Below are 57671 nucleotides of genomic sequence, written 5' to 3'. Positions count from 1 at the left end.
CGCTTCCAGGTCCCGCCGCGAGGCGGGCAGCAGGTCGGAGTTCTTACCGGCCCAGATCACATTGGCCGAGCGGATCCGGGTGGCCAGGCTCCAGCTCCGGCCGAGCGTTGCCGCGTCGTCCTCGGGCAGCAGCCCGGCGGCGGCGATGGCCGAGAGCGCCGCCAGGGTGTTGGTGGTGCGCAGCTCCGGACGCCCGTGGGCGTGCTGCAGCTGCAGCAACTGCACCAGCCATTCCACGTCGCTGAGTCCGCCGCGGCCCAGCTTCAGATGCCGGGCCGGATCGGCGCCGCGCGGCAGCCGCTCGGATTCCACCCGGGCCTTGATCCGGCGGATCTCGCGGGCTTGGTCGCTGGCCAGCTCCGCCGGGTAGCGGATCGGATCCACCAATGCCATGAAGTCTTCGGCGAGGGCGTCGTCTCCGGCCATCGGGCGGGCGCGCAGCAAGGCCTGTGCCTCCCACACCAGCGACCAGCGCTGGTAGTACTCCCGGTACGAGTCCAGCGACCGCACCATCGGCCCGTTCTTGCCTTCCGGCCGCAGGGCCGCATCCACCTCCAGCACCCGCTCGGCCAGCACCGGCGGAGTACACGGCTGCTTTAGCAACGCAGAAATCCGGGCCACGATGCGCTCCGCCTGCTGCTGGGCCTGGCCGGGATCCGCACCCGGCAACGGCCGGTGCACGTACATCACGTCGGCATCCGAGCCGTAGCTGATTTCGCGTCCGCCCTGGCGTCCCATGGCGACCACCAGCAGCGCCGTCAACCGTTCCTCCGACTCCAGCACGGAGGTTTCCGCCACGTGCAAGGCCCCGAGCACTGCAGCCCGGTCGGCGTCGGACAAGGCCGCGCCGACCTGGCTTTGCTCCAGCAGGCCGGACGAGTCGGCGAGCGCTATGCGCAGCGTTTCCCGGCGGCGGATCAGCCGGATCAGCCGGATGGCCTCTTCCGGCACCGGATGGCGGGACATCTTGGATTGGATCTCCTGCCACTGGGCGTCGAAGCTCAGCGGCACCAGGTCTTTGTCCGTGCCCAGCCACGCCGTCGATTCCGGTGAGACCTCCAGCAGGTCCGTGATGAAGCGGCTGCTGGAGAGGACGTGGCACAGCCGTTCGGCGGCGGAGCTCGAGTCGCGCAGCATGCCCAGATACCAGTGCGAGTCCCCCAGCCGTTCGCTCAACCGCCGGAAGCCCAGCAGCCCGGCATCAGGGTCCACCCCGGAAGCGATCCATTCCAGCAGCACCGGCAGCAGTTGGCGCTGCAGCGAGGCCTTCCGGCTGACCCCGCCGGTCAGCGCCTCAATGTGGCGCATGGCGCCGCGCGGATCCTGGTAGCCCAAGGCGGCCAGCCGGCCCTGGGCCGCCTCGGGGCTGAGCCGCACTTCGTCCAGGCTCAGGTTGGACGCGGCGGCCAGCAGCGGCCGGTAGAAGATTTGCTCATGCAGCGCCCGCACCCGGCGCTTGGTCTGCTGCCATTTCTCCAGCAGTTCCGCCGGTGCCGGCCGCCGGTCCAGCAGCGCCCCCTGTGCTGCCTTGGCCAGCACGCGCTGGGCCTGCTCGGCTTCGGGCATCAGGTGGGTCCGGCGCAGCTGCACCAGTTGGATCCGGTGCTCCAGCACACGCAGGAACCGGTACGCCTCATCGAATTCGCGGGCGTCCGCCCGGGAGATGTAGCCGGCCACGCTCAAGGCCCCAATGGCGGAGGTGGTGTCCCGCTGCCGGATGGATTCGTCCACACGGGCATGGACCAGCTGGAGCAATTGGACCGTGAACTCGACGTCCCGGAGTCCGCCGCGCCCCAGCTTGATCTGCCGGCCGCGCTCATGGGCCGGAATGTTTTCCGTAACCCGGCGGCGCATGGATTGCACCGACTCGACAAAGCCATCGCGCTCCGAGGAGGACCACACCAGCGGTGCGACCGCTTCCTCATACCGGCGGCCCAGCTCCGCGTCGCCGGCCACCGCCCGGGCCTTCAGCAACGCTTGGAACTCCCAGCTCTGGGCCCAGCGCCGGTAGTACGTCAGATGCGAATCCAGGGTCCGCACCAATGGCCCGTCTTTGCCTTCCGGCCGCAGGTTGGCGTCCACTTCCCAGAGTCCGGGCTCCGGCCCGGGGGACGAGATGGCGCGCGCCGTTCCGGTGGCCAGAGCGGCACCTATGGCGGCGGCATCGCCGTCGTCGAGTCCCTCGGCCTCGACGACGTACACCACGTCGACGTCGGAAATATAATTCAGCTCGCCGGCGCCGCACTTGCCCATCCCGATGATGGCCAGTTTCACCGCCGCAACGTCCTCGGCGGGATAGCGTTCCGCCACTTCGGCCCGGGCCACCGCCAGCCCGGCCTCCAGCGCAGCCGCCGCCAGGTCGGCCAGCTCCCGGCCGACCGCCGGCATGAAGTCGACCGGAGAGGCAGCGCAAAGATCGCGGATGGCCAGTTCGGCCAGATGCCGGCGGTACGTGCTCCGCAGCTCGATGTAGGCGTCCTTGCCGGCGAGGGACGCGACCGGTTGGTCGGACAGCGGATCTGCCCGGACGGACTGCAGCATCGAACTGCGCAGCCGGGACGCCGGAACGCTGCCCGGTTCCGGGCCGATATCCGTGTCCAGGACGTCAAGGTGCTCCGGCCGGCGGAGCAGGAATTCGCCCAGCGCTTCCGAGGCCCCGAGTAGCCGGAACAGGGCTTCGCTGCCGTCGCCACCCGTGTTGATGACCTCAACCAGGGACGGGTTCTTCTCCAGCAGCCGGACCAGGGTGACCAGCGCCTGGTCCGGGTCCGCGCTGACGGCGAAGCCCGCCTCCAACCGTTCCTGGCTGACGCCGGTGAGTTCCTTGGCCTGCAGGAAACGGGTGCTGCGCTCCAGGTCGTGAAAACCTCGGGCAATCAAACGCCGGGTGGTGAGCACTGTCTTTCGTCCTAGAGGATTCCGATGTTGCGCTTCAGCTCGTGCGGGGTCACCTGCAGCCGGTAGTCGTGCCATTCGGCGCGCTTGTTCCGCAGGAAGATTTCGTAGACCTGCTCGCCCAGGATGCCGGCGACCAGTTCGGACTCTTCCATCGCCCGGATGGCGTCGTGCAGGCTGGACGGCAGCGGATCAAGGCCCATGGCGCGGCGCTCCGCGGTGCTCAGGCTCCAGACGTCGTCCTCGGCCGCCGGCGGCAGCTCGTAGCCTTCCTCGATCCCCTTCAGGCCTGCCCCGAGCAGCACCGCGTAGGACAGGTACGGGTTGGCGGCCGAGTCAATGCCGCGGTACTCGACCCGGGCCGACTGGCCCTTGTTCGGCTTGTAGAGCGGAACCCGCAGCAGGGCGGAGCGGTTGTTGTGGCCCCAGGAGATATAGCTGGGGGCCTCTCCCCCGCCCCACAGCCGTTTGTACGAGTTGACGAACTGGTTGGTGACCGCGGTGAACTCCGGGGCGTGGTGCAGGATCCCGGCCATGAACTGGCGGGCCGTTTTGGACAGCTGGTATTCGGCACCGGCTTCGAAGAAGGCGTTCGAATCGCCCTCGAACAACGAGAAGTGGGTGTGCATGCCGGAGCCGGGGTGATCGGAGAAAGGCTTGGGCATGAAGGTGGCATAGATGCCCTCCATCAACGCCACTTCCTTGACCACCGTGCGGAAGGTCATGATGTTGTCCGCGGTCTGCAGGGCGTCGGCGTAGCGGAGGTCGATTTCGTTCTGCCCGGGACCGTCCTCATGATGGCTGAACTCCACCGAGATGCCCACGTTTTCCAGCATGGTCACCGCCGTGCGGCGGAAGTCCTGTGCGACGCCGCCGGGCACGTGGTCGAAATAGCCGGCCCGGTCCACGGGCACCGGAATCCCGTCCGGCCCCAGTTCGTCGGACTTGAGCAGATAAAACTCGATCTCCGGATGGGTATAGCAGGTGAATCCCATCTCCGCCGCCTTGCTCAGCGTCCGCTTCAGCACGTTGCGCGGATCGGCGCTGGAGGGCTCGCCGTCGGGCGTGAGCACATCGCAGAACATCCGCGAGGTCTGCTCCGCCTCGCCCCGCCAGGGCAGGATCTGGAATGTCGTGGGGTCCGGCTGGACCAGCATGTCCGACTCGAAAACCCGGGCCAGGCCCTCGATCGAGGAACCGTCGAAGCCGAGCCCTTCTTCGAAGGCGCCTTCCACCTCAGCAGGAGCCAGCGCCACGGATTTCAGCGACCCGACGATGTCCGTGAACCAGAGCCGGACGAACCGCACGTCGCGCTCTTCGATGGTGCGGAGGACGAATTCCTGCTGACGGTCCATGGGCTGCCTTTCACTATGTCCGCAAGCGGCTTCTGACTCGGCGTCGGAAGCCGCTTGCCAGAGCCTGCCTTGTACTTCCCTTAGCCTACTGGCAGCACCGCCGAACTTTCCGCCCGGTAACGCGGCCGCGCACAAGTGGAGCAAGCAGACGTCTGAGGATTAGGCTCTATCACATGCCCACTTCACAGCCTTCCGGCGCAGAGCAGCCGGCTCCCTACGGCACGCCCGCCGCGTCTTCGGCGCCGCGCCCGGCCCGCCGCACCCGCATTCACCACCTGCAGCAGGCCAAGGACGAGGGCCGCCGCTTTGCGATGCTGACCGCGTATGACCAGTACACCGCGGAGATTTTCGATGCGGCCGGGATCGAGGTGCTGTTGATCGGCGACTCGGCGTCCAACAATGTGCTGGGCAACGAAACGTCGCTGCCGATCACGGTGGACGAAATGCTGCCGCTCTGCCGGGCGGTCGCCCGTTCGGCCCGGAGCGCCTTCGTCGTTGCCGACCTGCCCTTCGGCAGCTATGAGGTCTCGCCGGCGCAGGCGGTGGAGACCGGCGTGCGTTTCCTGAAGGAAACGGGAGTCCATGCGGTGAAGATGGAGGGCGGCGCGTACTACGCGGACACCGTCCGTGCCCTGGTGCAGGCCGGCGTTCCGGTGATGGCCCACATCGGCTTCACCCCGCAGAGCGAGCACGCGTTGGGCGGCTACCGGGTGCAGGGCCGCGGCGACGACGCCGGGCGGCTGATTGACGATGCGCTGGCGCTGGAAGCGGCCGGGGCGTTTGCGGTGCTGATGGAGATGGTCCCGGCCGAGGCGGCAGCCAAGGTTGATCAGGCCCTGCACGTTCCCACGGTCGGCATCGGAGCCGGTCCGTCGACCACCGGCCAGGTGCTCGTCTGGCAGGACATGGTGGGTCTGCGCGGGGGCAAGATGGCCAAGTTCGTCAAGCAGTATGCAGACGTGCGCAGCATCATTTCCGACGCCGCTGCCGCCTTCCGCTCGGAGGTCCAGGACGGCGCGTTCCCCGGCCCGGAGCACTCCTTCTAGCGAGGGTCTGCCACCCGGACGCGCTGGCCCCGGGCGGGCGCACCCGGACGGGCGGGGCCGCCGACCGCGTCAGTCGTCCTCGGCGTCCCACTCCTCGTTGCGCTGATGCACCTTTTCCAGCGCGTGCTCGGCCTCTTCGCGGGTCGCGTATGGGCCGATCAGTTGGGTCCAGTCGGACTGGGCGCCCACTTCCACCTGGTGGGTGACGACGTTGTACCAGAAATCCGCCATGCCGGCCTCCTTAAGTTGACGGCGCCGTTGCAGCGTAGCCGCCTGCCGGCGTCTGACCCGCCCGGGCACCGCTGCAGCACCTATATGATCGATACTATGCCCCACAACGCAGCAACAGCACCCGCCGGAACCCTCGTTCAAGGCACCGTCAGCCCCACTTTGCCGGTCCCCGCTTCGATTGAACGGCCCGAGTACGCGTGGAAACCGGCGCCGGCCAAATTCACCGGTTCCGAGGTCAAGTCACCGGAAACCATCGAAAAAATCCGCACCGCAGGTCGGATCGCTGCACAGGCCATCGTGGAGGTCGGCAAGCACATCGAACCAGGCGTCACCACTGACCAATTGGACCGGATCGGCCATGAGTTCCTGCTGGACCACCATGCGTATCCGTCCTGCCTGGGCTACCGCGGCTTCCCGAAGTCGATTTGCTCCTCACTCAATGAGGTGATTTGCCACGGGATCCCGGATACCACCGTGGTGCAGGACGGCGACATCATCAACATCGACATCACCGCCTATCTGGACGGCGTCCACGGGGATACCAACCACACCTTCCTGGTCGGCGACGTCGACGAGGAGTCGAGGCTGCTGGTCGAGCGCACTCAGGAGTCGCTGCGCCGCGGCATCAAAGCAGTGGCGCCGGGCCGCGAAATCAATGTCATCGGCCGGACCATCGAGTCCTACGCCAAGCGTTTCGGCTACGGCGTGGTCCGCGATTTCACCGGCCATGGCGTGGGCGAAGCGTTCCACACCGGCCTGATCATCCCGCATTACGACGCCGCCCCCGCCTACAGCCGGGTGATCGAGCCGGGAATGGTCTTCACCATCGAGCCAATGTTGACGTTAGGCACCATCGAATGGGAGATGTGGGACGACGACTGGACGGTTGTCACCAAGGACCGCAAGCGGACCGCCCAGTTCGAGCACACCCTGGTGGTCACCGACTCCGGCGCGGAGATCCTGACCCTGCCCTAACCCGCCACTCTCCGGTGCAGCGGGTAGGCTACCGAATAGTCTGGCGCGGCACGCCGGCTACAAGCGCACACGGAGGTGGCATGGCGACCAAGGACGGCAAGGACGGCAAGGCAGCCAAACTGGCAGCACGCTCGGCAATCGGGATCGATATCGGCGGCACCGGCATCAAGGGCGGCATCGTGGACCTCAAAAAGGGAAATCTGGTCGGCGACCGCATCCGTTACGACACTCCCCGCCCGTCCACGCCGGATGCCGTGGCCGACGTCGTCGCCCGCATCGTCACCGAACTCTGCGCCCGGCCGGAGGGCCCGGCGCCGGACCGCCCGGTGGGCGTCACCTTCCCTGCCATCATCCGCCACGGCGTCGCCCGGTCGGCGGCCAACGTTGACCCCAGCTGGATCGGCACCGACGTCGATTCGCTGCTCACCGCCAAGATGTCCCGTCCCGTGCAGGTCATCAACGACGCGGACGCGGCCGGGCTGGCCGAGGCCCGTTATGGGGCCGGGTCCGGCGTGAAGGGCACCCTGCTGGTCATCACCCTGGGCACCGGCATCGGCTCTGCCTTCATCTTCAACGGCAAGCTGGTGCCCAACGCCGAACTGGGGCATCTGGAGCTGGACGGGCACGACGCCGAGTCGAAGGCTTCCGCCGCGGCCCGGGAACGCGAGGGGCTGGACTGGGAGGAGTATGCCGAGCGCCTGCAGCGCTATTTTTCGCACGTGGAGTTCTTGTTCTCACCGGAGCTGTTCATCATCGGCGGCGGTATTTCGAAACGGAGCGAGGACTTCCTGCCCCTGCTTCGGCTGGCCACGCCGATCATTCCGGCGCAGCTGCGCAACAACGCCGGCATCGTCGGGGCTGCGCTGCAGTCGGCGATCCACTTCGGTTTCGCCAAGTAAACAGTTGGTGCCGGTGGCGGCCTCGGCTTCCCCTCCGCAGCCGCCACCGGAGTCTTGAGTGCGTTATTGCGCTGTCAGCGGCCGTTGCCGGCCTTCCGGCCCCTGCTGGCCGTTTTTCTGCGCATCGCGGCGCAGCTGGTCGATGGCGGATTCGAAATCCTCCAGCGATTCGTAGCCCTGGTACACGCTGGCGAACCGCAGGAACGCGATCAGATCCAGCTTCTTCAGCGGGCCGAGGATCGCCAGCCCTACCTCGTGGGCGTCGATTTCCGCCGCGCCGCTGGCGCGGACCGATTCTTCGACTTCCTGCGCCAGCATGGCCAGGTCGTCTTCCGTCACCGGCCGGCCCTGGCAGGCCTTGCGCACGCCGTTGACCACCTTGGTGCGGCTGAACGGCTCGCTGACCCCCGAACGCTTGATCACGCTGAGGCTGGTGGTCTCGACCGTGGTGAACCGGCGCCCGCAGGCCGGGCATTGCCGGCGCCGGCGGATCGCCGAGCCGTCATCGGTCAGCCGGCTGTCCACCACGCGCGAATCGGAGTTGCGGCAGAACGGGCAATACACGCAACACTCCTTCCGGGGGGGGTAACAGCAACAAATTCATCCTAGGACTATATCTAGGTGAATTACAAGACTGTGATTACTACATGTTGGGGTTCGGCCCGCTCAGGCGAACCGGATGGCCACGGCGTCGCCGTGCGCCGGTAGGTCCTCGGCCCGGGACAGCGCATCGATGTGTCCGCTGACTTCCCGCAGTGCTCCGCTGCCGTAATTGATCACCTGGACCGCCCGCAGGAAGGTTGTCACATTGAGGCCGCTGGCGAAGGTGGCGGTGCCGCTGGTGGGCAGTACATGGTTGGAGCCGGCGCAATAGTCGCCCAAGCTCACCGGGCTGTAGTCGCCCACAAAGATCGCGCCGGCGTTGCGGATCCTGGCGGCCACGGCGGCCGCGTCGGCGGTCTGGATTTCCAGGTGTTCGGCGGCATAGGCGTCGCAGACGGCGATGCCCTGTTCCAGCCCGTCCACCAGGATGGTGCCCGATTGCGGTCCGGACAGTGCCTGGCGGACACGCTCGGAATGCTTGGTCCGGGCAATCTGCCGGCCGAGTTCCCCGCGCACGGCCTCCGCCAGGTCCGCTGAGGCGGTGATCAGCACGGAGGCTGCGTGCGGGTCGTGCTCGGCCTGGCTGATCAGGTCGGCGGCCACGAAGGCAGGATTGGCGGTCTCGTCGGCCAGGATCGCGATCTCGGTGGTGCCCGCTTCCGCGTCGATGCCGACCACGCTCTTGACCAGCCGCTTGGCCGTAGCCACGAAAACATTGCCGGGTCCGGTGACCACGTCCACGGGTTCAAGCGCCGGGCCGTGACCGTTGGCGGGCGCACCGTAGGCGAAGGCGGCCACCGCCTGCGCACCGCCGATGGCGTAGACCTCGTCGATGCCCAGCAGCTTCGCAGCAGCCAGGATGGTGGGGTGCGGCAGCGACCCGAAGTCCTTCTGCGGCGGCGAGGCGAGCGCGATGGACGCCACGCCCGCCGCCTGTGCCGGCACCACGTTCATCACCACGGAGGAGGGATACACCGCCAGCCCGCCTGGAACATAGAGCCCCACGCGGTTCACCGGGATCCATTTGTGCGTCACCACGGCCCCATCGCTGATCTCGACGTCGGTGTCGCCCGGCTTCTGCGCCTCGGCGAACCGCCGGGCGCGCGCGATGGACTCCTCCAGGGCGGCCCGGACCTGCGGGTCCAGTTGGTCCAGGGCCTCGTCCAGCGCCGCCGCCGGCACGCGCGGGTGAAGCTGCTCCACGCCGTCGAACCGGCGCGCGAGCTCGGCCAGGCCGGCGAACCCGTCTGCGCGAACCTTGCCGATAATCTCCTCGACGGCGCCGGTCGCGGCGTCAAATGTGGTGTCCGCGCGCGGCATCGCGGCTTTCAGCTCGGCGGTGCCGAGGCTGCGGCCGCGCAGGTCCAGGGTGGGGAAATCGCTAAAGGTGTTGGCTGCAGAAGTCACCCACCCATTCTACTGACCCGTCGACGCCGCCGGGTCAGGCGTCGAGGCAGGCTGGCCCCAGCAGCACCTTGAGGTCGCCGAACAGCGAGGGGTTCGGGTTGACCCGCAAGTCCACCCCCAGCTTCATCACCTCGACCTTGCGGGAGCTGTTCAGCCGCACCTGCACCTCGGTAGTGCCGGGATGCGTGCGCAGCACATCACCCAGCGCGGTGACCACCGACTCGGTCGCCTTGAAGCTCGCCATCGAGATCACCACCGGACCGGAGTGCCCGTCGCTGAGGTCTGGCACGGTCAGTTCCTGCGCATTCAGGGTGACCGCACCGTCGTCGCGGCGCTGCAGCCGGCCCCTGACCACCACGATCAGGTCTTCCGCCAGCACGGTGGCGATCGGCGCATAGGCCTGGCCGAAGAACATGACCTCCATCGAGCCGCCGAGGTCCTCGACTTCGGCGCGGGCATAGGCGTTGCCGCTGTTCTTGGCGATTCGGCGCTGCAGCGAGGTGATCATGCCCGCAATGGTGATGATCTGTCCGTCCGGCGGGCCGTCCTCGCCGATCAGCGAGGTGATCGACATGTCCGCGTGCTGGCTCAGGATGCCATCCAGTCCCTGCAGCGGATGGTCGGAGACGTACAGGCCCAGCATGTCGCGCTCGAAGGCCAGCTTGTCCTTCTTGTCCCACTCGGGCAGGTCCGGCACATCAACCGCGAGTCCCCCGGCGGTTTCGCCGCCGTCGTCGAACGCGCTGAATAGGTCAAATTGGTTGGCGGCCTCGTTGCGCTTGAGCACAATGACGGAGTCCACCGCTTCTTCGTGGATCATCGCCAGCGCGCGGCGCGGGTGGCCCAGCGAGTCGAACGCGCCGGCCTTGACCAGCGATTCGATGGTGCGCTTGTTGCAGACCACGGCCGGTACCTTCTGCAGGAAGTCGCTGAAGCTGGCGAAGTTGCCCTTCTCGTCGCGGGAGCCCACCATGGCGTGCACCACGTTGGCACCGACGTTGCGGATGGCGCCCATGCCGAAGCGGATGTCCTTGCCCACCGGGGTGAAGTTCAGTGCCGATTCGTTCACATCCGGCGGCAGCACGGTGATGCCCATGTGGCGGCATTCGTTCAGGTACAGGGCCAGTTTGTCTTTGTCATCCCCCACCGAGGTGAGCAGCGCGGCCATGTACTCGGCCGGATAGTGCGCCTTCAAGTAGGCGGTCCAGTAGGAGACCAGGCCGTAGGCGGCCGAGTGCGCTTTGTTGAACGCGTAGTCGGAGAACGGCAGCAGGATGTCCCACAGTGCCTTGATCGCTGCCTCGGAGTAGCCGCGGTCCACCATGCCCTGGTGGAAGCCGGCGTACTGCTTGTCCAGCTCCGACTTCTTCTTCTTGCCCATCGCGCGGCGCAGAATGTCCGCTTGGCCGAGCGAGAAGCCTGCCACCTTCTGGGCAATCGCCATCACCTGCTCCTGATACACGATCAGGCCGTAGGTGGTGTCCAGGATGTCCCGCAGCGGTTCTTCCAGCTCCGGGTGGATCGGGGTGATCTCCTGGAGGCCCGTTTTACGCAGGGCGTAGTTGGTGTGCGAGTTGGCGCCCATCGGACCCGGCCGATACAGCGCGATGACTGCGGAGATGTCTTCGAAGTTGTCCGGCCGCATCATCTTCAGCAGCGACCGCATCGGGCCGCCGTCGAGCTGGAAGACGCCCAGGGTGTCGCCGCGGGCGAGCAGATCGTAGGACCCGCGGTCGTCCAGGTCCAGCGTCTCAAGATCCAGGTCCACGTCCTGGTTCATCTTGATGTTCTCGATGGCGTCGGTGATGATCGTCAGGTTCCGCAGTCCGAGGAAGTCCATCTTGATCAGGCCAAGGCCTTCACAGGTGGGATAGTCGAACTGCGTAATGACCTGGCCGTCCTGCTCCCGGCGCATGATCGGGATGATGTCGATCAGCGGGTCCGAGGACATGATGACGCCGGCGGCGTGCACACCCCACTGGCGCTTCAGCCCCTCCAGGCCGAGCGCGGTTTCGAAGACCTTGGCGGAATCCGCGTCGGACTTGAGCAGCTCGCGCATCTCCTCGGCCTCGCCGTAGCGCTTGGCGCTGGGATCGTGCACTTCCTTCAGCGTCAGGCCCTTGCCCATGACATCCGGCGGCATGGCCTTGGTCAGCCGCTCGCCGGTGGAGAACGGATAGCCCATTACCCGGGATGAGTCCTTCAGCGCCTGCTTGGCCTTGATCGTGCCGTACGTGACGATCATGGCCACGCGGTCGTCACCATACTTCTCGGTGACGTACTTGATCACTTCCGGTCGGCGCCGGTCATCGAAGTCGACGTCGAAGTCAGGCATCGAGACGCGGTCCGGGTTCAGAAAGCGCTCGAAGATCAGGCCGTGCTTGAGCGGGTTCAGGTCGGTGATGCGCATGGCGTAGGCCACCATCGAGCCGGCACCGGAACCGCGGCCCGGGCCAACCCGGATGCCGTGGTCCTTGGACCAGTTGATGAAGTCGGCGACCACCAGGAAGTAGCCCGGGAAGCCCATTTGGAGGATGATGCCGATCTCATATTCGGCCTGCTTGCGCACATCGTCGGGAATCCCGCCCGGGAACCGGTACTGCAGCCCCTTCTCGACTTCCTTGACGAACCAGGATTCCTCGTTCTCCCCCTCCGGCACGGGGAACACCGGCATGTAGGAGGCCTTGGTGTTGAACTCCACGTTGCAGCGCTCGGCGATCAGCAGGGTGTTGTCGCACGCTTCGGGCACATCGCGGAAGATGGCCCGCATCTCCGCCGGGGATTTCAGGTAGAACTCGTCCGCATCGAACTTGAACCGCTTCGGGTCGGCCAGCGACGAGCCGGACTGCACGCACAGCAGCGCCGCGTGCGACTTGGCATCCTCGGCGTGCGTGTAGTGAAGGTCGTTGGTGGCCACAAACGGGAGCCCGAGTTCGCGCGCCAGCTTGCGCAGGTCGGTCTGCACGTTGCGCTCGATGTCCAGCCCGTGGTCCATCAGCTCGCAGAAGAAGTTCTCCTTGCCGAAGATGTCCCGGAAATCGGAGGCGGCCTGCTTGGCCTCGTTGTAAAGGCCCAGCCGCAGCTTGGTCTGGACTTCGCCGGACGGGCAGCCGGTGGTGGCAATCAGGCCCTTGCCATAGGTCTGCAGCAGATCCCGGTCCATCCGGGGCTTGTACAGGTAGCCTTCCAGCGACGCCAGCGACGAGGCGCGGAAGAGGTTGTGCATGCCCTCGGTAGTCTCAGCCCACATGGTCATGTGGGTGTAGGCACCGGCGCCGGAGACGTCGTTGCGTCCGCCGTCGCCCCAGCGCACGCGCGTCTTATCCGCCCGGGCGGTGCCCGGAGTCAGGTACGCCTCGACGCCGACAATCGGTTTGACGCCGGCGTTGCGGGCCTTGTTCCAGAAATCGAAGGCACCGAAGACGAACCCGTGGTCCGTCGTCGCCACCGCGTTCATGCCCAGTTCCTCGGTGTGGCTGAACAGGTCGGTCAGCCGCGCGGCACCATCGAGCATCGAGTACTCGGTGTGGTTGTGGAGATGGACGAAGGAATCGTTGCCGGTCTTGGAAGAAGTCACTGCTGCCACCGTTTCATTCTAGGTGTCGGAGCCAGGGAGTCCGGGCTACACGCGGTGTTCGGCCAGTGCCTGCAGCGCGTAAGCCAGGTCCTGCGGGTACTCGCTTTCGTATTCAACCCACTCCCCGGTGCCGGGATGGTGGAAGCCAAGCTTTTTGGCATGCAGCCACTGCCGGGTCAGGCCCAGCGCGGCGGCGAGTTTGGGGTCGGCGCCGTAGGTCAGGTCGCCGGCGCAGGGATGCCGGAGCGCCGAGAAATGCACGCGGATCTGGTGGGTCCGGCCGGTCTCCAAGTGCACTTCGACCAAGGACGCCTTGCCGAAGGCCTCGATGACCTCATAGTGGGTCAGCGAATGCCGGCCGTCTTCCACCACGGCGAACCGCCAGTCGTAACCTGGGTGCCGGCCGATCGGCGCGTCGATGGTGCCCTCTAACGGATCCGGCAGCCCCTGCACGAGCGCGTGGTAGACCTTGTCCACCGTGCGGTCCTTGAACGCCCGCTTCAGCAAGGTGTAGCCGTGCTCGGTCTTGGCCACCACCATCACTCCGGAGGTTCCCACGTCCAGCCGGTGGACGATCCCGGCACGTTCGGCGGCACCCGACGTCGAAATCCGGTAGCCTCGCGCGGCCAAGGCACCCACCACGGTAGGCCCCACCCAACCGGGCGACGGATGTGCCGCCACGCCCACCGGTTTGTCGATGACGACGAAATCGTCCTCGTCTCCGAGAATCTTCAAATCCTCAACCTCTTCCACCACGACGGCGAGCGGATCACGCTGCTCCGGTACGGCAATGCGCAGGCTCCCCCGTTCGGGGAGCTTCGCCGATTTGGCGATGGCCCGGCCATCCAGTTCCACGCATTTGTCGCCGAAAAGCGCCGCGGCGGCCGAGCGGGACATTCCCAGCAGCGCGGCGACGACCGTGTCTGCCCGTTCGCCGGCCGTACTGCTGTCCAGCTGGACGACCCTAATGTCGTCAGTCACCGCTCTCCCCTGCCGGCTTGCCGCCGTCGACCGGCTTGCCGTCCCCGTTCGAGCTGCGGTCCCCGGCCTTCGCGGTCTGCCGGGTGCCATCCATGCCAATCCCCATGAAGGTCAGCACGCACCACAGGATGACTGCCCCGACCACGGCGGAGTCGGCGATGTTGAAGATCGCAAAGTTGGGGAAGGCGATGAAATCCACCACGTGCCCGAGGCCGAAAGCTGGTTCGCGGAACAGGCGGTCGGTCAGATTGCCCAGCGCGCCGCCCAGCAGGAAGCCGAGCGCCACGGACCACCACAGGGACCGAACCTTGCGGGCGTACACCAGGATCGCAATGGCGACGGCCGACATCACCAGGGTGAACACCCAGGTGTGGTCCTGGCCGATGGAGAAGGCCGCGCCGGAGTTGCGGATGAAATGCCAGTGCAGCAGCGGCGGCAGCACCGGGGTGATCTGCCCCTCGGTCATGGTGGACACGACCCACCACTTGGTCAACTGGTCAAAGGCGTAGGCGAAGGCGGCACAGCCTGTCAGCAGCAGGATGAACCGGCCCTTGCCCTTGCGTTGTCCGGTCTCGGCAGCCTCCCCGTCGTTGGATCGGTCGGCTGCCGGTGGAGTTTCTGACATGTCTCTCTCGTCTTCAGTGCCGTCCGGGGCACCAGATGCGGTGTCCAAAGGCAATGGCCGGCGGCAGGATGATCCCGGCGCCGGCCATGGGGAGCCCTGTGGAACAGGGCCTTGAGTTACCTTCCGCGCTTACGCGTCGGCGCTGTCCTTGACCTCGGGGGCAGCGAAGGAGCCGCGGGCTTCCAGATCGCGCAGCTGGCCTTCGATGTAGGCCTTCAGCCGGGCACGGTAGTCGCGCTCGAAACCGCGCAGCTGCTCGAGCTTGCGCTCCAGCACGGCCTTCTGCTGCTCGAGGTTGCCCAAGGTCTTACGGCTCTTTTCTTCGGCGTCATTGACCAGGCTGCTGGCTTCCAGCTGTGCCTCGGCGATGATCTTGTCCCGCTGCTCCACGCCGGCGGTGACGTACTCGTCGTGGAGCTTCTGGGCCATGGCCAGCACGCCCGCCGCAGACTCGGCGGTAGCGGAGCGGTCGGTCTCGGGCGCCGCGGCGGCGGCGGGAGCCGGCTTCGGCTCTTCCTTCGCCTTGGGCTCGACCTTCGGTTCTTCCTTGACCTGTTCGCGGACCTGTTCGGTCTTCGGGGCAGCCGAGACCGGAGCCGGCACGGAGGCCTCCGGAGCCTGGCCCGACGTGGCTTCAGCCAGCTTCTTGCGAAGTTCGTCGTTCTCCTGGTTCAGCCGGCGGAGTTCAACAACGATCTCATCGAGAAAATCGTCGACCTCATCCTGGTCATAGCCTTCGCGAAACTTAGTCGGCTGGAACCTCTTGTTGACAACGTCTTCTGGCGTCAAAGCCATCTGGTCACCTCATACTGGTTCGTGTGGGTCATGAATTCAACGTGCTGGATTCATAACAACGGTAGCGAATATTCCCCGTGCAAGGACATCCGCCAGCTATATCTGAATCAGAATATATCGTTTCGGAGACGAACACTAACGCGCCGCCGGTCAGGCCAAACCCGCCACAACCGCCATGGCGATCGTCACGGCAAGGAACAACACCAGGAAGGCAAGGTCAAGCGCGAATCCGCCGATCCGCAGCGGCGGGATGATCCTGCGCAGGCCCTTCAGCGGCGGGTCCGTCACGGTGTAGATGACGGAAGCCGCGACCAGGGCGATACCGCGCGGCCGCCAGCGCCGGGCGAAGGCTTGCACGACTTCAAAGACGATGCGCACGATCAAGCCCAGCTGGAACAACATCAAGATCAGGTACAGCAGGACGAAAATGATGGACACGCCGGTTCCACGATTCCTAGCGCTAGAAGGATTTTGACGGGCGGCACGCCTCCCGGGAAGTGCGGCGGGCTAGCTCTGGTTAAAGAAACTGGCCTGCTGGTCACTGGACTTGCGGTCCTCACCCAGCACTTCCACGCTCGACGGCGAGAGCAGGAAAACCTTATTGGTAACCCGTTCAATGCTACCGTGCAGGCCGAAGACCAGTCCGGCGGAGAAATCGACCAGGCGCTTGGCTTCCGCCTCGCCCATGTCTGTGACGTTCATGATCACCGGGATGCCGTCGCGGAAACTCTCGCCAATAATCTTGGCGTCGTTGTAGGAGCGCGGGTGCACGGTGGTGATCTGGTGCAGCACGGTGGCGTCCTCGCGGGCAGAGGGTGCGCGCTTGATCGGCGTCACCGGGGCACGGTATTCCTCGGCAGCCGGCTTCACCGGTGCCGCCGCAGGCTCAGCGCGGCGCTCCTGTCGGGGCTGGTCCACGGGCTGCTCCTCATCTCGAGCGGGGGTGTCCGCCTGCTCGGCTTCGTAGTGCTCGTCACCATCGGCGAGCCCAAGATAAATCATTGTCTTGCGCAGTGTGCCTGCCATGGTAGCTCCCATCCTGTCTTCAGCGCTGCCGCATACCCTGCGCGGCCCCGGTCACGAACTTGGGGTCCGGCAAAGTGCCTGCCTAGCCAAAACGCTACCGCACGGCCGGTCGCGGTCCGAGGACATCTGATCCGACACGGAGGTGTGTCGCGCCGGCAGCGACCGCTGCCTCGAGGTCCTGGCTCATCCCTGCCGAAACCATGCCGGCCCCGGGGTGCTCCTCCCGGAGCCGATGCGAGAGTTCAGCCAACCGGCCGAAGGCCCGGGCCGGGTCTGCGCCCAGCGGCGCGACCGCCATCAGTCCGGCCGGAGTCAACCCCTCGGCCTCCTGCAAGGCGTCGGCCAGCGCCAGGATCTCCCCGGGGCGGGCACCGCCGCGGGCCGCCGTTCCGGCTGCCTTCGGCAGGTCCGGCTCGTCAAGGTCCACCTGGATCAGGCAGCCGAGAGCCGCCCGGGGTTCAAGCCCGGCAGCCTGCCGCCGTTCCTGCTCGGCCGCCATGGCCTTGCGCAGCGCCTGGACCAGTTGCGGCCGGTCCACCGAATGCAGCAGATCGGCGTACTGGACCACCGATTTGGCCTTGTTTGTCTGCAGCTGGCCGATGAAATGCCAGCGCAGCCCGCGGCCGGACAGCTCCGCGGCCTTCGCGGCTGCTTCCTGATCCCGGTTTTCCCCGACGTCGGTTACGCCCAGCTCGTGCAGCAGCGCCACGTCGGAGGCGGGGAAGAACTTCGTCACCACAATCAGCTCCGGCTCCGCCGCGCGTCCGGCTGCGGCCCGGGTGATCCGCTCCCGGACACGTTCCAGGTTCGCTGACAGTTCGGCCTTCCGGGCGTTGGTGCTCATGCGTCCTTCCAGACCAGGCCGGCGAACCGGCCGGTGCGTTGATCCAGCCGGTAGGAGTACAACCGGCCTTCCTCCCGGGTGCAGCCAGGTACCCGGTGCGCCTGCACGCCGAGTCCGGCCAGCTCTGCGGCGGCCCCGGCGGCGAGATCAAGCGCCGGGGTGCCCCATGCGGTCCTCGCTGCCAACTCAGGAATCCTGGCTACGGCGTCGGCCTGCATCTGCTCGGGAACCTCATAGCAGGCTCCGCAGATGGACGGCCCGATCCATGCCTGCAGCCCGCCGGCGCCCGCGTCCCGAAGCCCGGCAACGGCGTTGGCCAGCACCCCGTCCAGCAGTCCGCGGCGGCCGGCATGCGCCACCGCGGTGGCGGCACCGCCGTCGGGCAGTGTTCCCACCAGCAGCACCGGCAGGCAGTCCGCAACCATCACGGCCAGCGGCACAGCGCCGTCCGGGCTCACCAGGGCGTCGGCCGTCACAGCCGGCTGCGTCGAAGCCGGATCCCCGGGCGCCACGACCACGGCCTCGGCCGAATGCACTTGGTTCATGAACCGCAGCGAACCGGCCGGTACCGGCAGGGCGCCCTCCAGCGACCGACGCCGCCGGTGCACGGCGTCGGCGTCGTCGCCCACATGCAGGCCGAGGTTGCCGGCCGAGCGGTCGGTGAATGCGGCCCACACGCCGGCGTGGACCTGCTGCTTCCACCAGAACACTGCCGGAACCCTCCTGGACTGGTTACTTCAAGAAATCCGGAACATCCAGGTCGTCGACCCGGCCCGCGCTCAGGTCCGGCTCCACGATGGCCGGAAGATCCATGTCGAAGCCGGCATCGGTTGGAACGTGCGCGGACTGCGAAACCATGCCGCCGAAGCCGTGCTCGGTCGGTTCGGAAACGGGCACGGAGGGCTGCGCGGCAGGCACGGCAGGGGCACCTGCCGGCGCCGCGGCCGGCTTCTGCGCCGGGGCTGCGGACGTGACATCCACCTGGTCGAACCCGGCGGCGATGACGGTGACCCGGGCTTCGTCGCCGAGGGCGTCGTCGATGACGGCGCCGAAGATGATGTTCGCCTCGGGGTGCGCCACTTCCTGCACCAGCCGTGCTGCCTCGTTGATTTCGAACAGGCCCAGATCCGAGCCGCCCTGGATCGAGAGCAGCACACCGTGGGCGCCGTCGATGGAGGCCTCCAGAAGCGGAGACGCGATGGCCAGTTCGGCGGCCTTGACTGCACGGTCCTCACCGCGGGCGGAGCCGATGCCCATCAGCGCCGAGCCGGCGCCCTGCATCACGGACTTGACGTCTGCGAAGTCGAGGTTGATCAGGCCCGGCGTTGTGATCAGATCGGTAATGCCCTGGACGCCGGAGAGCAGCACCTGGTCAGCGGAGCGGAAGGCATCCAGCATGGAGACGTTACGGTCGCTGATGGACAGCAGGCGGTCGTTCGGGATCACTATCAGGGTGTCGACTTCGTCGCGCAGCGTTTCGATGCCGGTTTCGGCCTGGTTCGACCGGCGGCGGCCCTCGAAGGTGAACGGCCGGGTGACGACGCCAATGGTCAGCGCGCCGAGCGAACGGGCGATCCGGGCCACGACGGGCGCGCCGCCGGTACCGGTACCGCCGCCTTCACCGGCCGTCACGAAGACCATGTCCGCGCCGCGCAGGACTTCCTCAATCTCCTCGGCGTGGTCGTCGGCAGCCTTGCGGCCCACTTCCGGGTCGGCTCCGGCGCCCAGTCCGCGGGTGAGCTCACGCCCGACGTCGAGCTTGACGTCGGCGTCACTCATCAACAGTGCCTGAGCATCGGTATTGATCGCGATGAACTCCACGCCGCGGAGCCCCACCTCGATCATCCGGTTGACGGCATTCACGCCACCGCCGCCGATGCCGACGACTTTGATGACGGCCAAGTAATTCTGCGGTGCTGCCACGTCCTGTGTCCCTTGCTCGAGTCTGTGCACTGATCAGTTCTGCCGAAGCGGGCGGGTCCCCGGTCCGGTAGTTTCACCTGAACCTTAACCTTCAACTTGAAGGTTAGAGTTATGTCAAGTAGTTCCTATCCGAGACGCTAGACGGAAGGCCGGGCCTGCACAATGACCCGGCTCCGCGTGTCGCACGATCGGCGGCCTCTGCGTTTCGATGCAGCCTGCAACCTGCCTCAACGAGTCACCGGCCGCGTGGGCGTACTCACATCGATGACGCTGGCTTTGCCCTTAACGCCTTTCGCCTGCAGCAGGGCCTGCAGTACCGTGGCCTTGAGCTCCTGCTGCCCCGCGTTCCCCCACAGCACCTTCTGGCCGTTGGTCAACTGCAGTTCCACCGAGTCCACCGACCGGGCCGAGGCGTGCTCGAGCTGTTTCAGCACCTCCGGCTGCAGCGCGCCGAGCACGCCGGTGATCGACGCGAACACATCGGAATCCTCGGCCGCGTTGGCGCCGTCGATCAACGGCAGTTTGGCCTCGCTGCGCTTGCGGACCGAGGCCAAGGCCTTGCCCGATTCATCGATCAGCACGAACTTCTTGCCGTCCTTCAACACTGCGACGGGGGTCCGCTCGATGATCCGCACATGCAGTTCGGAGGGCGGTTTGGCGACGACTTCCACGGACTCGACCGCCGGAAAGTGGTCCACGTGGGCAGCCACTTCCCGTTCGCCAACGCGCGCCAGCGGGATTCCCTTCAGCGGCTCCAGCGCCTCGCTGAGCGTGCCGGAGTCCGTCAGCTCGGCACCGTCCACGGTGATGGTCTTCACCGCCAGCGCCGGGGACAGGAAGATGACCGACGTCATCACGGCCAGGAGCACGACGACGGTGCCCGCCGCGATCAGCAGCCGGCGCCGGGTCTTGCGTCGGGGCGGCTCGGGGAAACTGACCACGGTGGTGTCGGGTCGCCCGGCCGGCGATGCGTGGGACGGCTCGGGCTGTTGGCGGCGCCAACGCGCCAGCAGGCCCGCCGCCGCCCCGCGCCGGGGCATCGATGCTGCTGCGGATTTACCGGCGGCGGATTCTCCTGCGCCGGATTTGCCTGGCGCGGATTTTCCTGCGGCCGACGACGCCGGTGCCCCCGTGCCGCCCTCCGACCGGCGGTTGCCCGCCCTCGGCCAGGTGGACCCGGCCGTGGGAGTTTCGGCAGTCCCGGACGCAGCCGTCTGGCCGGATGCCTGTGCCGGCAGCGCCGTCACTCTTCCGGAGGTGAGCCGTACCCCGGAGCCCGCGCCGGCCGCCGTCGTTCTTTCGGGCTGCCGCTCCGCCGCTACCGGTGCCGCGTCGTCAGACAGTCCCGCCGGGGCGGCAGGGCGTGCCGCGGGAGTGCGTGGCTTGCGCGGACTCATTGCACGGTGGTGGAGGCCTGCTCCAGGGCCTCCACCAGGACGGGGCCGTATTGGGTCACGTCGCCGGCGCCTACGGTCAGCACAATGTCGCCGGGCCGTGAGCGGGCCACGATGTCAGCCACGGCCCGCGCCGGGTCCGGTGCATAGCTGCCGGCCGGCAGCCGGTTGGTGATCAGTTCGCTGGTGACGCCCGGGATCGGATCTTCACGCGCGGGATAGATATCCAGGATCGCGGCCGAATCGGCCAACTGCAGCGCCTGGGCGAATTCCGCGGCGAACTCCCGGGTGCGTGAAAACAGGTGCGGCTGGAAGAGCACGTGCACGGCATGTCCGGCCGCCACCTTGCGCGCGGCTGTCAGGGCTGCGTGGACCTCGGTGGGATGGTGCGCGTAGTCATCGAACACGCGGACCCCGGCTGCCGCGCCCTTGGCTTCAAACCGCCTGGCTGCCCCGGTGAAGCCGGCCAGCCCCTCGGCCGCGATCGCCGGATCGATACCCTGCGTGATGGCAACCGCGACGGCCGCAGCTGCATTGCGGATGTTGTGCTCGCCCGGCACTTGGAGCCGCAGCGTGCAGGTGCCGCCCGGGTATTCGATCCGGCTGGCGCTGCCGGAGCCGGCGAATTCGCTCTCAACAATGCGGAGCTCGGCGTCCGCCGCGTAGCCGTAGCCGAGCACCCGGCACGGTGCGCCGGATGCTGCCACCCGATCTGCCAAGGCGCGCGCGCCGTCGTCGTCGAGGCAGAGCACCAGCGTGCCGTCGCTGGGGAGCAGCGCCGCGAACTGGTCGAAGGAGGCGTAGACGGCTTCGGCGGACCCGTAGTGGTCCAGGTGGTCGGCCTCCACGTTGGTCACCACGATGACCTGCGGCCGGTAGTTCAGGAACGAGGCGTCGGATTCGTCCGCTTCGGCGACAAACAGGTCGCCTTCCCCGTGCGCGGCGTTGACGCCCAGCGCCGCCACATCGCCGCCGATCGCGAACGACGGCTCCCGCCCGGCGGCCTGCAGCATCACCGTGGCCATGGCCGTGGTGGTGGTTTTGCCGTGCGTGCCGCCGACGGCGATCAACCGCTTCCCCTCCATGGCGGCGGACAGCGCCACCGAACGGTGCACAATGTTCAGTCCCGCGGCAACGGCAGCCTGCAGCTCGGGGTTCTCCGGCCGGATGGCGGTGGAGACCACCACCGTGTCCGCGCCGCCGATATGGGCCGCCTCGTGACCGACGAAGACGGTGGCGCCGAGCGCCTCCAGTTGGCGCAGGACGGCCGAGTCGCGCGCGTCCGAACCGGATACCGGCACGCCGCGGGCCAGCAGGATCCGGGCGATGGCCGACATGCCGGCGCCGCCGAGTCCGATGAAGTGAACCGCGCCGAGCTCGCCGAATGGCAGCCGGGCCGTGGTGTGGAAATCAGTGGCTTTCATCGGTGCTCCTCCCCCGTTGCCTCGAGCACTAATTGTGCCATTCGCGCGTCCGCATCACGGATCCCCAGGCCGTGCGCTGCCGCGGACATCTGCTGCAGCCGCGCCGGGTTCTTCAACAGCGGCACCAGTTCGTCCGTGACCCAACGCGGGCTGAAGTCTCCGTCCCGGACCAGCACCGCGCCGCCTGCCTCCACCAGGGAGGCCGCGTTCAGGGCCTGTTCGCCGTTTCCGTGCGGCAGCGGCACCAGCACAGAGGGCAAGCCGACGGCGGCAACTTCGCACACCGTGGCCGCACCGGCGCGGGCCAACAGCAGGTCCGCCGCGGCGTAGACGTCCTGCATGCCGTCCACATACTCCACCTGGTGGTAGCCGGGAGAAGTGAGCAACTGCCCCTCGGCATCACGCAGCGCCTTGTTCCGGCCGGTGATGTGCAGCACCTGGATTCCGGCTGCGGCGAGTTCCGGCAGCGCCGCGGCGATGGTCCGGTTGATGCTGAGTGCCCCGGATGAGCCGCCGGTGACGATCAGCGTCGGTTCCTCCGGCGCCAGCCCCAGCCTCAGGCGGGCGGCGCTGCGGGACGCCGGGCGGTCCAGGGTGGCGATTTCCCGCCGCATCGGCATGCCGACCCAGCGGGCCCTGGGCAACTGGGTGTCCTTGAACGCCACCGCCACCCGTTCGGCCAGCCGGGCCCCCACCCGGTTGGCCAGGCCGGGCCGGGCGTTGGCCTCATGGATCACGATCGGTACCCGGCGCAGCTTGGCCGCGATGTACATGGGCGTGCTGACATACCCGCCCACGCCCACCACGACGTCGGCCTTCGCGCCATCGATAATGCCGGCGGCCTGGCGCACGGCCCGGGCGAATTTGAACGGCAGCTTCAGCAGGTCAAGCGAGGGCCGGCGCGGCAGCGGCACGCGCCCGATGGTGGCCAATTCGTAGCCGGCGGCGGGAACCAGCCGGGTCTCCATGCCGGCGGCGGTGCCGACGGCGAGGATGCGGGCCGCGGGGGCTGCCTCGACCACGGCCCCGGCGATGGCCAGCAGCGGGCTGACGTGCCCCGCCGTGCCGCCGCCGGCCAGGACCACAGAGGGCTCGGAAATGTTCATGGTATGGCTGGATTACCTTCTGCTCGGCTTCTGGTGGATGGGTTCAGCGGGTGCCGGCGGACGTGTGCTGCCGCAGCCTGCCGATCAGTCCCCCCGGCTTCTTCCGGCCGGCTGCACCGGTCCGGGCAAAGGACAAGAGTACACCGACGGCTGCCAGCGTCACGGTCAGCGCGGAGCCACCGTAGGAGATGAACGGCAGCGGCACGCCGATCACCGGCAGCAGGCCGGTAACCACCGCAATATTCACGAAGGCCTGGCCGATGATCCAGACCATGATGGATCCGGCGAAAATCCGCACGAAAAGGGACTCCTGGCGCATCACCGTGCGCACCAGCGCGATGGCCAGGACGCCGAACAGGGCGAGGATGACCATGGTGCCGAGCAGCCCCAGTTCTTCGCCGATGATGGCGAAGATGTAGTCGTTGTGGGCTTCCGGAATCCAGTTGTACTTCTGCCGGCTTTGGCCCAGGCCCACGCCCCACCAGCCTCCGGAGGCCAGCGCGAAGAGCCCGTTGCAGGACTGCATGTTGAGCCCGGTGGTGGTTTCGCAGCCCTGGTCGGTCCACATCAGGATGCGGCCCATCCGGTTGGGGCTGACCACTACCAGCAGCAGCACCAGTGCAGTAGCGCACAGGCCGGCGATGCCAAAGAGTTTCAATGGCGCGCCGGCGAAGAACAGTCCGCCGGCAATGATCAGCATCAGGATCATCGCCGTGCCCAGGTCATTGCCGGCCAGCACCGGTCCCACAATCAGGATGGCGCCGGGCAGCACCACCGGAATGACCAGGTGCTTCCAGTCGCCCAGCAGCCGCTCCTTGGCCGCCAAGACGGCCGCCATCCAGAGGCACATGCCCAGCTTGGCGACTTCCGAGGGCTGCAAGGACGTCCCGCCGGGCAACGTGATCCAGTTGCGGTTGCCGCCGACTGACTCGCCGAGCGGCGTGAAAACCAGCAGCAGCAGGATGACCGACAGAGCGAGGGCCGGCCAAGCCAGCCTCCGGTACGTGGCCGGCTGCCAGCGGGAGAGAATCAGCATCGCCGTGACGCCTAAACCCGCGAAGATCGACTGCCGCATGAACAGGCTGAACGGCGAATTGTCGTCGGCGATGGATTCCACCGCCGACGAAGAGAGCACCATCAGCAGGCCGATGGCGGTCAACGCGAGGGCTGAGCCGAGGATCAGGTAATAGCTGGCGCCGCTGGACTGTGTTCCCGTGCCCTGGATCCGGTCCAGCAGAACGGTGCCGCGTTCCCGGAGGTGCCGGAGCTTAGCCGCAGGGGCATCCTTTGTCCCGGCGGTGCCGGATTCGCGGACGACGGCGGGGGTCCGGCTTCCGCTGCGGGTGCCGCTGGTGGCCATTACTGCTCCTTGGTCGACGGTGCCTGCCCTTCCCCGAACCGGCGGACGGCTTCCATGAACGCATTGCCGCGGTGCGCGTAGGACGTGAACTGGTCCATCGACGCGGCAGCCGGGGCCATCAGGACGGTGTCCCCGTCGGCGGCCAGGCCGGCTGCAGCTTCCACGGCTGCCGCCATCACGGTCTCGCCGGCGCGGACGCCCGACGTCGGCATCCTGTCTTCAGTTTCCTCCGGCGGGACGCCGATGACGGGGACATCCGGCGCGTGTCGCCGCAACGAGGCCAGCAGCGCCGAGTTGTCGGTGCCGATCAGCACTACGGCCTTCAGCCGGCGTGCGTGGTCCGCGATCAATTCGTCGTAGTTCACGCCCTTGGACAAGCCGCCGGCGATCCACACCACCGAGGAAAAGGACGCCAGCGAGGCCGAGGCAGCGTGTGGATTGGTCGCCTTGGAGTCGTTGACCCAGAGCACCCCGGCCTGCTCCAAAACTTTCTGGATCCGGTGGGATCCCGGATCGAACCGCCGCAGTCCTTCGCGTACCGCGGCCGGCTCCACGCCGTAGGCCCGGACCAGTGCGGCGGCCGCCAACGCGTTGGCAACCTGGTGCCGCGGCGCGAGGTCGCCGAGGTCGGCCAGACTGGCCAACTCGGCCGCCGAGTCACGGCGCTCCTGGATGTAGGCCCGGTCCACCAGCAGTCGCTCCACGACGCCGACCATGCTCACGGCCGGCATGCCGGTGGTGAAACCGATGGCCCGGCAGCCCTCGACGACGTCGGCAGCCTCGACCATCTCCTCGGTCTCGCGCTGCTCGGCGTTGTAGACGCACGCGATCCTGGTCCGCTCGTAGATCTTGGCCTTATCGGCCAGATATGCGGCGTAGGACCCGTGCCAGTCCACGTGGTCTTCGGCCACGTTGAGCACCACGGAGGCCAGCGGGGACATGCTGTGGGTCCAGTGCAGCTGGAAGCTGGAGAGTTCGACGGCGATCACGTCGTATCCGATCGGATCGCGCACGGCGTCCAGGATAGGTGTGCCCACGTTGCCGGCGGCGATGGCACGCAGCCCGGCTGCCTGCAGCATGGATTCGGCCATTCCCACCGTGGTGGTCTTGCCATTGGTGCCGGTGATGGCCAGCCAATCGGCTGTGCGCCGCCCGGTGCGTTCGCGCACCCGCCAGGCCAACTCAACGTCGCCCCAGATGGGGATTCCCGCGTCCGCGGCGGCGGCCAGCAGCGGCGTCTGCGGGCTCCAGCCCGGCGACGTGACCACCAGTTCGGCAGGTTCCCCGCCGACGTCGGGCAACGCGCTGCCATGCTCGGCACCTAGCAGCACTTCGCGGGCGCCAACAATCTTCAAGGTGTCGGCCTTGGCCCGGTTTTCCTCCGTGTCGCGGCCGTCGACCACCACCACGGCGGCGCCCAGTTCGATCAGCGTGTCGGCAGCGGAGAATCCCGACAGTCCGATGCCGGCGACCATTACGCGCAGTCCGGCCCAGTCCGAGTCCCAGGATGTCAGCGAATCAAGACGGTTCACGAGCCCAGCACCCAATCCGCGTAGAAGATGCCCAGCGCGGCCGCCACGCAGAGCCCGGCGATGATCCAGAAACGCACCACCACGGTGACTTCGGCCCAGCCCTTCAACTCGAAGTGGTGCTGCAGCGGGGCCATCTTGAAGACCCGTTTACCGCCGCTGAGCTTGAAGAAGGCCACCTGGATGATCACGGAGAGCGCGATGATGACGAACAGGCCGGCCATGACCACCAGCAGCAATTCGCTGCGGGACAGGATGGCGAAGCCGGCAATGGCGCCGCCGATGGCCAGCGAACCGGTGTCGCCCATGAAGATCTTGGCGGGCGAGGTGTTCCACCACAGGAACCCGATCAGCGCACCGACCAGCGCACCGGCGAGCAACGCCAGGTCCAGCGGGTCGCGCACTTCATAGCAGGCCTCACCGGGCACCTTGACGGAGCCGCAGCTCTGGTTGAACTGCCAGATGCCCATCAGCATGTAGGCCCCGCAGACCATCACCGATGCGCCCGCGGCGAGCCCATCCAGCCCGTCGGTCAGGTTCACGCCGTTGGTGGCCGCGGTGACAATGATGTTGGACCAGATGATGAACAGGATGGTGCCAAGGACCGTGCCGCCGAAGGCAAGGTCCAGCCAGGGAATGTCCCGGGTGAAGGAGATGTTCAGCGACGCCGGTGTCCGGCCCAGGCTGTCCGGAAAGTTCAGGGCCAGCACGGCAAAAATGATGCCGACAAGGCCCTGCAGCACGATCTTCGCCCAGGCCCTGAGGCCGAGGCTGCGTTGCTTGGAGATCTTGATGAAGTCGTCCAGGAAGCCCACCAGGCCCATGCCGGCCATCAGCAGCAGCAGCACGCCGCCGGAGGCTGTGGGTCCCTGGTGCGCTCCCCCGTTGATCAGCCACATGCCCAGGTGGGTGGCGAAATAGGCCACCACCACGGTGGCCACGATGACCACGCCGCCCATGGTGGGCGTTCCGCGCTTGGTGTGGTGCGCCGTCGGGCCGTCGTCGCGGATGAACTGACCGTAGCCCTTCTTCACCAGCAGCTTGATGAACAACGGCGTTCCGAGCAGCGACAGCACCAGCGCCAAGGCAGAACCGATCAGCAGGGCTATCACTGCGCCAGGCCTTCCTCTTGGGTTGCGGAACCGCGCACTGCAGCCGCCGCGGGATCGTCCGACGACGGGTTTCCTAATGCTACCCGGTCGCCCAGGAACCGCAGGCCGGCTCCGTTGGAGGACTTGAACAGCACCAGATCGCCCGGTTCCAGCTGCTCTTCGAGCACGCGGTGGGCCTCCTCCGGGCTGGCGACCCACATCGACTCGTCGCCCCAGGAGCCTTCCATCACGGCTCCGGTGTGCATGGCCCTGGCGCCGGCGCCGACCACGATCAGGCGCGAGATGTTAAGCCGGACCACGGTCCGTCCGATCGCGTCGTGTTCATGAACGGAGTCGTCGCCCAGTTCCAGCATCTCGCCCAGCACCGCCCAGGTGCGGCGGCCGCGGCCAAGTTCGGCCAGTGTGCGCAGCGCCGCCCGCATGGATTCCGGGTTGGCGTTGTAGGCATCGTTGATCACGGTCACGCCGTCCGGCCGCTCGGTCCGTTCCATCCGCCAGCGGCTGGCCGGGCCGCGCCCGCCCAGGCCCGCGGCGATGGTTTCTGGGGAGACGCCCAGGGCCCAGGCGGCGCCGGCGGCAGCCAGCAGGTTGGCCACGTGGTGGATCCCGATCAGGCCGGACGTGACCGGGTGCTCGCTGCCGTCCGGGAAGCACAGCGTGAATTCGGGGTGGCCGGCCTCATTGATGCCGGCTCCGCGGGCCCGCAGCAGCTGTGCGGTGCTGTCGGCGGGCAGGCTGAAATTGTCGTCGGAGCTGAAGTAGAGCACCTGCGCGCCGGTGCGGGCGGCCATCGCCTTGACCCGGGGATCGTCGGCGTTGAGCACGGCTGTTCCGTCGGCGGGCAGCGCCTCGGCCAGCTCGCCCTTGGCGATGGCAATGTTTTCCACTCCGCCGAATTCCCCGGCGTGGGCGCTGCCCACGCCCAGCACCACGCCGATGCCCGGCTTGACCATGTCGGCCAGGTACTCGATGTGGCCGATGCCCGTGGCCCCCATTTCCACCACAAGGTAGCGGGTGTCGAAACCGGCGGCGAAGACTGTCAGCGGCACGCCGACCTCGCCGTTGTAGGAGCCGATCGGTGCCACCGTGGGCGCCACCTGGCCCAAGATGCCGGCCAGCAGGTCCTTGGTGGTGGTTTTGCCGGCGCTGCCGGTAATGCCCACAACCTCGAGCCCCGAGGCGGCGCGCAGCCGGGCCACGATGGCCGCGGCGATGGCACCCATGGCCAGCACGGCGTCGGCCACAATGATCTGCGGCAGGATCCGGCCCGAGGAATCGGAAACTTCGCGTTCGGTCAGCGCGAGCACGGCGCCGGTTTCGAAGGCCGTGCCAACGTAGAAGTGGCCGTCTGCGCTCTCGCCCGGCTTGGCCACGAACAGGCCGCCGGGTTCGATCTCGCGGGAATCTGTGGTGGCGGAACTCACGGTGATGTCGGCAGTCTCCCCCGTGCCGTCGACCGGCTCCCCAATGACCCGTCCGCCTGTTATCGCCGCAATATCGGCTGCAGTTAGTTCAATCATGACGATCTAGGACTCTACCGCCTTCGGGGAGAGCAGTCCGAATCCGTGCCGCTGCAGCGCCTCGCGCAGTTCCACCCGGTCATCGAGGGCCAGATTCTCCCCGTTGACCTCCTGCCAGACCTCGTGACCGCGGCCGGCAACCAGCACCGTGTCCGACGGCGCAGCGATGGCTACGGCATGCTCGATGGCCGCCGCGCGCGGGAAAACCTCCATGATGTCGGCGGACAAGTGTTCCTTCTCGGCAGCGGCACGGGCACCGGCCAGCACATCGGCGCGAATCTGGGCCGCGTCTTCGCCGTGCGGGTCATCGTCGCTGATGACGACGACGTCCGCCAGCCGGGCGGCGATGGCCCCCATCAGCGGGCGCTTGGTCTGGTCGCGCTCCCCCGTGGCGCCGAATACCACAATCACCCGGGCGCCGGGCTCGGGACGCCGCACCGAGGCCAAGGTCCTTTCCAGCGCGTCCGGGTTGTGCGCGAAGTCGACGATGGCCGCCGGGTTCTCACTGATCAGTTGCATCCGCCCGGGCACCTCAACGGTGAGCGGGTCAGCGCTGTCCAGCGCCTCCTGCAGCCGCGCCGGATCGGTCCCGGACGCCAGCACCATGACCACGGCCAGTGCGGCGTTGGAAATGTTGAAGGTGCCCGGCAGGCCGGTGTGCAGCCGCAGCACCTCGCCGGCGGGGCCGTGCAGCTCGAACCGGTGCCCCAGGCCTTCGCGGACCACGCCGCGTACGGCCCAGTCGGCGCCGCCGCCGCTCGTAGCCAGCGTTGCCGTCTCCACTCCCCCGGCCTGCGCCCGTTTGGCGAGCCGGCGGCCCCAGTCGTCGTCAACGCAGACCACCGCCCGGCGGGCCCGTTCGGGTTCGAACAGGCGGGCCTTGGTGTCGAAGTACTCGTCCATGCTGCCGTGCAGGTCCAGGTGGTCCTGGGTCAGGTTGGTGAACCCTGCCACGTCGAACCGGACGGCATCCACGCGCCGGTAGGAAATGGCGTGCGAGGAGACTTCCATCGCGGCGGCGTCCAGTCCCCGTTCGCGCATCAGGGCCAGCAGCCCGTGCACTTCGGGCGATTCCGGCGTGGTCAAGGCGCTGGGAATCGCCTCGGAGCCCGCCTTGATCTCGATGGTGCCGATCAATCCGCTGCACAGTCCCAGCGCCGCCAGCAGGGAATTGATGAAGTAGGTGGTGGTGGTCTTGCCGTTGGTCCCGGTCACGCCGAACAGCGTCGGCGCCCCGCCGCCCTCGGGCTGGCTGCGGTAGATGGCGGCCGCCAATGGTCCCACGAGGGCACGCAGGCCGGCCGAACGCAGCACCGGCAGCCCCGGGGCGTTCTCGGCGGCCAGTCGGGCGCCGTCGTCGTCAGTCAAGATGGCCGCTGCCCCGGCCGCCTCCGCCTGGGCGGCAAATCCGGCGCCGTGCCGGCGGGCCCCGGGCAAGCCGATGTACAGGTCCCCCGGCTCCACCGAGCGTGAATCGATGGTGATGCCGGTGAAGGCCAGCTCGTCCGTGGCCGGTCCGCTTTCCGGGACCGGAAGGCCGCGGTGCTGCAGGGCGACGCGCAGCTCCGCCAGACGGACCGGCCTGACCGTTGGGGGCCGCAGGGGCGAGGCGGACCGGTGGGACTGGTCGGCGGTGGAACTCACATATTCTCCAGGTTGGCTCATTCCAGCGGCAGGTCGACCCGTTTGCTGGTGGACGGCGGCACGTTGTAGGCATTGAGGACCTGCGTCATGACCTTCTTGAACGTCGGTCCGGCGGTCAGCGTCAGCACGCCGCCCTGCGGCCGCTGGATGGTCGCAACGACGACGAACTCCGGATCCTCCATCGGGGCGATGCCGGCCATCGAGATGGTGTAGCCGCTGAACCCCCCGCTGGCGGAGGGCGCTTCGGCGGTTCCGGTCTTGACCCCGATCCGGTAGTCCTCAATGTTACCGGCCTTGCCGCTGTGGTACTTCGGGTTGGTCTCCAACATGTCCTGCACCTTGTTGGCGGTCTTCTTGGAGACAGCCCGGCTGCCCTTCTTGGCAGGCACCTCATGCTCGGTGCCGTCCGGGTCGATGTAGGCATCGATGAGCCGCGGCTGCATCAGCACGCCGTTGTTGGCGATGGTGCCGAACGCCACGGCCGTGTGCAGCGCGGTCTGCGCGAGGCCCTGGCCGAACATGACGGTGAACTCCTGCCGCCCGTCCCAGGTCTCGGGAGCGGCCAGCAAACCGGGAGTGGCGCCGCCGATGCCGATGTCGAACCCCTGGCCGATGCCAAACTTCCGCAGGTAGTCATACCGCTGCTGCCGGGTCAGCTGCTGGCTGATCATGGTGGTCCCGGTATTCAGCGACTGGGCAAAGATGCCCGCCGTGGTGCGCGTCAGCGTGCCGTGCGGTGTGGCGTCCTGAAAGGTCTGGCCGTTGACCGTGTATTTGGGCGGGATGGTGTAGCGCGACGCCGGGGTGGTGATCCCTTCTTCGATCGCGGCCGCCATGGTGATCATCTTGGTGGTCGAGCCGGGCTCGAAGGCGCGTGTCACCGCCATCGACTGACGGTCGCCGTCGGGAGTGGCACCTGGGTCGTTGGGATCCACCGTGGTGGAATCCGCCAGCGCAATCAGATCGCCGGTCTTGGCATTAAGAACGACGACGGTGCCGTATTCGGCGCCGTAGTCTTTGACGGTTTCCGCGATGACTTCCTGCGCGTACCACTGGATATCGGTGTTCAGGGTCAGGCGGACGCTCTGGCCGTTGACCGCCGGGACCTCTTCATTGGTGCCCACCGGAATGCGGATGCCATCGGCGCCGATTTCGTAGGTCTTGGTGCCGGGCGTCCCGGAGAGGACGTCGTTCTGGGACGCCTCGATGCCTTCGAGCGGCACGCCGTCAGAGCGCATGAAGCCGACCACGGCACCGGCTACGGCACCGGCCGGGTAGTTGCGCGTGGTGGTCGCTTGCGCGGACAGCCCGGGGAAGGCCAGGTCATCGATCTTCTGCTGGACTTCCGGGGTGACGGACTTGGCCACGTAGTTGAAGGGCTTGTCGCCGGTGACGGCTTTGGTGACCGTCTTCGCGTCCTGGCCCAGGATTCCGGCCAGCTCCGCGATGGCGTCGGCGATCTTGATGTCTTCGGATTCCTGGCGGATCGGGTCGAACCGGGTGTAGTCCTCCACCAGCCGCTGGTCCACCACGATGTCGAACCGCTGGACGCTGCGGGCCAGCACCTTGTTGTTGGCATCGAGAATTTCACCGCGCAGCGCCGGCAGGTCGACGGTGCGTAGGCGCTTGTCCACGGCAGCCTGCGCCATGCCGGCGGTGTCCAATCCCTGCAGCTGGAACAGACGGGCCCCGAGGATCACCAGCAGGATCAGCACAATGGCGAGTCCGGCCCGGAGCCGCCGGGTGGCCCTCGCCGTCCGGTCGGGGGGCTGGCGCTTGGCCGTTGGTGCTGCCACAGGTACCTCGTTTGCGTTGCCGGACAGTTACTGCCCGCTCTGTTGCTTCGGCGCCGGGATGCTGCCGCCGTTGAGCTGCTTCTCGTCGTTCTTCTTCGCTGCCTTCTCTGCGGCCGCAGCTTCTGCCGCGGCCGCGGACTGGGCTGCCGGCTTTGCTGCTGCGGCCTCGCTGTTCTTCTTCTCCGTCTTGGCCTTTGCCGCCGGCTGGTGGCCGGGGTTTTCCGGCTGCGCCACCAACAGCTCCGGCGCGGCGCCCGGTTCGGCAGCCTTCGGCTTCCCGGTAACTTTCTGGCTTCCCAGATCGATGGAGCCGACCGACGGCGACGTTACCATTCCCAAGTCTGCCGCCTTGGCGGCCAGATTCTGCGGAGCCTGGTTGTTTTCCAGCTGCTGTGTCAGTTTTTCGTTCGCTTGGGCCAGCGACACCTGCTCGTTGCGCAGCTCCACCAGTTTGTACTGACCGCTGGACACCGAGATGTTCAGCACCAGCACGCTGCCAAGGGCCAGCACCAAAACGGTGAAGCAGAAGAGGGCGAACGGCACCCGCTTGCGGGCCGGGCTGTTGGGAACCAGGGACAGAGGGGTACGGCGGGGCGCTTGCCGGGGTGAAGCGCCGGGACGGCCGGCCGGGGCCGCACTGCCGTGCACATACTGCTGCTGCTCGGGACGGGCTGCGTGGGCACTGGCACTCATTGTGCACTCCTGTTCCGGATCCGTTCTACCGCCCGCAGTTTGGCGGATGCCGCACGCGGGTTCTCTTCGATTTCTGCTGCCGTGGGTACTTCCGTGCCCTTGGTCAAGGTCTTCAACTGCGGCTTGTGTTCTTCCAGCTCGACGGGGAATCCACGCGGCGCGGAGGACTTCGCGAGCTGGCTGAACACCGATTTGGTGATCTTGTCCTCGAGCGAGTGGTATGACATCACGACGATCCGCCCGCCGAGGGCCAGCACGTCGATCGCGGCGGGCAACGCCCGCTCGAGCACGTCCAGCTCCTCGTTGACTTCGATGCGCAGCGCCTGGAAAGTCCGCTTGGCCGGGTGGCCGCCGGTGCGGGCCGCGGCGGCCGGCACCACCTTGCGGATGGCTTCCACCAGCTCGCCCGTGGTGGTCAGCGGGGCGGCATCCCGGGCAGCAACAATGCTGGAGGCGATGCGGCCGGCGAACTTCTCCTCGCCCCAGCGCCGGATGATGCGCACCAGGTCCGCCTCGGTGTACGTGTTGACGACGTCCGCGGCCGTCATGCCCCGGCTGGTATCCATCCGCATGTCCAGCGGAGCATCGTAGGAGTAGGCAAAGCCGCGGTCGCGCTCGTCCAGCTGGAGCGAGGACACGCCCAAATCGAACAGGGCGCCGTCGATTTGCCCGAAGCCCAGGTCTTCGACCGCGTCGGCGATCTCGTCGTAAACGGCGTGGACCAGGTCGGTGCGCTCCGCGAAAGGCCGAAGCCGTTCCCCAGCGAGAGCCAACGCTTGCTCGTCCCGGTCAATGCCGACCAAGTGCAGCTGTGGAAAGCGCTGCAGCATGGCCTCCGAATGTCCGCCCATGCCCAGGGTGGCGTCGACCACGACGGCCCGGCCTCGTTCTTCGATAGCGCGCTCGATGGCGGGAGCGAGCAGGTTGATGCAGCGGTCGCGGAGCACCGGGACGTGGCGCTCCCCTGCTGGCCGCTCGCTGTTCATCCTGGATGCCTCTTCCTGCTGCTATCGGTCGCGTTCGGCGGGCCGGTCGGCCCTGGTGTCTTTAAGGCCGAAGGTCCTTGGACCAGATCCCCATCCGCGCCTGGCCTGCTCCGCCTGGCTCCGGGGAAGTGAGCCAGGTTGAACCTGCCGGGCGGCTGGAGATCTCATCCAAGAACGTCCGTGCCGCGTGTCGTGTTGTGGTACCGGGTCAGAAGACTCCGGGCAATACGTCTTCGTCTGTTTCGGAGAAGGCGGTTTCCTGCTCCAGGAGGTAGTTGTCCCAGGCCTGGGCGTCCCAGATCTCCGCGCGGGTACCCGCACCGATCACTGCCAGTTCCCTGCCCAGTCCTGCATAGCTTCGCAGGGCCGCCGGGATGGTGACCCGGCCCTGCTTGTCAGGCACTTCGTCAGAGGCTCCGGACAGAAAGACTCGAATGTAGTCACGGGCCTGGCGGGAAGATATCGGAGCTTTCCGCATCTCCTCGTGTACCCGTTCGAATTCCTTCTGGCTGAAAACGTAGATGCAACGCTCCTGGCCCCTCGTCAGGACGAGGCCGTCGGCAAGCTCATCGCGGAACTTTGCGGGAAGTATCAGGCGCCCCTTCTCATCCAGCCGCGGCGAATGTGTCCCGAGGAACATCGCCACCGCCTTGCCGATTGGAGGAGACCGTCGACCCCCTGCGTCACCACTACCCTCTTATGTCCTCCACTTTACTCCACATCACGCCACAGTCAACTGTTTGGACCCCGTTTTGTAGCTGGAAATGTTCGGCGCCCTCCGCGCCACGGCAAGGAAGTTCCCGGGTGGAGCACCGTGGAGGGGATGTGGAGGGAATTGAGTCCCGGGGCACGGGCGTGTTCGATTGCCGCACGAAGGTCAGGCCGCGTGGGGCCGCGGTGGAGCGAAAAGGAGTGGAGAGGGGTCAGATAGGCCCGTTAAACACGAAAAGACCCGTCAGGTGACGGGTCTTGCCTTCGTGCAGGTCGGCTCAGAAACCCTGGTGGAGCAAAGTGGAGCAACCGAACGGCTGCCCCGAAGGGGTCAGCCGGTCAGCGGTCTTCGCCGTGATGGCGTTCGTCCCATCGTTCTTCCAAATTGGCCATGAAGCCGCCCTTGGACGAGGACGCCGGCTTATTTCCGGTCGACCGCGGCGACCCGGTTCCGACTCTCCGGGTGGTGGCCCAATAAACACCGGCCCCCATAATGACGAACCCCAAGACCCCGACGGCGATGATCTGGCTGAGAATACCGGTGAGCAAGACCAGAATTCCGGCAATCGCGACGAGTGAACCCACAACGATGTGGCGCGTCGACAACGATCGGCCGCTGGCCGATTCCATGTGGCTGGCAAACTTCGGGTCTTCAGCATGCAACTGTTGCTCGAGTTGTTCCAGCAGCCGCTGCTCATGCTCTGAGAGTGGCATCTGAGCCTCCTTTTATCCAGTCCCCCGAGGGCTGACTCAGTCGTTCAACGAACCCCGCGGGACAAGAGTTCCTGACACACCTACCGGAACCGTATTGACCCCTTCTACTAAGAATAGAGCGCAAACCCGCCAATCGAAAGCGGCGGCGATCCAACTGTGACTCCGCCCATAAGGTTTTCATTCGCCGGCCTCCGGCAGCTCCTGTCGGCCCGCTCCCGGACCGGGCGGCAGCGGCCGGCGGGCGCCCGGCTGGAGCAGCGAAGCCGGCAGGATCCCGGCTGCTCCAAACTTTCGATTGACTTCGTCCAGGGCCTGTTCAGCGTTGTGCCACGTATCTTCATGTCCGTCGAAACTAAGCTGCTGGCCGCCGCGGCCGGCGTCCTCCAGCTGCTCCGCCCGGAGCCCGATCAGCCGAACCGGTTGCGGACGCTCGCCAAGATCCGCCAAGAGGGCCGCGGCTGCTGCCTGGAGCTGCTTCGCGCTGTTTGACGGCGCCTGCAGCTTCCGCGACCGGCTCAAGGTGGTGAAGTCGGAATAGCGCAGCTTCAGCGCGATGGTTCCGGCGCGCAGGCTGCCGGCCCGCAGCCTCGCCGCCGTGCGGTAGGCCAGCCGCAACAGTTCGCGGTGCAGCATCTGGTCGTCGTCGACGTCCTTCTCGAAGGTCTCCTCGGCGCCGATGCTCTTCTCCATCCGTTCGGGGGTCACCACCCGATCATCGATGCCCCACGCGAGCCGGTGGACGTGGTCGCCGGAGGCGCCCAGCACGCGGTGCAACGCGGCCTGCGGGGTCTGTGCCACATCGGCCACGGTGCGGATGCCGAGGCGGGCAAGGACCTCGGCCGTCTTGGCGCCGACGCCCCACAAGGCGCCGACCGGCAACGGATGCAGGAAGGCCAGCGTTTCGGCCTCGGGTACCAGCAGCAGCCCATCCGGCTTCGCGTGGGTGGAAGCGATCTTCGCCACGAACTTGGAGGCAGCGATGCCCACCGTCGCGGTCAGCCCCAGCTCGTCGCAGATCCTGCGGCGGATCAACGCGCCAATCTCCAGCGGCTCCCCCAGCCGCCGTCTTGCGCCGGCCACGTCAAGGAAGGCCTCGTCGACGCTGAGTGGCTCCACCAGCGGAGTGATCTCCCGGAAGATGGCCATGATCCGCGCCGAGGCCTGCTGGTACTTCGTGTGGCTGGGCTCAATGATCTGTGCCTGCGGACACAGCATGCGCGCCCGGCCCATGGGCATGGCAGAGCGGACCCCGTATTTGCGCGCCTCATAGGAGGCGGAGAGCACCACCGCCCGGCCGGAGGCGGACCCCACAATCACCGGTACTCCAACCAGCTCGGGCCGCTCCAGCAGTTCCACGCCAACAAAGAAGGCATCCATATCCACGTGGAGGATGGTGCAGTTCTGTTGGTCCGGGGAGGTCACAGAACTATCGTAGGCGTGCCGCCACGGCTGCACGGGCGCCGCACGCGATTGTCTAGACTGGTCTGCAGACATCGGAACCATCGCGAGGAGCGCCGCCCCATGCCGTACGGCCGAAAAGGAATCCCGCCATGCACGGGCCGACCGGAGGTAGCAGCATGGAGCCGTCACTGACCCCAACGAGTCCTGCCGAGCAGGACGACTTCCGGCAGGCCGTTGCAGGCATGCTGCAGCAATTCCTGGGCGGGCAGAAGGAACTGTTGCTCGATGCGGCCCCGGACGCGGCGCCGTTGGTGGAGGCCATCGCGGACCTCACCGCGGGCGGTAAACGCCTGCGTGCGCTGCTGGCGTACTGGGGGTGGCGCGGGGCCGGGGGGTCGGTGCTGGCCGAACCGGCAGTGCAGGCCGGGGTCGCGCTGGAACTTTTCCAGGCAGCGGCGCTGATCCACGATGACATCATCGACCGCTCGGATACACGGCGGGGAAACCCGAGCGTGCACCGCCGGTTTGAACAACAGCACCGCCGCAACGGCTGGGCGCTCGACGCCGAACGCTACGGGCAGGCCTCCGCCCTGCTGGCCGGTGATCTCTGCCTGTCCCTCAGCGAGGAGGTCTTTTCCGGCATCGGGGCGCAGTCTGCTGCCGGGACACCGGCCCGCGCCATCTTCAACCGGATGCGAGCCGAAGTCATGGCCGGCCAGTATCTGGACCTACTGGAGGAGGCTGCCGGCCCGGGCCGTCCGGTTGGGACCGCCGTGGACCGCGCGCTGCAGATCCTGCGCTATAAGTCGGCCAAATACTCCACCGTCCACCCGCTGGGCGTGGGCGGCGCCTTGGCCGGCGCATCAGCTGGACTGCTCGACGCCTACGAAGCGTTTTCGCTGCCGCTGGGCGAAGCCTTCCAAATCCGGGACGATGTGCTGGGCGTCTTCGGCGACCCGGCCACCACCGGCAAGCCCGCCGGCGACGATCTGCGGGAAGGCAAGCGCACAGTCCTGATCGCACACACCCTTATTCACTGCACGCCGGCCGAACGCGACCTGCTGGAAGCCAAACTGGGTTCGCCGGAGCTTTCCGACCAGACAGTGGAGGAACTCCGCGGGCTGATCACCAGCAGCGGCGCCTTGGCGGCAGCGGAGCAGATGATTTCCGAACGGACGGCTGCGGTCGATGAAGCACTCGCTGCCCTGCCCGTGACCGAGGATGTCCGCCACGCGCTGGGCCGGCTGGCCGACTCGGCGGTACGCCGCAACGCTTAAAGCAGGCGGGCTCTGTCCGCGGCAACCGCGGACAGAGCCCGTATTCAGAACAAAGAGGTGCGGCCGGTTACCAGCCCAGCGCCTGGGCACGGCGGCGGATCTCGGTCTTTCGGCCTTCACGCAGGGCGTCAATCGGCCGGCCGGGCAATGAATCGTCGGCGGTAAAAAGCCAGCGCAACGCTTCCTCATCACTGAAGCCGGCATCGGCCAGGACCGCCAGCGTTCCCTTGAGGCTCTCGAGGACGCCTGACTCGACCAGGAATGCTTCCGGCACCGAGCGGATCTGGCGCTCCCCCACCTTTGCCGCCAGCAGGGCCCGTTCCTCCAGCAGGCTGCGCACGTCCCTTACGGAGACGTCCAGTCGCTCTGCGACGTCGGGCAGCGGCAGCCAATCGGCAATCAGTTCTTCAAGTTCACTCACTGTATAAGCGTGCCATGCTGACCCACGCGGAGCCATTTCAAAAGCTCGACACGCCGCCGTCATTCTTCATTCACCAGCTGCGGCTGTTGTGTTATGCGTCGATAGTGTAGATTCACTTGAGTCACACTATTAACATTGATAACAAATGACACACCAGTACCACTGTGCGGCCCGTTGGGGGACGCTCGCCAGGCCGCAGAACAAGGATGAGGGACATCAATGACCGATCAGCGCCCGATCACGCGCAACGACCGCAGCCAGCCCCGCCGGGTGCTACTGTCCGCGGCAGCAACCGCGGCGATTCCCGCCGTCGTGCTGTCCTCAGCCGCATTGGCCATTCCCGCGCAGGCGGCGGATCTTCCGCCCCGCGCCGCGCTGCAGCCTAAGGCAGCGATACCGGGTGTCACGGTTCCCACCGCCGCCTTCATTCCCGCCTCTCAGGTCGCCGCCCAGTTGCCCGCTGCGCTGCGCACGCAGGCCACTGGATCCGCCCACACGGTGCGCGCCGGCGAAACGATCAGCGGCATTGCTGCCCGCTACGGCATCTCCACGAAGAAGGTGCTCTCGCTTAACGGCCTGAGCGCCAGCACCATCATTCACCCCGGGCAGAAGATCAAGCTCGGCGGTTCGGCCGCCGCCAAGTCCTCCGGCAGCACGGCCGCCAAGTCCACGTCCGGTGCCGGCAACTACACGGTCAAGTCCGGCGACACGCTCTCCGGCATCGCCGCCAAGCACGGCATGAGCCTGGGCGCCGTCCTTTCCGCCAACAACCTCAAGGTCAACTCGGTCATCTACCCCGGCCAGAAGATCAAGGTCAAGGGCGGTAAGTCCTCCGTGTCCAGCGCCTCGGTCCAGACCTCGGCTAAAGCTTCCACCAGGGTCGGCAACGCCTCCAGCTCCGGCAACTACACGGTCAAGTCGGGCGACACGCTCTCCGGCATCGCCGCCAAGCACGGCATGAGCCTGGGCGCCGTCCTCTCCGCCAACAACCTCAAGGTCAACTCGGTCATCTACCCGGGCCAGAAGATCAAGGTCAAGGGCGGCAAGTCCTCCGCGTCCGGCAGCTCGGCCAAGGCCCCGGCGAAAGCTTCCACCAAGACCTCCAAGGCCTCCGCCAGCGGCAACTACACGGTCAAGCCGGGTGATACGCTCTCCGGCATTGCCGCCCGCCACGGGATGAGCCTGGGCGCCGTCCTCTCCGCCAACAACCTCAAGGTCACATCCGTGATCCATCCCGGCCAGAAGATCAAGGTCACCGGCGGGACCGTGTCCAGCGCATCGACGTCGTCCAAAGCGCCGGCCAAGGCACCGTCCCAGAGCAACGCTGCCGGCTCCGGCAGCTACACCGTCAAGTCCGGGGACACGCTCTCCGGGATCGCCGGCAAGCTCAACGTGACGCTTTCCAGCCTGCTGCAGGCCAGCGGCCTGAAGTCGACGTCGATCATCTACCCGGGCCAGAAGATTGGCGTCCCCGGCAATTCGACGGCTTCGCAGACCACGACGTCGAACGTGGGCACCGCGTCTGCCGCGCCGCTGGTGCCGAGCACCTTCCTGCACTACACCTACCCCGAAGCGGTAGTGTCCAAGGCGAACGAGAACAAGCGTCTGCTGCTCTCCACGCCGCAGCCCAGCCAGGCGCAGATGAAGGACATCATCGCCGAAACCGCCCGCAAAATGGGCGTCGATCCCAAGCTCGCGCTGGCACACGCCTACCAGGAGTCCGGCTTCCAGCAGACCGCCGTGTCTCCGGCCAACGCCATCGGCGCCATGCAGGTCATCCCGTCCTCGGGCGAGTGGGCCTCGGATTTGGTGGGCCGCAAGCTCAACCTGCTGGATCCCTATGACAACGCCACCGCCGGTGTGGCGATCATTCGGTCCCTGGTCAGCACCAGCCCGTCCCTGGACATCGCCATCGCGTCCTACTATCAGGGCCAGTACGGTGTGATGACCTACGGCATGTATAAGGACACCAAGGCCTATGTGGCTTCGGTGAAGTCGCACATGAAGAAGTTCTAGCCGGCCACGGCCCTCGCCGCGAAGGACCCGAACCACAGTGTTGATTCGGGTCCTTTCGCTCATCGGACTAGGATCGTAGAGTGCAGCAACCGGCAACTGATTCACTGGTCGGCGCCCTGATCGACGGACGCTACCGTGTTCTTTCGCGCCTCGCGCGCGGCGGGATGTCCACCGTCTATCTGGCGTCCGACACCCGGCTGGACCGCAATGTGGCGCTCAAGGTGCTCTATCCCTATCTCGCGGAAGACCAAAGCTTCCTCGAGCGGTTTGAGCGAGAAGCCAAATCGGCGGCCCGCCTCTCGCACCCCCATGTGGTGGGCGTCTACGATCAGGGCATCGACGGCAACGTCGCCTACCTGGCGATGGAATATGTCCGCGGGCACACGCTCCGCGACCTGTTGAACGAATCTGCGCCATTGACGCCCCGGCACGCGTTGGCCGTGCTGGATCCGGTCATCGAGGGGCTCTCGGCCGCGCACGCCGCCGGCCTGGTCCACCGCGACATCAAGCCGGAGAACGTCCTGATGTCCGACGACGGACGGATCAAGCTCGGGGACTTCGGCTTGGCGCGTGCGGTGACCACCAGTACCAGCACCGGCACCCTGATCGGGACGGTGGCATATCTGCCGCCTGAGTTGGTCACCGGAACGGCGGCGGATGAACGCAGCGATGTTTACTCCGTGGGAATCATGCTGTTCGAGATGCTGACCGGACGCCAGCCCTTCACCGGAGACGTGCCCATCCAGGTGGCCTTCCAGCACGTCAACTCCACCGTTCCGGCGCCGTCCACCCTGGTTCCCGGGCTCGCTTCGGATCTGGACGAGCTGGTGCTCTGGTGCACGGGTTCGGACCCGGACCAGAGGCCGGTGGATGCCACGGCCCTGCTGGGCGAACTGCGGCACGTGCACAAGTCGCTCAGCGATGCACAGCTGGACCTCCAGAGCGGACCGGCCCGAGAAGCGGGGACATCGGCCACCGAAATCATCGCCTCCGATCCACACCGCACCACTGTGATCTCCCGTCCTACTCAGCACACCCAGATTTTCAGCGCTGGCCAGGCCGCTGCGGCACCGGCGAGCGAGCAACGGCCGCTATCCGCGCGGGAGTCGAAGAAACGCCAGCGGGAACTCGCCCGCAGCGCCCGGCGTCCGGAGCAAAACCTGCGTCGTGGCAATCCACGGCGCCGCGGCGTGATCTGGATTGTTGTGCTGGCGATCGTGGCCGCGCTGGTTGCGGCAGCGGGATGGTTCTTCGGCATGGGCCCCGGCGCGCTCGTTTCCGTACCGGACGTCGCCGGAAAACCCGTGGCGGAAGCCCAGAGCTTGCTCCAGGAGCAGGGGCTGGAGTACAGGCTGCAGGAAGTTTTCGACGAAAAAGTGGCCAAGGGAATCGCCGTGGGCACGGAGCCGGACGCGCCCATCGAAGTACGCCGGTTCGAGCCTCTGGCCCTAGTGGTGTCGAAGGGGCCGGAACTGTTCGCTGTCCCGCCGCTGGCGGGCATGACCTTGGACAAGGCCACCGCCACGCTGGAAGAGGCCAACCTCGCCGCCGGCAAGGTCAAGAAGGCCTACGACGAGGACGTCGCCGCAGGCACGGTCCTCAGCCACAAGCCTGCCGAAGGCGAACAGCTCAGGCGGGGCTCCGCCGTCGAGCTGACCGTTTCGAAGGGGCCAAAGCCCTTTGACGTCCCCCAGGTGGTGGGCCAGCCCCAGGGTGACGCCGCCGCCGCCTTGGAAGGTGCCGGGCTGAAGGTGGAAACAGCACCCGAGGCCGTCTTTGACCGCAACGTCCCGGAGGGATCGGTCGCCGCGCAGGCTCCTGCCGAGGGCCAAGTGATCCGCGGCGACACAGTCACCTTGACGCTCTCCAAGGGACCGCGGATGGTCGACGTCCCGGACATGGTTGGCCTGCAGGTAGACGACGCAGAGCGCCAGCTGAAGGAACTTGGCTTCGAGGTGGAAGTCAACGAGATCCTCGGCGGTTTCTTCGGCACGGTCCGGGCCCAGGATCCGGTTAATGAGTCGGTGCCCGAAGGCTCCGTCATCACGCTGACCGTGGTGTAGCTCCGGCAGCCTGGCTGTCCGGCGGCCGGCCTAGCTGGGTCAGCAGGGCCACGCACCCTTGAGCGGCAGAAGGCCCGGAACCTGTTCCATGGTTCCGGGCCTTCTGCTGTGTGTGCTGGTAGAGCTGGACCGGCTACTGCTGGCGGGAGAGCGCCCCGGCCACCAGGAACGCCATCTCCAGCGACTGCATGTGGTTCAGCCGCGGATCGCAGACGGACTCGTAGCGGTCCAAAAAGGCCGTCTGGTCGATCGGATCGGCACCGCCGAGGCACTCGGCCACGTCGTCGCCGGTCATTTCCACGTGCAGGCCGCCGGGGAACGTCCCGAGTTCGTGGTGGACATCGAAGAAGCCGCGCACCTCGTCGATCACGTCGTCGAAGTTGCGGGTCTTGTAGCCGTTCGGCGAGGTGACGGTGTTTCCGTGCATGGGATCGGTCACCCACAGCACCTTGGCGCCGCTTTCGGTTACCCGCTTGACCAGTTCCGGCAGCTTCTGGCGGATGTTGCCGGCACCCATGCGGGTGATGAACGTCAGCCGTCCGGGTTCGCGTTCCGGATCCAGTTTGTCGATCAGCCGCAGGGCGTCGTCGGCCGAGCTGGTCGGTCCCAGCTTGACCCCGATCGGGTTGCGGACCTTGGACAGGAATTCCACGTGGGCACCGTCCAGCTGCCGGGTGCGTTCGCCGATCCAGAGGAAGTGACCGGAGGTGTTGTAGGGCAGGCCGGTGCGCGAATCGATGCGCGTCAGGGCCCGCTCATAGTCCAGCACCAGTGCCTCATGGCTGGCGAAGAACTCCACCCGCTTGAGCGCGTCGAAGTCGGCTCCGCAGGCGTCCATGAATTTCACCGCGCGGTCGATTTCGCGCGCGAGCGACTCGTAGCGGGAATGTGCCGGATTGGCCGTGAAGCCCTTGTTCCAGTGGTGCACCAGCCGCAGGTCGGCGAATCCACCTTGGGTGAAAGCCCGGATCAGGTTCAGTGTGGAGGCCGAGGTGTGGTAGGCCTGCACCATCCGGCTGGCATCGTGGGCGCGGGACTCGGGGGTGAAGTCGAACCCGTTGACCATGTCGCCGCGGTAGGCCGGCAACGTCACGCCTTCGCGTGTCTCGTCGTTGGACGAACGGGGCTTGGCGAACTGGCCGGCCATCCTGCCCATCTTGATCACGGGCAGCGAGGCGCCGTAGGTGAGTACCACGGCCATCTGCAGAATGGTCTTGACCCGGGCGCTGATCTTGTCGGCTGTGGCTGCACCGAAGGTCTCGGCGCAATCCCCGCCCTGGAGCAGGAAGGCCTTGCCGTCGGCGGCTTGGGCCAGACGTTCCCGCAGGACGTCCACTTCGCCGGCGAAGACCAGCGGCGGCAGGGTGTTCAGCTCGGCAACGGCCGAGGCGTGGACCGAGGCGTCGTGCCAGCTGGGCTGCTGCACCACCGGCAGCTCGCGCCAGTCATCCAAACCGGGGTAGTTCGCCGCCGTGGGCAGCTGGTCGGGAACGGAAGCAGTAAAGGTTGTATCGGTCACGACTCAATCGTAGACCGCCGCTCTGCCCGGCTTCATGTGGAGAGGTCATGCTCCGACGACTTGCCGTCACATTGCTGCTGGGTTAGTGCGGGCTGTCCTGGCCCGGACTCGGGGCGGTTCCGCGGCTCTCCGGAAGCGCAGCCGGATCCGCCGGCTGGGCGGCGGACCCGCCCGCTCCTTCATTCCCGGCCACCCCGTCGGGTGCGGCGCCTGCAGCGGCCGCGCCTGTTGGTGCGGCCGGGGATGCGGCGGCTACGGTGTCAGCGGAGGCCGGACCCGCGGTTCCGGGCTGCTCGTGCCCCGGCGTGGGAGGCGCAGGCACCTCTGCGGCAGGCGTTGTTGCGCCGATCACCGTGATGGCACCGGGTGCTTTGGTCTTTGGCGGTTCCGGTTGCTCCGCGGGCAGTCCGACGGCGGCCTGGCGCTGGCTCTCCCCGCGGGCCGGCTTGCGTGCCGATTGCCGCGCCTTGACGGTGCTGGCGTACGAATCGACGTATTCCTGCCCGGAGAGCCGCATGATCTCGTACATGATCTCGTCGGTGACCGAGCGCTGGATGAACCGGTCGTCTTCCAGGCCCTTGTAGCGGGAGAAATCCAGCGGCTTGCCCATGATGATGCCGACCCGGCGGATGTTGGGGATGCGCCGGCCGATCGGCTGGACCTTGTCGGTGCCGATCATCGCCACCGGGATGACCGGTACCCCGGTGCTCAGCACCAGCTTCGCCACGCCGGTCTTGCCGCGGTACAGCTTGCCGTCCGGCGACCGGGTGCCTTCCGGATAGATGCCCAGCAGCCCGCCCTCCTGGAGCGCGTCCCGTCCGGCCAACAGCGAGGTGGCCGACGCCGCACCGCCTGAGCGGTCCATCGGCAGCTGGTTCGTCATCGTGAAGAACGCCGCCGTGAGCTTGCCCTTGATTCCCTTGCCGGTGAAGTATTCGCTCTTGGCCAGGAACACCACGGGCCGTGACACCGCCAGCGGCAGGAAAATCGAATCCGAGAAAGAAAGGTGGTTACTGGCCAGCACGGCGGGCCCGTTATCCGGAATGTTGTCCAGGCCCTTGGCCCACGGCCGGAAGAGCAGGCGAACCACCGGCCCCACGACAATGGTCTTCATAAACCAGTAGAACACGTGTGCCTTTCCATTCCGCCGCCGCAGGCCGCATAACAATTCCGTTTGAGACTCTACTCCAGCTTGGCGTCTGCGTGGCCGCGCCGCGGGCAAGGACGCAAAGGAAGGGGACGGCAATCAATGGCCGAACGGCTCCCATAATGACACGATAGTGCCATGACTTCTGCTCTCGACGGGGCCTTCTCCAGCTCCGGGCACGGCCCCCATTCCCGTCTGGGCGTGGTGCTGCTGCATGGCTTTACCGGTTCCCCGCGCAGCATGCGGGGGTGGGCGGAGAGTTTGGCCGATGCCGGCTTTGCCGTACGGCTGCCGTTGCTGCCCGGCCACGGCACCACGTGGCAGGAGCTGGGAACGTCCCGCTGGCAAAGCTGGTACGGGGCGGCCGAGCAGGCCTTCGCCGAACTCGCCCGCGAGCGCAGCCAGGTCTTCGTCGCCGGCCTGTCCATGGGCGGCGCCCTCGCGCTGCGGCTGGCCGCGCATCGACCGGTCTCCGGCGTGCTGCTGGTAAACCCGGGGCTAACCATCGCCGATCCTCGGGCACCGTTCTCCGGACTAATGAAGTACGTGCTGAAATCCGTGCCGGCCATTGGCAACGACATCAACATGCCGGGCATCGATGAGGGTGCCTACGACCGCACCCCGGTGGCGGCCGCCCACCAACTGGGCCAGCTCTTCAAGACGGTGGTGGCCGACCTGCCCCGGGTCACCGCCCCGACCCTGGTCTTCCGCTCCGCCGTGGACCACACGGTGCCCGAGTCCTCGATGCGCGTGCTCCGCCGCCGCATCGGCACCGAGCGGCTGGAGGTGGTGCCGCTCGCGGACAGCTACCATGTGGCCACTATGGACCACGACGCCGAGCTGATCTACCGCAGATCGGCGGAATTCATCAAGGCCATCGCGGCCACGTCATCAACGGACTCAGGAGCCAGCCGTGCCGGGGCATGAACAGGACCGGGACGACGCCGTCTGGCAGGATCTGGTGGCCCGGCTGGAAGAAACCGACTCCGGCAACCCGGATGGCCCCCTTCCGGAGCAGCCGGCAGCCGACGGCGGCACGGATCCCCGACGCCTGCGCGATATCTTCGAGCACCGCCTGCCGGAGGTCGGGACGCCGGGCGGGTCAGCCGGCCCGCGGGACTACGTCGTCGAGGAACCGGACGAGGACGAGGGCTACGTACCGCCGGAGCCCGAACCATTGGGCGCCGGCGAGCCGCTGCTTGTGCTGGCGTGGATCGGCGCGGTGGGCTCGCCGCTGGGTCTCCTGCTGACCGCCATGCTGTGGCGCGGCGCACCCTTGGCTGCGGTGCTGGGCATGGTGGTCCTGTTCGTGGCTTCCGCCGTCTACCTGCTCTTCCGGCTGCCCAAGGAACGCGACGGGTACGACGACGGCGCACGCGTCTGAGGCGGCCGGCGCGGGGATCAGCCGGCAGCGGCCCGGGCGAGGTCTGCGGCACCGATCATCCCGGCCCTCGGTCCCAAGGCCGCCAGCCGGACGTCCGCCAGTGGGCGGAAACCCCGGCCGGTCAGGTTCCGCTCCAGCGCATGGCGTGCCGGCTTCAGCAACAGATCGCCGGCTTCACAGAGTCCCCCGCCGATCACGAACAGACCCGGATCCAGCGCCGCGGCCAGATTAGCCAGTCCCAGCCCCAGCCATTCGCCGGTCTCCTCCAGCAGCCGGACACTGGCCGGGTCGGCCCGCTTGGCTTGCTCGGTCACCACTGCGCCGGTGATGTCCTTCACGATGCCGCCCGCGGCCTGCAGCCATCGCTGGGCCACCGGGGAATTCGCCGCCGCCAGTTCCCGGGCCTCGCGGCCCAGCGCATCGCCCGAGGCGTACTGCTCCCAGCAACCGCGGTTTCCGCACGCGCAGCGGTGTCCGCCGGGCATGATGACCTGGTGCCCGAACTCCCCCGCAACACCCCAGCGGCCCCGCTCCAGCCGGCCGTCCATCACCATGGCCCCGCCGATGCCCGTGCCCAGGGTGATGCACACCAGCCGCGGCTCTCCTGCCCCCGCCCCAAAACGGAACTCGGCCCAGGCGGCGGCATCGGCGTCGTTGACTACCGTGACGGGCCGGCGGAGCAGCCGCTGCAGGTTGTCCCGCAGCGGCTCGTTCCGCCAGGCCAGGTGCGGGCTGAACAACACGGTGCCGCCGGAAAGATCCATCCAGCCGGCCGCGCCAACGCCCACCGCCACCACCTGGTGCTCGGACGCCACCTCGCGCACCAGCGCGGCGATGAGCTCTTCCACGTCCCGGGGATCGTGGCCCGGGGTCGGACGGACCAGCTCCGCGACCACGTTCCCGGCACCATCGATGGCACCGGCCGCCACCTTGGTGCCGCCGATATCGATCCCCACCGACAGTCCGCTGTTCTCCACCTCCCCATCGTAGGCAAGCCGAGCCCACCTGCCGGGCAGCCGGGGCGGGAGGGACCGTTACCGTTTTGTAGGTTACCTGCCGGTAGGCACTGTGATTTAGGTTATAGGCTAAAGGCAACCTCCGTCAGGGAGGCTGAGCAGAGCTGGCCACAGCTGAAGTAGTGAGGAGCTAACGTGCGCGAATACAGCGTGCCCGTCCTGGTTGACGTTCCGCGGGATGCCAACATCGCCGACCTGGTGGTTGAGCAGGCGCAGAAGGCATCGAACCCTGCCCTGTTTTCCCGCAAGGATTCGTCCGGGGCATGGCAGGACATCCGTGCCACCGAATTCCTCGCCGACGTGACACGTTTGGCCAAGGGGCTCATCTCCTCCGGCGTCCAGCCGGGCCAACGCGTGGGCATCATGGCCCGTACCCGCTACGAATGGTCACTGGTGGATTTCGCGGTCTGGTTTGCGGGCGCGGTGTCGGTGCCGATCTACGAGACCTCCTCCCCCAGCCAGATCGCGTGGATCCTGGGCGATTCGGGCGCGGTGGCAGTATTCGCCGAAAGCGCTGCCCATGAAGCCAAGGTCCGCCGGGCCGCCCTCGACGAAGGCCTGGAAAACCTGAAGCACGTGTGGCAGTTGGACGAAGAGTCGCTGGATGCCCTGCGCACGGCCGGCAACGATGTCCCGGACGCCGACGTGGCGGAACGCCGCAGCGCCGCCTGCCTCGACGACCTGGCCACGATCATCTACACCTCCGGCACCACCGGCCGGCCCAAGGGCTGCGAACTGACCCACGGGAATTTCGTGGAGCTGTCCAAGAACGCCGCCGCCGCACTGCCGGACGTCGCCCACGAGGGCGCCCAGACCATCATGTTCCTGCCGCTGGCCCACGTTTTCGCACGGTTTATCTCCGTGCTCTGCGTTGCCGCGGGCGCCACGGTGGCGCACACCCCGGACATCAAGAACCTGCTGCCGGACCTGCAGAGCTACCGGCCCACGTTCATCCTGGCCGTTCCGCGCGTCTTCGAGAAGGTCTACAACAGCTCCATGCTCAAGGCGGAGGACGGCGGCAAGGGCAAGATCTTCCACGCCGCCGCCGACACCGCCGTCGCCTGGTCACGCGCCGACGCGGCCGGCAAGGTGCCGTTGACCCTCAAGCTCAAGCACAAGCTTTTCGACAAGCTGGTCTACCACAAGATCCGCGAAGCGATGGGCGGCCGGGTTGAACATGCAGTCTCCGGCGGCGGCCCCCTGGGCGAACGGCTGGGGCATTTCTTTCACGGCATCGGCCTGCTGGTGCTGGAAGGCTACGGGCTCACCGAAACGACGGCGCCGATCTCCGTCAACACGCCCCAACTGGTGAAGATCGGCACGGTCGGAGCCCCGTTGCCCGGCAATGCTGTCAAGATTGCCGACGACGGCGAGATCCTCGCCAAGGGCGTCTGCGTGCTCCGCGGCTACTTCAACCGTCCGGATCTCACCGCCGAGGCGTTCCAGGACGGCTGGTTCCGCACCGGCGACATCGGCGAACTGGACGCCGACGGTTTCCTGAGCATCACCGGCCGGAAGAAGGAGATCATCGTCACGGCCAGCGGCAAGAACGTTGTGCCGGCACAGCTTGAAGACCAGATCCGCGCCGATGCGCTGGTATCCCAATGCGTGGTGATCGGCGACAACCGCCCGTTCATCTCCGCGCTCATCACGCTGGACGAGGAAGCCCTGCCCGGCTGGCTGGAACGCCACGGACTGCCGACCGGCACCACGATGGAACAGGCCGCCAACCACGACGCCGTGAAGACCGCCATCCAAGCCCTGATCGACCAGGCCAACCAGTCGGTCTCGCAGGCGGAGGGGATCAAGTCCTTCCGCGTCATCCCGTCCGACTTCACCGAGGCGTCCGGACACCTGACGCCGTCGCTGAAGATCAAGCGGGCGCAGGTACTGGCAGATTTCGACGAGTTAGTGGAGCAGATCTACACCAGCGTCCGGCAATAACCGCTCCGGCGCAACGGAAGGGCTGCCGCTTCACAGCGGCAGCCCTTCCGTCGTCTGTCAGGCCGCTCGGCGTACCGGCCTTCCGGCTACGCCGGGTCGATGACCAGCAGCAGGTCGCCGCCCTGGACCTGTTCGACGGCGGAGACCGCCAGCCGCGCCACGGTGCCCCCGGCCGGGGCCGTGATGCCGGCTTCCATCTTCATCGCCTCGATCGTGGCCACCGTGTCGCCGGCCTTGATGGTGTCCCCGGGCTTGACGATGACCGTGACCGCACCGGCGAACGGAGCCGCCACGTGTCCCGGCTGTCCGGGATCGGCCTTCTCCGCAACCTTGACCTCTGATTCGACGCTGCGGTCGCGCACCGTCACGTTGCGCTGCTGGCCGTTGAGCGTGCAATGCACGGTGCGCATGCCCTTCTCATCCGGCTCGGAGATGGCGCCGAGCATGGCGATCAGGCGGACGCCCTTCTCGAGCGCGATCACATGTTCGGACCCCGGCTGCAGCCCGTAGAGGTAGTCCAGCGTGTCCAGCACGGAGACATCTCCGTAGGTTTCCCTGGTCTTCTCGAATTCCTTGGCCGGGCCGGCAAAGAGCAGCCGGTTCAGCGTCGCCCGCCGGGTGGCCGGGTCCGAGGCCAACGCTGCCGAGTCCTCGGCGGAGAGCACCTCGTTGCGGGGCTTGATGGTGCGCCCGGCCAGGGCCTTGGTGCGGAACGGCTCCGGCCAGCCGCCGGGCGGATCACCCAGCTCGCCGGAGAGGAAGCCAATCACGGAGTCGGGAATGTCGAACTTCCGCGGGTCGGCGGCGAACTCCTCCGGGTCGACGTTGGCGCCCACCAGCTGCAGGGCCAGATCGCCCACCACCTTGGACGACGGCGTCACCTTCACCAGCCGGCCCAGGATCTTGTCGGCAGCCGAGTACATGTCCTCGATCGCCTCGAACCGTTCGCCGAGTCCTAGCGCCATTGCTTGCTGCCGCAGGTTGGACAGCTGTCCACCCGGAATTTCGTGGGTGTACACGCGGCCGGTCGGCCCCGGCAACCCCGACTCGAACGGAGCATAGACGCGGCGGACCGCTTCCCAGTAGGGCTCCAGCGACCCCACCGCGGCCAGGTCCAAGCCGGTGTCGCGCTCGGTGTGGGCCAAGGCGGCGACCAGCGCCGACATCGACGGCTGGCTGGTGGTGCCGGCCATCGCGGCGCTGGCAGTGTCGACAGCGTCCACACCAGCATCGACGGCAGCCAACAACGTGGCCAACTGCCCGCCGGCCGTGTCATGGGTGTGCAGGTGCACCGGCAGATCGAAGCGTCCACGCAGCGCCGAGACCAGCTTAGCTGCGGCCGCCGGACGCAGCAGGCCGGCCATGTCCTTGATCGCCAGGACGTGGGCCCCGGCATCGACAATCCGGTCCGCCAAGGCCAGGTAGTAGTCCAGCGTGTAGAGGTCCTCGGCGGGATCCAGCAGGTCGCCCGTGTAGCAAAGCGCAACTTCCGCCACGGCCGTTCCGGTCTCCCGCACGGCGCGGATGGCCGGTTCCATCTGCGAGACGTCGTTGAGCGCATCGAAGATCCGGAAAATATCAATGCCGGTGGCGGCCGCTTCCTTAACGAATGCTGTGGTGACCTCCTCCGGGTACGGCGTATAGCCCACCGTGTTCCGGCCGCGCAGCAGCATCTGCAGGCAGATGTTCGGCATCGCTTGGCGCAGCGCCGCCAGCCGCTCCCACGGGTCCTCGCCCAGGAACCGCAGCGCCACATCGTAGGTTGCTCCGCCCCATGCCTCCACCGAGAGCAGTTGCGGGGTCAGGGCGGACACCGCGGGCGCCGCATTCAGCAGGTCCTTGGTCCGCACGCGGGTGGCCAGCAGCGACTGGTGAGCGTCGCGGAAAGTTGTATCTGTGACCGCCACGGCCGTTTGCGCCCGCAGCTCGGCAGCGAACTTCTCCGGACCCAGCTGCTGGAGCCGCTGCCGCGAGCCCGCCGCCGGGACCGTGGTCAGTGCGCCGGTGGCCTCGAGTGCCTGCCGGGCCGGTTCGGGCAGCTTCTCCACCGGCGCCGTGGCCACCGGCAGCTCCCCGTTCGGCTTGTTGACCGTGACATCCGCCAGCCAGGTCAACAGCTTGGTGCCGCGGTCGGCGGAGACACGGGCCTTCAGCAGCTCCGGCCGTTCGTCGATGAACGATGTGGCTACCTTGCCGGCAAGGAAATCCGGGTCCTCCAGCACTGCCTGCAGGAACGGAATATTGGTGGAAACGCCGCGGATGCGGAACTCGGCCAGGGCACGCTTGGCGCGGGCCGCCGCCGTCGCAAAGTCGCGTCCACGGCAGGTGAGCTTGACCAGCATCGAGTCGAAGTGCGGGCTGATCTCGGCACCGGTGTAGATGGTTCCGCCGTCCAGCCGCACCCCCGCGCCGCCGGCTGAGCGGTAGGCGGTGATCTTGCCGACATCGGGCCGGAATCCGTTGGCCGGATCCTCGGTGGTGATCCGGGACTGCATCGCTGCGCCGTTGACGGAGACCGTCTGCTGCGACAAACCCAGATCGGCCAAAGTCTCGCCGGCGGCGATGCGCAGCTGGGACTGCACCAGGTCGACGTCGGTGATCTCCTCGGTCACCGTGTGCTCCACCTGGATCCGCGGGTTCATCTCGATGAAGACGTGCTGCCCTGCCCGCTCACCCACGGTGTCCACCAGGAACTCGACCGTGCCGGCATTGGTGTAACCGAGCGCCTCGGCGAATTTCACGGCATCCCGGTACAGCGCCTGGCGGATGTTTTCGTCCAGGTTGGGTGCGGGGGCGATTTCGATGACCTTCTGGTGCCGGCGCTGGAGCGAGCAATCGCGTTCGAAGAGGTGCATGACGTTGCCCTGCCCGTCGGCCAGGATCTGCACCTCGATGTGGCGCGGCCGCAGCACGGCCTGCTCCAGGAATACGGTTGGGTCGCCGAAGGCGGTGTCAGCTTCGCGCATGGCGGCTGCCAGCGCTTCCGGCAGGTCCTTCGGGCTATCGACCCGGCGCATGCCGCGCCCGCCGCCGCCGGCCACGGCCTTGACGAAAATGGGGAAGCCGATCTCCTCGGCCTCGGCCAGCAGCTTCTCCGTATCGGCGCTGGGGTCGGTGGACTTCAGCACCGGAATCCCTGCCCTGCGCGCTGCCTGCAAGGCACGGACCTTGTGCCCGGCCAGCTCCAGCACGTCCGCCTTCGGGCCGACGAAGGCGATGCCAGCCCCGGCAGCCGCACGGGCCAGGTCCGGATTCTCGGACAAGAAGCCGTAACCCGGGTAGATGGCGTCCGCTCCGGATTCCTTGGCCACCCGAATGATCTCGTTAATGTCGAGATAGGCCCGCACGGGATGTCCAGGCTCGCCAATGAGATACGCTTCGTCGGCTTTCTGCCGGTGGATCGAATTGCGGTCCTCATGCGGGAACACAGCCACGGTCTTCGCGCCCAGTTCGTAGGCTGCGCGGAAAGCCCTGATGGCGATTTCGCCACGGTTGGCTACCAGGATCTTTGAGAACATTTCACTCCTGCATCATTGCCGGGTCCGGACTAAGGATTTGAGACACGACCGTCCGGCGCCGTAGCCGGCCGACTCAGTGAGCCAAGTCTCACGGACGGCCCGCTGAACTGGCAAGCCAGTGTTGCACAGATCACCTCTAGGTTGTGGTTAGCGGTCCGGATGTTACGGCGCCGCGGCGGGCGCCGAAGAGAAACGCCGCTTAGCCGCGCCGATGGCACAGTCTCCTGCGGCGCTCCACCTATGATGTATAGGGTGCCGTGAAGACTTATCCGGCGCAGAAGCCCCACGACTCGATACGTTAGGTTTTGGTTTTTACGTGCAAGTAGTGAGCATCAGCAGCCTCAAGGGCGGGGTCGGCAAGACCTCGGTCACGCTGGGCCTGGCCTCTGCGGCGCTGGCAGCGGGAATTCCCACCCTGGTCATCGACTTGGATCCGCATGCTGATGCCACCACGGGGCTGGGCGTCAAGCCGTCCCACCAGACCGACATCGGCCGGCTGCTCAAGAACGCACGCAAAGCCGATCTGGCCCAGAACGCCGCCCCGAGCGGATGGGTGGGGACCGCAGAGGCCAATCCGGCCACATCGTCGGGCCGGAAGGTCCTTGATGTCGCTGTCGGCTCGGCCTACTCCGGCATCTACGACCGCCCGGATCTGAGCCGCCGGGACCTGCGCCGGCTGTCCACCGTGCTCTCGCGCGTGACCGGGTATTCACTGGTACTCATCGACTGCCCGCCGTCCCTCAACGGCCTGACACGGATGGCATGGACTGCCAGCAACCGGGTGCTGCTGGTGGCCGAGCCCAGCCTCTTCTCGGTTGCCGGCACCGAACGCACCATGCGGGCCATCGACCTGTTCCGGGAGGAATTCGCGCCGGATCTCAAGACCGCAGGTGTGGTTGCCAACCGAGTCCGGCCAAGCTCCAACGAGCACAATTACCGGCTGGGGGAAATGAAGACCATGTTCGGCGACCTATTGCTCTCCCCCACCATCGTGGAGCAGGCGAACTGGCAGCAGATCCAGGGTGCTGCACATTCCGTCCACCAGTGGCCCGGCGAATCCGCCAGGCAGGCTGCCTCGCTCTTCGACGACCTGCTCAAGAACATCACTGATTCGGGCCGGATGCGCAGCCGGGCGCTGCGCCGCCAGCCCAGCTGACCACGCGCCGCCCCTCGCCCGTCCGCGGCGCAACCGCCCCGATCCGCATCAACAGCGGGAGGGGCTCCGGAATCCGGAGCCCCTCCCGCTGTCTGTAAGTTGTGCTGGGGTCAGCTGATTTTGCGCGCTGCGCGCCGGCGGCTCAGTTCATCGTCGTGGAACTCGGGCTGCTCGGCGGCGTGTTCGCTGGGGAGCTCTGCGAGGCTGCCCTCGACCTCCCGCCAGACCCGGCCGACTGCGATGCCAAAGACGCCCTGTCCGCCCTGGACAAGGTCGATGACTTCGTCGGCGGAGGTGCATTCATAGACGCTGGCGCCGTCGCTCATCAGGGTGATCTGGGCCAGGTCTTCGACGCCGCGTTCACGCAGGTGTTCAACGGCTGTTCGGATCTGCTGCAGCGAGACACCGGTGTCCAGCAGCCGCTTAACCACCTTCAGGACCAGAATGTCCCGGAAGCTGTAGAGGCGCTGGGAGCCGGAGCCCGATGCACCGCGGACGGCGGGTTCCACCAGGCCGGTCCGAGCCCAGTAGTCCAACTGCCGGTAGGTGATGCCGGCCGCTTTGCAGGCCGTGGGGCCGCGGTATCCGGCGTCCTCATCCAGCACGGGCAAGTCTTCGGTGAACAGCAGGCCCTGGGCGCTTGCGGGTATGGCAGCACCGGTCGTTCGAGCGTGCGGCATCTCGCCTGCATCACCTTTAGGACTCACGTGAACCCTCCTTGTCGAAGTTCCCTATGGGGAAGTGAGCACCGCGGTCAGCCCAGAGGTCTGGTTTCAGTCTGCCCTGAGTTGGCTTGCGGTGCAATGGGAACTGTATGCTTCGACGTTAGAACGGCGGGGGCCGCCGGTCAAAGATGCTGGCACTTTTGCTGCGGCGTGTCGGATTCGGCCCCCTCGGCCGGGCGGGCTTGGATGCGGGATGTGAGTCTCGCCGGCGCCTATTTTTCGAAGTCCTCGGGCTCCACGTCGGCGAGGAATTCGCGGAACTGGCGCAGCTGGCTCTCCGCGTTGTCCTGCGCCTCGCCGCCGGATTCGTCGTCGTCGGAAGCTTCGGCGATCTTGACCCCTGCCTCCTCCATCACCTCGTCCGCGCAGTAGATGGGGCAGGGCACACGCAGTGCCACCGCAATGGCGTCCGAGGCACGAGAGCTGACCGTAGCGCCGCCGTCGAAAACCAACTCGGCGAAAAAGACCGTGTCCTGCACGGTGACCAGGCGGACTTCGGTGATGCTCCGGCCCAACGCCTCCACCACGTCGTTGAGCAGGTCGTGCGTCATGGGACGCGGCGGTTTGATGCCTTGCTGGGCAAACGCGATGGCGCTGGCTTCCGGAGCGCCAATCCAGATGGGAATATGACGTTCGCCGTCGGTTTCTTTGAGCAGCACAAGCGGCTGGTTCGACGGAAGCTCGATGCGGACTCCGACGACCTCTAGTTCGAGCATGGCTCCTCCGTTCAGCGCTCCATCTGCGACAGATGCCCATGGACGAGGGCAGTGTGCAGATTCAGGCACAGATCGCTGATTTCCTTGGCGGTTTCCGCGGCGCGCGCACGTGAGGCGACGTCGCGGCGCGAGGCCAACGGCGCCACGGCACGCTCCACCAGCCCGACTTCGCGGTCGGCCGCGGCCCGGAACGACCGAAGGTGCCGCGGCTCGATTCCATGGCTGCCCAACTGCATGCAGGCGCGAACCACCTTGAGCGCGTGTTCATCGAAGCGCGTGTCCTGCTCGTGGATCAGACCATAGGCGAGCAGGTCGTCCACTAATTCCTGCGACGCTCCGCTGACCTGCAGGAGCTCGCCTCGGGTCAGCGCCCGGCCGCGACCATTCAGTTCAGCGGCAAGCGGGCCGGACACCATCCGGGGCGCCAGCGTCATCCCGCCCGGAAGCGCCTCCGGCCGCTCGCCGCGGTCGATGGCGTCCAGATAGTCCTTGATGACCTTGAGCGGCAGGTACTGGTCCCGCTGCAGCGCCAGCACAAACCGGAGCCGTTCAACGTCCTGGCCAGTGTATTTCCGGTAACCGGCCGGCGTGCGCTGGGGGCTGATCAGCCCCTTTTCCTCCAAGAAACGGATCTTGGAGGCGCTGATCTGCGGGAACTCGTCCGTCAGCTGCTGCAGCACCTCGCCGATATTGAGGACGCTGCTGCGGTAGCCCTCCCGGGACGACCCGAGGGTGCGCCGCGCTGGCTGGGACGCCGGCACCGGTTAGCCCTGCCCCTTTGCCGCCGTGCCTGCGTAGAAGGTTAGGCGGAACTTGCCGATCTGCACTTCGTTTCCGGTCCGCAATTGCAGGCTGTCCACCCGGTCGTTGTTGACGTAGGTGCCGTTGAGGCTGCCCGAGTCAACAACCATGAAGCCATCGCCGGACCGGCGGAATTCGACATGCTTGCGGGAGACGGTCACGTCGTCCAGGAAGATATCCGCCTCCGGGTGCCGGCCAGCCGTGGTGACGTCCTGGTCCAACAGGAACCGGGCGCCCGCGTTAGGGCCGCCGTGGGCTATCAGCAGCGCCGACCCGGCCGGCAACGCTGCCACCGATGCTTCCTCCTCGGAGCTGAGCATCGGCGTGGCTGCGTGTGCCACGGTCTGCGGCGGCAAAAAGATGGATGTGGTTTCCGCATTCGCCTCCGGGTGCCGGCCGTCGCCGTTCCCATTGTTTGCGGCGTTGCGAGCGTCGCCCACCATCAATAGATCCTCCGTAAAAATGTAGCGGCCAACCGGTCCAAGACCGGCTGGCCGTCGATTTGGTTCCGGTAGCTCTAGCCTACCTGCTGTTCATACTCCGGGGCACTGAGCAGCGTCTCCAGTGCCGCCGGATCCGACAGCTTGACCTCCAGCAGCCAGCCTTCCCCGTAGGGATCGGAGTTAATCAGTGCCGGATCGGACTCGAGCGCGTCGTTGACGGCCACTACTTCGCCGCTCACCGGAGCGTAGATGTCGCTGACGCTTTTGGTCGATTCCACTTCACCAACAACGTCGTTGGCGGTGATGGAGGAGCCGGCTTCCGGCATCTGCACATAGACCACGTCACCGAGGGCATCTTGGGCAAAGTCGGTGATGCCCAGGCGCACAGTGCCCTCGGCATCTGCGGCAGCCACCCACTCATGCTCAGCGGTGTACTTCAGATCTGCGGGAATATTGCTCATCGGTTGCCTTTCTCGCACCATGGACGTCCAGTTGCTGCAGGCAAGGAACCGAATTCCCCGCCATCGCTGAAAGTATAGGCACACAAGACCCTGCACAAGCTAATGGAAAGGCCCATCGGACCCACCGGGCAGCCTCGGCCCCAGCGCGGCACGAGCCCACACCGGACGCCGGACGCGTGAAGCCTATCCTCGTCCTAGCTGCCGGACGCCCACCATCCGTCTGCGTCCTAGCTGCCGGACGCCGCGAGCCTGTCCCGGTCGAGTTCAGGGTTTGGCTGGCAGATCGCCCCGTATCCCTCTCTGTCAACCTGAAATGAGCCGATTCCGTTTCATGAGGGCTGATGGAGAGATGTAGGAAATGACCAAATCAGCTCGTCGTGGCCCTTTCCGGACTGTGGTTGAGAAAATGGAGATCCTTGCGGAGTACGAGGCAGCGCCAAACGGGTCGAAGGGCGAGGTGCTTCGCCGGCACAAACTTGGCTCTTCCACGAT

The 57671-nt window shown here is 67.0% G+C and carries 48 protein-coding genes (1 of these 48 running past the window's edge); 10 read left to right on the top strand and 38 right to left on the bottom strand.

The window, feature by feature from the left end:
- Both AB0N75_RS11700 and AB0N75_RS11695 read right to left on the bottom strand, forming a co-directional pair.
- Positions 1–2898, bottom strand: partial view of a bifunctional [glutamine synthetase] adenylyltransferase/[glutamine synthetase]-adenylyl-L-tyrosine phosphorylase gene (locus AB0N75_RS11700; protein WP_364649691.1) — the 5' portion only. 120 nt of this gene lie to the left of the window's left edge; the window shows 2898 of its 3018 coding nt (coding positions 1–2898); it begins with the start codon at positions 2896–2898; its stop codon lies beyond the left edge, outside the window.
- A gap of 11 nt (positions 2899–2909) precedes the next feature.
- The gene (locus tag AB0N75_RS11695; protein ID WP_127514406.1) at positions 2910–4250 is read right to left on the bottom strand and encodes a glutamine synthetase family protein; all 1341 of its coding nucleotides are present in this window, start codon (positions 4248–4250) and stop codon (positions 2910–2912) included.
- Positions 4251–4423: 173 nt separating this feature from the next.
- Here AB0N75_RS11695 and panB point away from each other — a divergent pair, with 173 nt between their 5' ends.
- The gene (gene panB / locus AB0N75_RS11690; protein ID WP_364649688.1) at positions 4424–5296 is read left to right on the top strand and encodes a 3-methyl-2-oxobutanoate hydroxymethyltransferase; all 873 of its coding nucleotides are present in this window, start codon (positions 4424–4426) and stop codon (positions 5294–5296) included.
- Positions 5297–5365: 69 nt separating this feature from the next.
- Here the strand turns inward: panB and AB0N75_RS11685 are convergent, their stop codons facing one another.
- A complete protein-coding gene (locus AB0N75_RS11685; RefSeq protein ID WP_364650181.1) occupies positions 5366–5560 on the bottom strand; it encodes an SPOR domain-containing protein in 195 nt (64 codons plus the stop codon).
- Positions 5561–5623: 63 nt separating this feature from the next.
- Between AB0N75_RS11685 and map the strand changes: the two genes are divergently transcribed.
- Both map and ppgK read left to right on the top strand, forming a co-directional pair.
- Complete coding sequence (gene map, locus AB0N75_RS11680) at positions 5624–6502, top strand: type I methionyl aminopeptidase (RefSeq protein WP_364649685.1); 879 nt, start codon at positions 5624–5626, stop codon at positions 6500–6502.
- An 80-nt stretch (positions 6503–6582) separates the two neighbouring features.
- Positions 6583–7401 (top strand): polyphosphate--glucose phosphotransferase, encoded by an 819-nt coding sequence (gene ppgK / locus AB0N75_RS11675; protein ID WP_364649682.1) that lies wholly within the window; start codon positions 6583–6585, stop codon positions 7399–7401.
- A gap of 63 nt (positions 7402–7464) precedes the next feature.
- On the opposite strand, the gene nrdR is transcribed toward ppgK, so the two are convergent.
- From nrdR to dinB, 25 genes are all read right to left on the bottom strand, one after another.
- Positions 7465–7965 (bottom strand): transcriptional regulator NrdR, encoded by a 501-nt coding sequence (gene nrdR, locus AB0N75_RS11670; protein ID WP_127514416.1) that lies wholly within the window; start codon positions 7963–7965, stop codon positions 7465–7467.
- A 102-nt stretch (positions 7966–8067) separates the two neighbouring features.
- Entirely contained in the window at positions 8068–9411 is a 1344-nt protein-coding gene (hisD, locus tag AB0N75_RS11665; RefSeq protein WP_364649679.1) for a histidinol dehydrogenase, read from the bottom strand.
- A gap of 34 nt (positions 9412–9445) precedes the next feature.
- Positions 9446–12988 (bottom strand): DNA polymerase III subunit alpha, encoded by a 3543-nt coding sequence (gene dnaE, locus AB0N75_RS11660; protein ID WP_364650178.1) that lies wholly within the window; start codon positions 12986–12988, stop codon positions 9446–9448.
- A gap of 45 nt (positions 12989–13033) precedes the next feature.
- Positions 13034–13969 (bottom strand): RluA family pseudouridine synthase, encoded by a 936-nt coding sequence (locus AB0N75_RS11655; protein WP_364649676.1) that lies wholly within the window; start codon positions 13967–13969, stop codon positions 13034–13036.
- A complete protein-coding gene (gene lspA, locus AB0N75_RS11650; protein WP_364649673.1) occupies positions 13962–14594 on the bottom strand; it encodes a signal peptidase II in 633 nt (210 codons plus the stop codon). The genes AB0N75_RS11655 and lspA overlap by 8 nt, the downstream gene beginning before the upstream one ends.
- 129 nt (positions 14595–14723) lie before the next feature.
- Positions 14724–15389: a DivIVA domain-containing protein gene (locus tag AB0N75_RS11645; RefSeq protein ID WP_364649670.1), complete on the bottom strand. Its 666-nt coding sequence runs from the start codon at positions 15387–15389 to the stop codon at positions 14724–14726.
- Positions 15390–15539: 150 nt separating this feature from the next.
- Positions 15540–15827, bottom strand: a complete 288-nt coding sequence (locus AB0N75_RS11640) for a YggT family protein (RefSeq protein WP_127514426.1) — start codon at positions 15825–15827, stop codon at positions 15540–15542.
- 69 nt (positions 15828–15896) lie between these two features.
- Entirely contained in the window at positions 15897–16415 is a 519-nt protein-coding gene (gene sepF, locus AB0N75_RS11635) for a cell division protein SepF (RefSeq protein ID WP_364649667.1), read from the bottom strand.
- A gap of 94 nt (positions 16416–16509) precedes the next feature.
- A complete protein-coding gene (locus AB0N75_RS11630; RefSeq protein ID WP_364649664.1) occupies positions 16510–17259 on the bottom strand; it encodes a YggS family pyridoxal phosphate-dependent enzyme in 750 nt (249 codons plus the stop codon).
- Positions 17256–17969 (bottom strand): polyphenol oxidase family protein, encoded by a 714-nt coding sequence (locus AB0N75_RS11625; protein ID WP_364649661.1) that lies wholly within the window; start codon positions 17967–17969, stop codon positions 17256–17258. Before AB0N75_RS11625 ends, AB0N75_RS11630 begins: the two co-directional genes overlap by 4 nt.
- Before the next feature lie 22 nt (positions 17970–17991).
- On the bottom strand, positions 17992–19182 hold the full coding sequence (gene ftsZ, locus AB0N75_RS11620) for a cell division protein FtsZ (RefSeq protein WP_364649658.1): 1191 nt from the start codon (positions 19180–19182) through the stop codon (positions 17992–17994).
- A 227-nt stretch (positions 19183–19409) separates the two neighbouring features.
- Positions 19410–20222 carry a cell division protein FtsQ/DivIB gene (locus AB0N75_RS11615; protein WP_364649655.1) on the bottom strand — a complete coding sequence of 271 codons (813 nt, stop codon included), beginning with the start codon at positions 20220–20222 and terminating at the stop codon, positions 19410–19412.
- A 353-nt stretch (positions 20223–20575) separates the two neighbouring features.
- Positions 20576–22000 carry a UDP-N-acetylmuramate--L-alanine ligase gene (gene murC, locus AB0N75_RS11610; protein ID WP_364649652.1) on the bottom strand — a complete coding sequence of 475 codons (1425 nt, stop codon included), beginning with the start codon at positions 21998–22000 and terminating at the stop codon, positions 20576–20578.
- On the bottom strand, positions 21997–23106 hold the full coding sequence (gene murG / locus AB0N75_RS11605; protein ID WP_364649649.1) for an undecaprenyldiphospho-muramoylpentapeptide beta-N-acetylglucosaminyltransferase: 1110 nt from the start codon (positions 23104–23106) through the stop codon (positions 21997–21999). Before murG ends, murC begins: the two co-directional genes overlap by 4 nt.
- A 43-nt stretch (positions 23107–23149) precedes the next feature.
- Positions 23150–24466: a putative lipid II flippase FtsW gene (gene ftsW, locus AB0N75_RS11600; RefSeq protein ID WP_364649646.1), complete on the bottom strand. Its 1317-nt coding sequence runs from the start codon at positions 24464–24466 to the stop codon at positions 23150–23152.
- On the bottom strand, positions 24466–25941 hold the full coding sequence (gene murD, locus AB0N75_RS11595) for a UDP-N-acetylmuramoyl-L-alanine--D-glutamate ligase (protein ID WP_364650175.1): 1476 nt from the start codon (positions 25939–25941) through the stop codon (positions 24466–24468). The genes ftsW and murD overlap by 1 nt, the downstream gene beginning before the upstream one ends.
- A 53-nt stretch (positions 25942–25994) precedes the next feature.
- The gene (gene mraY / locus AB0N75_RS11590) at positions 25995–27107 is read right to left on the bottom strand and encodes a phospho-N-acetylmuramoyl-pentapeptide-transferase (RefSeq protein ID WP_364649643.1); all 1113 of its coding nucleotides are present in this window, start codon (positions 27105–27107) and stop codon (positions 25995–25997) included.
- Complete coding sequence (gene murF / locus AB0N75_RS11585) at positions 27104–28627, bottom strand: UDP-N-acetylmuramoyl-tripeptide--D-alanyl-D-alanine ligase (protein WP_364649640.1); 1524 nt, start codon at positions 28625–28627, stop codon at positions 27104–27106. Before murF ends, mraY begins: the two co-directional genes overlap by 4 nt.
- 6 nt (positions 28628–28633) lie before the next feature.
- Positions 28634–30292, bottom strand: coding sequence for a UDP-N-acetylmuramoyl-L-alanyl-D-glutamate--2,6-diaminopimelate ligase (locus tag AB0N75_RS11580; protein WP_364649637.1), 1659 nt, complete (start codon positions 30290–30292; stop codon positions 28634–28636).
- Positions 30289–32067, bottom strand: a complete 1779-nt coding sequence (locus AB0N75_RS11575) for a penicillin-binding protein 2 (protein ID WP_364649634.1) — start codon at positions 32065–32067, stop codon at positions 30289–30291. The genes AB0N75_RS11580 and AB0N75_RS11575 overlap by 4 nt, the downstream gene beginning before the upstream one ends.
- A gap of 27 nt (positions 32068–32094) precedes the next feature.
- Entirely contained in the window at positions 32095–32760 is a 666-nt protein-coding gene (locus AB0N75_RS11570; protein WP_364649631.1) for a hypothetical protein, read from the bottom strand.
- Complete coding sequence (gene rsmH / locus AB0N75_RS11565; RefSeq protein WP_364649628.1) at positions 32757–33746, bottom strand: 16S rRNA (cytosine(1402)-N(4))-methyltransferase RsmH; 990 nt, start codon at positions 33744–33746, stop codon at positions 32757–32759. Before rsmH ends, AB0N75_RS11570 begins: the two co-directional genes overlap by 4 nt.
- A 208-nt stretch (positions 33747–33954) precedes the next feature.
- The gene (mraZ, locus tag AB0N75_RS11560; RefSeq protein ID WP_127514456.1) at positions 33955–34386 is read right to left on the bottom strand and encodes a division/cell wall cluster transcriptional repressor MraZ; all 432 of its coding nucleotides are present in this window, start codon (positions 34384–34386) and stop codon (positions 33955–33957) included.
- A 410-nt stretch (positions 34387–34796) separates the two neighbouring features.
- Positions 34797–35171, bottom strand: a complete 375-nt coding sequence (locus AB0N75_RS11555) for a DUF3040 domain-containing protein (protein ID WP_364649625.1) — start codon at positions 35169–35171, stop codon at positions 34797–34799.
- A 177-nt stretch (positions 35172–35348) separates the two neighbouring features.
- Positions 35349–36593 (bottom strand): DNA polymerase IV, encoded by a 1245-nt coding sequence (dinB, locus tag AB0N75_RS11550; RefSeq protein ID WP_364649622.1) that lies wholly within the window; start codon positions 36591–36593, stop codon positions 35349–35351.
- A gap of 155 nt (positions 36594–36748) precedes the next feature.
- On the opposite strand from dinB, the gene AB0N75_RS11545 reads away from it, so the two are divergent.
- Complete coding sequence (locus AB0N75_RS11545; protein WP_364649619.1) at positions 36749–37849, top strand: polyprenyl synthetase family protein; 1101 nt, start codon at positions 36749–36751, stop codon at positions 37847–37849.
- A gap of 67 nt (positions 37850–37916) precedes the next feature.
- Here AB0N75_RS11545 and AB0N75_RS11540 read toward each other — a convergent pair whose 3' ends face one another.
- Positions 37917–38270 carry an Rv2175c family DNA-binding protein gene (locus tag AB0N75_RS11540; RefSeq protein ID WP_364649617.1) on the bottom strand — a complete coding sequence of 118 codons (354 nt, stop codon included), beginning with the start codon at positions 38268–38270 and terminating at the stop codon, positions 37917–37919.
- Positions 38271–38489: 219 nt separating this feature from the next.
- Between AB0N75_RS11540 and AB0N75_RS11535 the strand changes: the two genes are divergently transcribed.
- Entirely contained in the window at positions 38490–40286 is a 1797-nt protein-coding gene (locus tag AB0N75_RS11535) for a LysM peptidoglycan-binding domain-containing protein (protein ID WP_364649614.1), read from the top strand.
- 80 nt (positions 40287–40366) lie between these two features.
- Positions 40367–42349, top strand: a complete 1983-nt coding sequence (pknB, locus tag AB0N75_RS11530; protein WP_364649611.1) for a Stk1 family PASTA domain-containing Ser/Thr kinase — start codon at positions 40367–40369, stop codon at positions 42347–42349.
- Between the two features lie 133 nt (positions 42350–42482).
- On the opposite strand, the gene AB0N75_RS11525 is transcribed toward pknB, so the two are convergent.
- Positions 42483–43868: a class II 3-deoxy-7-phosphoheptulonate synthase gene (locus AB0N75_RS11525; protein WP_364649608.1), complete on the bottom strand. Its 1386-nt coding sequence runs from the start codon at positions 43866–43868 to the stop codon at positions 42483–42485.
- 82 nt (positions 43869–43950) lie between these two features.
- Positions 43951–44997: a 1-acyl-sn-glycerol-3-phosphate acyltransferase gene (locus AB0N75_RS11520; protein WP_364649605.1), complete on the bottom strand. Its 1047-nt coding sequence runs from the start codon at positions 44995–44997 to the stop codon at positions 43951–43953.
- A gap of 156 nt (positions 44998–45153) precedes the next feature.
- Between AB0N75_RS11520 and AB0N75_RS11515 the strand changes: the two genes are divergently transcribed.
- Positions 45154–45942, top strand: coding sequence for an alpha/beta fold hydrolase (locus tag AB0N75_RS11515; protein WP_364649602.1), 789 nt, complete (start codon positions 45154–45156; stop codon positions 45940–45942).
- Positions 45929–46399 carry a hypothetical protein gene (locus AB0N75_RS11510; RefSeq protein WP_364649599.1) on the top strand — a complete coding sequence of 157 codons (471 nt, stop codon included), beginning with the start codon at positions 45929–45931 and terminating at the stop codon, positions 46397–46399. The genes AB0N75_RS11515 and AB0N75_RS11510 overlap by 14 nt, the downstream gene beginning before the upstream one ends.
- A gap of 17 nt (positions 46400–46416) precedes the next feature.
- On the opposite strand, the gene AB0N75_RS11505 is transcribed toward AB0N75_RS11510, so the two are convergent.
- A complete protein-coding gene (locus tag AB0N75_RS11505; RefSeq protein WP_364649596.1) occupies positions 46417–47376 on the bottom strand; it encodes an ROK family glucokinase in 960 nt (319 codons plus the stop codon).
- A gap of 174 nt (positions 47377–47550) precedes the next feature.
- Here AB0N75_RS11505 and AB0N75_RS11500 point away from each other — a divergent pair, with 174 nt between their 5' ends.
- Positions 47551–49359 carry an AMP-dependent synthetase/ligase gene (locus AB0N75_RS11500; protein WP_364649593.1) on the top strand — a complete coding sequence of 603 codons (1809 nt, stop codon included), beginning with the start codon at positions 47551–47553 and terminating at the stop codon, positions 49357–49359.
- A gap of 86 nt (positions 49360–49445) precedes the next feature.
- Here AB0N75_RS11500 and AB0N75_RS11495 read toward each other — a convergent pair whose 3' ends face one another.
- Positions 49446–52877 carry a pyruvate carboxylase gene (locus AB0N75_RS11495; RefSeq protein ID WP_364649590.1) on the bottom strand — a complete coding sequence of 1144 codons (3432 nt, stop codon included), beginning with the start codon at positions 52875–52877 and terminating at the stop codon, positions 49446–49448.
- A gap of 316 nt (positions 52878–53193) precedes the next feature.
- Here AB0N75_RS11495 and AB0N75_RS11490 point away from each other — a divergent pair, with 316 nt between their 5' ends.
- The gene (locus tag AB0N75_RS11490; RefSeq protein ID WP_364649587.1) at positions 53194–54033 is read left to right on the top strand and encodes a ParA family protein; all 840 of its coding nucleotides are present in this window, start codon (positions 53194–53196) and stop codon (positions 54031–54033) included.
- Positions 54034–54143: 110 nt separating this feature from the next.
- On the opposite strand, the gene AB0N75_RS11485 is transcribed toward AB0N75_RS11490, so the two are convergent.
- The 5 genes from AB0N75_RS11485 to gcvH form a co-directional block, all read right to left on the bottom strand.
- The gene (locus AB0N75_RS11485) at positions 54144–54740 is read right to left on the bottom strand and encodes a MerR family transcriptional regulator (protein ID WP_127514479.1); all 597 of its coding nucleotides are present in this window, start codon (positions 54738–54740) and stop codon (positions 54144–54146) included.
- Positions 54741–54970: 230 nt separating this feature from the next.
- Complete coding sequence (locus AB0N75_RS11480) at positions 54971–55474, bottom strand: bifunctional nuclease family protein (RefSeq protein WP_364649583.1); 504 nt, start codon at positions 55472–55474, stop codon at positions 54971–54973.
- Between the two features lie 11 nt (positions 55475–55485).
- Positions 55486–56142, bottom strand: a complete 657-nt coding sequence (locus tag AB0N75_RS11475; RefSeq protein WP_364650172.1) for a MerR family transcriptional regulator — start codon at positions 56140–56142, stop codon at positions 55486–55488.
- Between the two features lie 96 nt (positions 56143–56238).
- Positions 56239–56718, bottom strand: coding sequence for an FHA domain-containing protein (locus tag AB0N75_RS11470; RefSeq protein ID WP_364649580.1), 480 nt, complete (start codon positions 56716–56718; stop codon positions 56239–56241).
- Positions 56719–56792: 74 nt separating this feature from the next.
- Positions 56793–57179 carry a glycine cleavage system protein GcvH gene (gene gcvH / locus AB0N75_RS11465; RefSeq protein ID WP_364649577.1) on the bottom strand — a complete coding sequence of 129 codons (387 nt, stop codon included), beginning with the start codon at positions 57177–57179 and terminating at the stop codon, positions 56793–56795.
- Between the last annotated feature and the right edge of the window lie 492 nt (positions 57180–57671).

The sequence above is a fragment of the Arthrobacter sp. NPDC089319 genome (genome assembly GCF_040684925.1).
In the GTDB taxonomy this organism is placed as follows: Bacteria; Actinomycetota; Actinomycetes; order Actinomycetales; family Micrococcaceae; genus Crystallibacter.
This window is presented reverse-complemented; position numbering and strand designations above follow the sequence as displayed.

Bases quoted from the DNA above. Each gene is read 5' to 3' on its own strand.
- AB0N75_RS11695 (WP_127514406.1), bottom strand. From the start codon at position 4,250: ATGGACCGTCAGCAGGAATTCGTCCTCCGCACCATCGAAGAGCGCGAC.
- panB (WP_364649688.1), top strand. From the start codon at position 4,424: ATGCCCACTTCACAGCCTTCCGGCGCAGAGCAGCCGGCTCCCTACGGC.
- map (WP_364649685.1), top strand. From the start codon at position 5,624: ATGCCCCACAACGCAGCAACAGCACCCGCCGGAACCCTCGTTCAAGGC.
- ppgK (WP_364649682.1), top strand. From the start codon at position 6,583: ATGGCGACCAAGGACGGCAAGGACGGCAAGGCAGCCAAACTGGCAGCA.
- lspA (WP_364649673.1), bottom strand. From the start codon at position 14,594: ATGTCAGAAACTCCACCGGCAGCCGACCGATCCAACGACGGGGAGGCT.
- AB0N75_RS11645 (WP_364649670.1), bottom strand. From the start codon at position 15,389: ATGGCTTTGACGCCAGAAGACGTTGTCAACAAGAGGTTCCAGCCGACT.
- sepF (WP_364649667.1), bottom strand. From the start codon at position 16,415: ATGGCAGGCACACTGCGCAAGACAATGATTTATCTTGGGCTCGCCGAT.
- AB0N75_RS11630 (WP_364649664.1), bottom strand. From the start codon at position 17,259: ATGAGCACCAACGCCCGGAAGGCCGAACTGTCAGCGAACCTGGAACGT.
- AB0N75_RS11615 (WP_364649655.1), bottom strand. From the start codon at position 20,222: ATGCCCCGGCGCGGGGCGGCGGCGGGCCTGCTGGCGCGTTGGCGCCGC.
- murC (WP_364649652.1), bottom strand. From the start codon at position 22,000: ATGAAAGCCACTGATTTCCACACCACGGCCCGGCTGCCATTCGGCGAG.
- murG (WP_364649649.1), bottom strand. From the start codon at position 23,106: ATGAACATTTCCGAGCCCTCTGTGGTCCTGGCCGGCGGCGGCACGGCG.
- ftsW (WP_364649646.1), bottom strand. From the start codon at position 24,466: ATGGCCACCAGCGGCACCCGCAGCGGAAGCCGGACCCCCGCCGTCGTC.
- murD (WP_364650175.1), bottom strand. From the start codon at position 25,941: ATGGTCGCCGGCATCGGACTGTCGGGATTCTCCGCTGCCGACACGCTG.
- murF (WP_364649640.1), bottom strand. From the start codon at position 28,627: ATGATTGAACTAACTGCAGCCGATATTGCGGCGATAACAGGCGGACGG.
- AB0N75_RS11580 (WP_364649637.1), bottom strand. From the start codon at position 30,292: ATGAGCCAACCTGGAGAATATGTGAGTTCCACCGCCGACCAGTCCCAC.
- AB0N75_RS11570 (WP_364649631.1), bottom strand. From the start codon at position 32,760: ATGAGTGCCAGTGCCCACGCAGCCCGTCCCGAGCAGCAGCAGTATGTG.
- rsmH (WP_364649628.1), bottom strand. From the start codon at position 33,746: ATGAACAGCGAGCGGCCAGCAGGGGAGCGCCACGTCCCGGTGCTCCGC.
- mraZ (WP_127514456.1), bottom strand. From the start codon at position 34,386: ATGTTCCTCGGGACACATTCGCCGCGGCTGGATGAGAAGGGGCGCCTG.
- AB0N75_RS11555 (WP_364649625.1), bottom strand. From the start codon at position 35,171: ATGCCACTCTCAGAGCATGAGCAGCGGCTGCTGGAACAACTCGAGCAA.
- AB0N75_RS11545 (WP_364649619.1), top strand. From the start codon at position 36,749: ATGGAGCCGTCACTGACCCCAACGAGTCCTGCCGAGCAGGACGACTTC.
- AB0N75_RS11535 (WP_364649614.1), top strand. From the start codon at position 38,490: ATGACCGATCAGCGCCCGATCACGCGCAACGACCGCAGCCAGCCCCGC.
- AB0N75_RS11515 (WP_364649602.1), top strand. From the start codon at position 45,154: ATGACTTCTGCTCTCGACGGGGCCTTCTCCAGCTCCGGGCACGGCCCC.
- AB0N75_RS11495 (WP_364649590.1), bottom strand. From the start codon at position 52,877: ATGTTCTCAAAGATCCTGGTAGCCAACCGTGGCGAAATCGCCATCAGG.
- AB0N75_RS11480 (WP_364649583.1), bottom strand. From the start codon at position 55,474: ATGCTCGAACTAGAGGTCGTCGGAGTCCGCATCGAGCTTCCGTCGAAC.
- AB0N75_RS11470 (WP_364649580.1), bottom strand. From the start codon at position 56,718: ATGGTGGGCGACGCTCGCAACGCCGCAAACAATGGGAACGGCGACGGC.
- gcvH (WP_364649577.1), bottom strand. From the start codon at position 57,179: ATGAGCAATATTCCCGCAGATCTGAAGTACACCGCTGAGCATGAGTGG.